Annotated in this window: 50 protein-coding genes, 1 tRNA gene and 1 other annotated feature (1 of these 52 only partly in view); of the genes, 27 read left to right on the forward strand and 24 right to left on the reverse strand. The window is 31.6% G+C overall.

Features of this window, described 5'->3' with window-relative positions; genetic code table 11:
• Positions 1-421: 421 nt before the first annotated feature.
• Together Q326_RS0114935 and Q326_RS0114940 are read right to left on the reverse strand one after the other, a co-directional pair.
• Positions 422-498 (reverse strand) — tRNA-Arg (locus tag Q326_RS0114935).
• A 254-nt stretch (positions 499-752) separates the two neighbouring features.
• Positions 753-2039, reverse strand: a complete 1287-nt coding sequence (locus Q326_RS0114940) for a lactate racemase domain-containing protein (protein WP_026896083.1) — start codon at positions 2037-2039, stop codon at positions 753-755.
• 235 nt (positions 2040-2274) lie between these two features.
• Positions 2275-2499, forward strand: a binding site (T-box leader).
• Between the two features lie 53 nt (positions 2500-2552).
• On the opposite strand from Q326_RS0114940, the gene Q326_RS0114945 reads away from it, so the two are divergent.
• The gene (locus Q326_RS0114945; RefSeq protein WP_034602536.1) at positions 2553-4025 is read left to right on the forward strand and encodes an L-lactate permease; all 1473 of its coding nucleotides are present in this window, start codon (positions 2553-2555) and stop codon (positions 4023-4025) included.
• A 47-nt stretch (positions 4026-4072) separates the two neighbouring features.
• Here the strand turns inward: Q326_RS0114945 and Q326_RS18725 are convergent, their stop codons facing one another.
• Complete coding sequence (locus Q326_RS18725) at positions 4073-4216, reverse strand: Spo0E family sporulation regulatory protein-aspartic acid phosphatase (RefSeq protein WP_169733595.1); 144 nt, start codon at positions 4214-4216, stop codon at positions 4073-4075.
• A 139-nt stretch (positions 4217-4355) separates the two neighbouring features.
• On the opposite strand from Q326_RS18725, the gene Q326_RS0114955 reads away from it, so the two are divergent.
• From Q326_RS0114955 to Q326_RS0114970, 4 genes are all read left to right on the forward strand, one after another.
• Positions 4356-4745, forward strand: a complete 390-nt coding sequence (locus Q326_RS0114955) for a helix-turn-helix domain-containing protein (RefSeq protein ID WP_026896085.1) — start codon at positions 4356-4358, stop codon at positions 4743-4745.
• 108 nt (positions 4746-4853) lie between these two features.
• On the forward strand, positions 4854-6449 hold the full coding sequence (locus Q326_RS0114960; protein ID WP_026896086.1) for a spore germination protein: 1596 nt from the start codon (positions 4854-4856) through the stop codon (positions 6447-6449).
• Positions 6433-7620 (forward strand): Ger(x)C family spore germination protein, encoded by a 1188-nt coding sequence (locus Q326_RS0114965; RefSeq protein ID WP_026896087.1) that lies wholly within the window; start codon positions 6433-6435, stop codon positions 7618-7620. Before Q326_RS0114960 ends, Q326_RS0114965 begins: the two co-directional genes overlap by 17 nt.
• A gap of 15 nt (positions 7621-7635) precedes the next feature.
• Positions 7636-8706 carry a GerAB/ArcD/ProY family transporter gene (locus Q326_RS0114970; protein WP_026896088.1) on the forward strand — a complete coding sequence of 357 codons (1071 nt, stop codon included), beginning with the start codon at positions 7636-7638 and terminating at the stop codon, positions 8704-8706.
• Between the two features lie 30 nt (positions 8707-8736).
• On the opposite strand, the gene Q326_RS0114975 is transcribed toward Q326_RS0114970, so the two are convergent.
• From Q326_RS0114975 to Q326_RS0114990, 4 genes are all read right to left on the reverse strand, one after another.
• On the reverse strand, positions 8737-10632 hold the full coding sequence (locus tag Q326_RS0114975; RefSeq protein WP_026896089.1) for an FtsX-like permease family protein: 1896 nt from the start codon (positions 10630-10632) through the stop codon (positions 8737-8739).
• Entirely contained in the window at positions 10619-11374 is a 756-nt protein-coding gene (locus Q326_RS0114980) for an ABC transporter ATP-binding protein (RefSeq protein WP_431188273.1), read from the reverse strand. The genes Q326_RS0114975 and Q326_RS0114980 overlap by 14 nt, the downstream gene beginning before the upstream one ends.
• A gap of 141 nt (positions 11375-11515) precedes the next feature.
• Positions 11516-12550, reverse strand: coding sequence for a sensor histidine kinase (locus tag Q326_RS0114985; RefSeq protein WP_026896091.1), 1035 nt, complete (start codon positions 12548-12550; stop codon positions 11516-11518).
• Positions 12547-13221 carry a response regulator transcription factor gene (locus Q326_RS0114990; protein ID WP_026896092.1) on the reverse strand — a complete coding sequence of 225 codons (675 nt, stop codon included), beginning with the start codon at positions 13219-13221 and terminating at the stop codon, positions 12547-12549. The genes Q326_RS0114985 and Q326_RS0114990 overlap by 4 nt, the downstream gene beginning before the upstream one ends.
• Positions 13222-13465: 244 nt before the next feature.
• On the opposite strand from Q326_RS0114990, the gene Q326_RS0114995 reads away from it, so the two are divergent.
• From Q326_RS0114995 to Q326_RS0115025, 7 genes are all read left to right on the forward strand, one after another.
• Complete coding sequence (locus Q326_RS0114995; protein WP_026896093.1) at positions 13466-14530, forward strand: mandelate racemase/muconate lactonizing enzyme family protein; 1065 nt, start codon at positions 13466-13468, stop codon at positions 14528-14530.
• A 106-nt stretch (positions 14531-14636) separates the two neighbouring features.
• On the forward strand, positions 14637-15797 hold the full coding sequence (locus Q326_RS0115000; protein ID WP_026896094.1) for a DUF819 family protein: 1161 nt from the start codon (positions 14637-14639) through the stop codon (positions 15795-15797).
• A 29-nt stretch (positions 15798-15826) separates the two neighbouring features.
• Positions 15827-17887 (forward strand): CocE/NonD family hydrolase, encoded by a 2061-nt coding sequence (locus Q326_RS0115005; RefSeq protein WP_026896095.1) that lies wholly within the window; start codon positions 15827-15829, stop codon positions 17885-17887.
• A 149-nt stretch (positions 17888-18036) separates the two neighbouring features.
• Positions 18037-18588: a helix-turn-helix domain-containing protein gene (locus tag Q326_RS0115010; RefSeq protein WP_026896096.1), complete on the forward strand. Its 552-nt coding sequence runs from the start codon at positions 18037-18039 to the stop codon at positions 18586-18588.
• Positions 18589-18735: 147 nt separating this feature from the next.
• A complete protein-coding gene (locus tag Q326_RS0115015) occupies positions 18736-19257 on the forward strand; it encodes a peptidylprolyl isomerase (protein WP_026896097.1) in 522 nt (173 codons plus the stop codon).
• Between the two features lie 145 nt (positions 19258-19402).
• Positions 19403-20245, forward strand: coding sequence for a glycosyltransferase family 2 protein (locus Q326_RS0115020; protein WP_169733596.1), 843 nt, complete (start codon positions 19403-19405; stop codon positions 20243-20245).
• 76 nt (positions 20246-20321) lie between these two features.
• The gene (locus Q326_RS0115025) at positions 20322-21185 is read left to right on the forward strand and encodes a DNRLRE domain-containing protein (RefSeq protein WP_026896099.1); all 864 of its coding nucleotides are present in this window, start codon (positions 20322-20324) and stop codon (positions 21183-21185) included.
• 75 nt (positions 21186-21260) lie between these two features.
• On the opposite strand, the gene Q326_RS17630 is transcribed toward Q326_RS0115025, so the two are convergent.
• The 9 genes from Q326_RS17630 to Q326_RS0115070 all read right to left on the reverse strand — a co-directional run bounded on the left by Q326_RS17630 (position 21261) and on the right by Q326_RS0115070 (position 30862).
• Positions 21261-21827 (reverse strand): metal-dependent hydrolase, encoded by a 567-nt coding sequence (locus tag Q326_RS17630; protein WP_051531541.1) that lies wholly within the window; start codon positions 21825-21827, stop codon positions 21261-21263.
• 139 nt (positions 21828-21966) lie between these two features.
• Positions 21967-23610: a hydroxylamine reductase gene (gene hcp, locus Q326_RS0115035; RefSeq protein ID WP_026896100.1), complete on the reverse strand. Its 1644-nt coding sequence runs from the start codon at positions 23608-23610 to the stop codon at positions 21967-21969.
• A gap of 133 nt (positions 23611-23743) precedes the next feature.
• Positions 23744-24079 (reverse strand): YlbF/YmcA family competence regulator, encoded by a 336-nt coding sequence (locus Q326_RS0115040; protein ID WP_026896101.1) that lies wholly within the window; start codon positions 24077-24079, stop codon positions 23744-23746.
• 73 nt (positions 24080-24152) lie between these two features.
• Complete coding sequence (locus Q326_RS0115045) at positions 24153-25436, reverse strand: L-cysteine desulfidase family protein (RefSeq protein ID WP_034602543.1); 1284 nt, start codon at positions 25434-25436, stop codon at positions 24153-24155.
• 196 nt (positions 25437-25632) lie between these two features.
• Entirely contained in the window at positions 25633-27405 is a 1773-nt protein-coding gene (locus Q326_RS19145; RefSeq protein WP_026896103.1) for a sigma-54-dependent Fis family transcriptional regulator, read from the reverse strand.
• Between the two features lie 78 nt (positions 27406-27483).
• Positions 27484-28272 carry an ABC transporter permease gene (locus Q326_RS0115055; protein ID WP_026896104.1) on the reverse strand — a complete coding sequence of 263 codons (789 nt, stop codon included), beginning with the start codon at positions 28270-28272 and terminating at the stop codon, positions 27484-27486.
• Positions 28262-28912, reverse strand: a complete 651-nt coding sequence (locus Q326_RS0115060) for an ABC transporter ATP-binding protein (protein WP_026896105.1) — start codon at positions 28910-28912, stop codon at positions 28262-28264. The genes Q326_RS0115055 and Q326_RS0115060 overlap by 11 nt, the downstream gene beginning before the upstream one ends.
• Before the next feature lie 19 nt (positions 28913-28931).
• Complete coding sequence (locus Q326_RS0115065; RefSeq protein WP_026896106.1) at positions 28932-29240, reverse strand: PadR family transcriptional regulator; 309 nt, start codon at positions 29238-29240, stop codon at positions 28932-28934.
• 197 nt (positions 29241-29437) lie between these two features.
• Positions 29438-30862 carry an amidohydrolase family protein gene (locus Q326_RS0115070; RefSeq protein WP_026896107.1) on the reverse strand — a complete coding sequence of 475 codons (1425 nt, stop codon included), beginning with the start codon at positions 30860-30862 and terminating at the stop codon, positions 29438-29440.
• Positions 30863-31151: 289 nt separating this feature from the next.
• Between Q326_RS0115070 and Q326_RS0115075 the strand changes: the two genes are divergently transcribed.
• The 3 genes from Q326_RS0115075 to Q326_RS18360 all read left to right on the forward strand — a co-directional run bounded on the left by Q326_RS0115075 (position 31152) and on the right by Q326_RS18360 (position 35066).
• Positions 31152-31862: a tRNA 2-thiocytidine biosynthesis TtcA family protein gene (locus Q326_RS0115075; protein WP_026896108.1), complete on the forward strand. Its 711-nt coding sequence runs from the start codon at positions 31152-31154 to the stop codon at positions 31860-31862.
• Between the two features lie 23 nt (positions 31863-31885).
• On the forward strand, positions 31886-34732 hold the full coding sequence (locus tag Q326_RS0115080) for a phosphodiester glycosidase family protein (protein ID WP_026896109.1): 2847 nt from the start codon (positions 31886-31888) through the stop codon (positions 34730-34732).
• A 160-nt stretch (positions 34733-34892) separates the two neighbouring features.
• Entirely contained in the window at positions 34893-35066 is a 174-nt protein-coding gene (locus Q326_RS18360; RefSeq protein ID WP_084489681.1) for an aspartyl-phosphate phosphatase Spo0E family protein, read from the forward strand.
• Between the two features lie 55 nt (positions 35067-35121).
• On the opposite strand, the gene Q326_RS0115090 is transcribed toward Q326_RS18360, so the two are convergent.
• Entirely contained in the window at positions 35122-36537 is a 1416-nt protein-coding gene (locus tag Q326_RS0115090; protein ID WP_026896110.1) for an S-layer homology domain-containing protein, read from the reverse strand.
• A gap of 285 nt (positions 36538-36822) precedes the next feature.
• Positions 36823-37659 carry a sugar phosphate isomerase/epimerase family protein gene (locus Q326_RS0115095; RefSeq protein ID WP_026896111.1) on the reverse strand — a complete coding sequence of 279 codons (837 nt, stop codon included), beginning with the start codon at positions 37657-37659 and terminating at the stop codon, positions 36823-36825.
• Positions 37660-37890: 231 nt separating this feature from the next.
• Here Q326_RS0115095 and Q326_RS0115100 point away from each other — a divergent pair, with 231 nt between their 5' ends.
• From Q326_RS0115100 to Q326_RS0115115, 4 genes are all read left to right on the forward strand, one after another.
• A complete protein-coding gene (locus Q326_RS0115100) occupies positions 37891-39243 on the forward strand; it encodes a sigma-54 interaction domain-containing protein (RefSeq protein ID WP_026896112.1) in 1353 nt (450 codons plus the stop codon).
• A 261-nt stretch (positions 39244-39504) separates the two neighbouring features.
• Positions 39505-40800, forward strand: a complete 1296-nt coding sequence (locus tag Q326_RS0115105) for a CitMHS family transporter (RefSeq protein WP_026896113.1) — start codon at positions 39505-39507, stop codon at positions 40798-40800.
• A 32-nt stretch (positions 40801-40832) separates the two neighbouring features.
• Complete coding sequence (locus Q326_RS0115110) at positions 40833-42182, forward strand: acyclic terpene utilization AtuA family protein (protein ID WP_026896114.1); 1350 nt, start codon at positions 40833-40835, stop codon at positions 42180-42182.
• A 2-nt stretch (positions 42183-42184) separates the two neighbouring features.
• Positions 42185-42484 carry an AtuA-related protein gene (locus tag Q326_RS0115115; protein ID WP_026896115.1) on the forward strand — a complete coding sequence of 100 codons (300 nt, stop codon included), beginning with the start codon at positions 42185-42187 and terminating at the stop codon, positions 42482-42484.
• Positions 42485-42524: 40 nt separating this feature from the next.
• Here Q326_RS0115115 and Q326_RS0115120 read toward each other — a convergent pair whose 3' ends face one another.
• The gene (locus Q326_RS0115120) at positions 42525-44387 is read right to left on the reverse strand and encodes a hypothetical protein (protein ID WP_026896116.1); all 1863 of its coding nucleotides are present in this window, start codon (positions 44385-44387) and stop codon (positions 42525-42527) included.
• A 92-nt stretch (positions 44388-44479) separates the two neighbouring features.
• Entirely contained in the window at positions 44480-45010 is a 531-nt protein-coding gene (locus Q326_RS0115125) for an ECF transporter S component (RefSeq protein WP_026896117.1), read from the reverse strand.
• Between the two features lie 302 nt (positions 45011-45312).
• On the opposite strand from Q326_RS0115125, the gene Q326_RS0115130 reads away from it, so the two are divergent.
• From Q326_RS0115130 to hydF, 8 genes are all read left to right on the forward strand, one after another.
• On the forward strand, positions 45313-46641 hold the full coding sequence (locus Q326_RS0115130) for an acetyl-CoA hydrolase/transferase family protein (RefSeq protein ID WP_026896118.1): 1329 nt from the start codon (positions 45313-45315) through the stop codon (positions 46639-46641).
• Positions 46642-46702: 61 nt separating this feature from the next.
• Positions 46703-47125, forward strand: coding sequence for a hypothetical protein (locus Q326_RS0115135; RefSeq protein ID WP_026896119.1), 423 nt, complete (start codon positions 46703-46705; stop codon positions 47123-47125).
• Between the two features lie 21 nt (positions 47126-47146).
• Positions 47147-48628: a sodium:solute symporter family transporter gene (locus Q326_RS0115140; RefSeq protein ID WP_026896120.1), complete on the forward strand. Its 1482-nt coding sequence runs from the start codon at positions 47147-47149 to the stop codon at positions 48626-48628.
• 29 nt (positions 48629-48657) lie between these two features.
• Positions 48658-49065 (forward strand): hypothetical protein, encoded by a 408-nt coding sequence (locus Q326_RS0115145; protein WP_156936334.1) that lies wholly within the window; start codon positions 48658-48660, stop codon positions 49063-49065.
• 115 nt (positions 49066-49180) lie between these two features.
• A complete protein-coding gene (locus Q326_RS0115150; protein WP_026896122.1) occupies positions 49181-50563 on the forward strand; it encodes a sigma-54 interaction domain-containing protein in 1383 nt (460 codons plus the stop codon).
• 228 nt (positions 50564-50791) lie between these two features.
• Positions 50792-51046, forward strand: coding sequence for a TM1266 family iron-only hydrogenase system putative regulator (locus Q326_RS0115155; protein WP_026896123.1), 255 nt, complete (start codon positions 50792-50794; stop codon positions 51044-51046).
• Between the two features lie 24 nt (positions 51047-51070).
• Complete coding sequence (hydE, locus tag Q326_RS0115160; protein WP_026896124.1) at positions 51071-52120, forward strand: [FeFe] hydrogenase H-cluster radical SAM maturase HydE; 1050 nt, start codon at positions 51071-51073, stop codon at positions 52118-52120.
• Between the two features lie 18 nt (positions 52121-52138).
• Complete coding sequence (gene hydF, locus Q326_RS0115165; protein WP_026896125.1) at positions 52139-53329, forward strand: [FeFe] hydrogenase H-cluster maturation GTPase HydF; 1191 nt, start codon at positions 52139-52141, stop codon at positions 53327-53329.
• A 43-nt stretch (positions 53330-53372) separates the two neighbouring features.
• Here the strand turns inward: hydF and Q326_RS0115170 are convergent, their stop codons facing one another.
• From Q326_RS0115170 to Q326_RS0115185, 4 genes are all read right to left on the reverse strand, one after another.
• Positions 53373-54248, reverse strand: coding sequence for a pyridoxamine kinase (locus tag Q326_RS0115170; RefSeq protein WP_026896126.1), 876 nt, complete (start codon positions 54246-54248; stop codon positions 53373-53375).
• 73 nt (positions 54249-54321) lie between these two features.
• Positions 54322-54804: a VanZ family protein gene (locus Q326_RS0115175; RefSeq protein ID WP_245592122.1), complete on the reverse strand. Its 483-nt coding sequence runs from the start codon at positions 54802-54804 to the stop codon at positions 54322-54324.
• Positions 54805-54839: 35 nt separating this feature from the next.
• Positions 54840-57011, reverse strand: a complete 2172-nt coding sequence (locus Q326_RS17635; protein WP_051531544.1) for an amino acid permease — start codon at positions 57009-57011, stop codon at positions 54840-54842.
• Between the two features lie 158 nt (positions 57012-57169).
• Positions 57170-57671 carry the end of a nucleoside-diphosphate sugar epimerase/dehydratase gene (locus Q326_RS0115185; protein ID WP_026896128.1) on the reverse strand. The gene runs 1394 nt beyond the window's last position, so only the last 502 of its 1896 coding nucleotides appear in the window; its start codon lies beyond the right edge, outside the window; it ends in the stop codon at positions 57170-57172.

The raw sequence follows: 57671 nt of genomic DNA on the forward strand, positions 1-57671 counted from the left end.
TCGTGTTTCAATTCCTCATAGGTAATGTATAAACCCATTGGGATGCAGCAACTATCCCAATGTACAAAAAATACCAATCACTTTTCTCTCTCTTATATCTATTCGACATAACAATAAAAATTCCTTCTAAATATAGTAACTTTCTTTAATGCAATAACTTTAATACAAAAAAACAAATTGTCGTCGACCTCCAGGGGTTTTTGCACTACTGTAGGTCGACGACAATTTGGTTTTTCTAATACAATATTTATATTCCATAAAAATCATAGACATTCAAAAGTAATTTTAAACATATATCCACATGATTTAAGATCTGCTGACAAAGTAAATGCCGATAAAATGTAAAATAGATTGCATTATGTAAACTTATTTGAGGGTAAAGTAAAACCCTTGTAATTATTGAATTTACAAGGGTTAAATATGGTGCACCCTGAGGGATTCGAACCCCCGACCAACTGATTCGAAGTCAGCGACTCTATCCAGCTGAGCTAAGGGTGCATAAATACCACATAATATTATATATTATTATAAATTAGATTGCAATATATACTTACAAATACTTTATCCTGTATCTTACCAAAATATACTAAATCCAATATTGTTTATAATTTTTTACCCATACAATTATACATAAGCAATCACTCATAAACAAATGATTTTATAGCAAATAATTTTTAGTGAAATAATGTATATGCTAATATAAAAAAGTTAACATCTCAAAAGCATTTAAACTATTTTGAGATGTTAACTCCTTATTTTAATTTAGGCAATGTATTTGCTCCATTGGGCATCAAATACGTTTTTAAATCTTTTCCCTTTTTATCATAGGTTATCTTTAATGCATCATCTAAATTGTCCACAACTGTAATATTGGCTGATTCTAAAAGTGCTTTGTCCATGTCTGATACTAGAATAAGATCAAATTTGTCTGCTGTTTCTGCAAAGAAATATCCGATATATTTAGCTATGGAATAATCTTCTCTCAAGGCCTTTTCTCTATCCAATACCGATGTATAGTTTCTAATCATGTCCTCAATAGGTTTATTGCCAAATCCCTCGGAACATTGACTAAGTATTATTATGGTACCTCCTTCTTTTACAGCTTCCTTGGCATTTATCAATGTCTTAGATGTCTGATATAAATTTATATCTTTAGGGTATCCTCCAGCAGTAGCTATGACCATATCTCCCTTTTCTTCAATCATTACTCCATCTTTCTTGTCTACTATTTCGCACCCTGCTTCATGGGCCTTAATATAATTACCTGCAACAGCATGAGCTATATTTCCGTTGCTATCCATGATGGCATTGAAAAGAAATGTTGGCCTAACAAAGCTAGTTGCTTCGAGCATATCTAAATGTATAGGATTCCCATCTATATTTCCACTCCTTACCAATGGATTGCTTCCACTGCCTAACTCTGGATTAAGAGATAGTGCATGGTTAGCCATAATAGTCTCGTATCCACAGATACCAGGAAGTACAGATTTCTTACCTCCCCCCCATCCAGCTAACAAGTGGAACACTATGGCACCAGTCAATACCACATGGTCACATTCCAGAGCCAATTTATTTACCATAACTGGAGTTCCATAACTAGTATCTCCTAGATGTACTAAACTATCTTTATCTGTCGATACATGGTCTATAACCTTAAATCTTTTGGCAAGTTCTTTTCCCAATAACACCTCATGTTCTTCTTTGGTTTGTTTTCTATGGGACCCTGTAGCCGATAAAAATATTATATCTTCATCATTTATGCCTCCATCATTTAACTCTTGAACCAAATATGGCAAATAAGCACTCATCTTCTGCCATGCCCTAGTGATATCAGAAATTACTATACATATCCGTTCTCCTGGTTTAACTAATTTCTTTAATCTTGCACTGGCAATTGGATTTTTCAGTGCATCTTTTATAATGTCTTCTTCACTGCTATTTCCATCTCCACCTTTACTCTTTATAACCCCTAAGAGGTTATCATCTGAAATAGATACATCTATTTTTTCTTTACCATACTTCATTTTTATAGTAGCCAAATTATCTCCCCCTTATTTAGTTTTAATGTTATCAATTATATGAATGTATATTAAATTTGTCAACTGCTTTTTTATACATTTTTCTGTATTTTTGAATAAATTAGAATTTTAAGAATTATAGAGTATTTAAGCGTATTTAGAATATAATACAACTTAATAAGGAAAGCAATCGCTTTCCCCTAGTTTGAATATTTTATTCATTGTCCTATATAATCGAATGAAATAATTTAATATACTAAAGACGATGACAGAAATTAGTAGTTATTAAGTATTATCCAGAGAGCTGATATTTGGTGAAAGTCAGTTAATGCTTATAGTGAATCTCATTCTCGAGTTGTAGGCTGAATTAATTATAGTAGGTCTTACCGCAAGATATGCGTTAATATCTCTAAGTGAAAGATTTTTGTTGCTAAAATTCTTTAATTTGGGTGGTACCGCGGATACTATATTCGTCCCTATATAATAGTCAGGGGCGTTTTTTTATTACAATTTTATTTTTAAGGGGGAATTAATTTGACAAATGTATTTCTTGCTTCTAGTCCAGTATTATTTGTATTGACAGGTATGCTTGTATTAAAAAAATCTGCTATGAAGGTAGCGCCAATTGCAATGATTTATACTGCACTATTGGGTTTAATGGCCTTCAATACTAATACCGATATTATTTATTCTTCATTTCAAAAGGGTATTCTAGATGGCATTAGAATCGTATGGCTTATATTTGCTGCATTTTCCATGCTCATAATGATGCAAAGCTCTGGAGCAATGGATAAAATCAAAGAAAGTATAGCAACGATAACCATGGATAAGAGAATCCATGTAATAATAATTGCACTAATGTTTGGTATTTTTTTAGAAGGAGTAGCTGGTGCTGGAACTCCTGCTGCTATAGCTGCCCCCTTCTTAATAGGACTTGGTTTTAATCCCATAACAGCAGCTACTGCTGCTTTAATGAGCAATAGTATTCCAGTTTCATGGGGTGGGGCTGGAGTTACTACAGTTATGGGTTCAGAGCCTGTTAGAGAATATATGTCTGTAATGGAAGCATCGGCAATGACTGGGCGTATACACATGATAGGTGCTTTTTTATTACCGTTTTTAATCGTGTTAGTTATATTTGGTAGAAAGGGATTCAAAGGACTATTCCCATTCCTATTATTCTCTGGTACCTTTATGGCAGGTACATTATTCATTTTTTCAAACTTTGTAAGTGCTGAAATAACAAGTATGTCCACTGGACTTATATCTATTTTAGCTTCTTTAATATTTCTAAAAATCAGTCCACCTCATACACCAGAAGAATTTTTGTACAACCCAGAATTCTCTTCAAAAAGTTCTTTACATCCATTGAAGGCATTTTCTCCATATTTAATTTTAATGGTACTTTTGCCCATTGTTAGATATTCTTTTAGTTTGTCTACATTGGCTAAATATGGATATACTGTATGGGTAGGACTAGTAATATTTATTTCAGCACTTTTAGGTGCCTCTATACTAAAGGTATCCTATAAAGAAATGAGCAGTTACTCTAAAACTGCCATCAAAAAAGTAATCCCTGCTTTAATAGCCATGTGTGGTCTGTTGGCTGTAAGTAATATTATGATTGGAACTGGTATGATGACCTTATTGGCATCAGCCTTGTCTTCTATCGCAGGTATGTTCTATCCCTTTATTGCAGTGGCAATAGGTTCATTGGGCTCATTCATGACTGGAACAGGACTAGGCTCAAATATTATGTTTGGTCCTATGCATATAGAGGCAGCCAAAACCTTGGGTCTAAATCCTGTAACCATATTTGCTAGCCAAAATGTAGGGGCAGCTTTAGGTAATATGATATGCCCCAACAATGTAGTAGCTGTTGCAACTACTGTTAGTATATTAGGAAAAGAAGGAACACTTATGAGAAAAGTATTGCCTTCATTCTTCACCATATTAATAGTTTACGGTTTAGTAGCATTGATCTACACCCATATAGTATTTGTCTAAATCTCATACCTCTTTATTGCTATTTATAAATAGTAATAAAGAGGTATTTATATTTCTACATTGTTATAGTACTCTAAAATATATTTATCTATTTTTTTACTGATTTTTAGAATAGTATCTTTATCCATATTGTTAGTTTCACTATCCTGTATCATTTTAACTAATTTTTTCATTTCATCTTTTTTATTCATTTTTTCATCCTCCCTCATACATGCTATATATAATTTTATATTATATATAGGCTTGTTGCAAATAATAAATGTATTCATATAGCAAATTACAATAATACCTAAAATTCGTTAAAGTATACCTATACAGGGAGTGAAAAATATGACTAAAGAAAATATTACAAACAACGATGCAATTGGTTCAAGGATACGAAATGAAAGAGAAAAACTGGGTCTTTCCCGGGAAGAATTTGCAGAAATAATAGGACTTTCAACCTACTATGTTGGCCAGCTTGAAAGAGGAGAAAGACAGATGAGTTTACCTGTTTTAATTAAAATATCTAATTGTTTACATATCTCTTTAGATTATATTGTATTCGGTGAGATTTTTAATGATAAAGAATCTATGAATGACAACTTCCACATATATGAATCTTGTTCGTGTAATAAAGACACGGAAATAAATGACCTGTTAAATAAATGTTCCAAAAAGGAATTGGAACTTTTTAAAAAACTTATAAAGACAATTATACCTTATATAAATAGAAAATAATTTTTTAGACTCTTTTCTTAAAAATAGAAAAGAGTCTTTTTATTTTTTATATTTTTGTTTAATATGCCTATAATATACTAATAATAATTAATGTCTGGAGGTATAAACTTGTTTAATAAGATATATAAACTTTTAAAATATTTTCAATTAAATTCATTAAATAATTATATACATAGTCCAAATATATCTGATACATCTAAAAAAAATATACCGAAGTCTATTGTCAATATCAAAAAACATCTAGAAAATGTCTTTTCAGATTGCCACGACTTTGTATTTAGAGAATTGACTCTGGGCCAAAATAATGAAATAAAAATCGCAATAGCATTCATAGATGGACTTGTAGATAAGCAGATATTAAATAGAGATATACTGAAACCATTAATGATTAATTCCCAAGACTTTAATATCCATTCCTTCAATAATTCTTTACCTGATATATTAAAAGATAATATACTCAACAACTACAATATAAAAAAAGTAGATAGCCTTGATGATACAATATCTTTTATACTTTCAGGAGAATCTATCATTTATATTGACGGTGAGAAATATGCCCTTATTGCTGAAACTTCAAACTATGAAATAAGAAATGTTGATGAACCAGATACAGAGGCCGTTGTTAGAGGACCAAGGGAAGGATTTGTAGAATCGTTAAAGGTAAATATTTCTCTAATTCGAAGAAAAATTAAAAACCCTAAACTAAAAGTAGAAAAAATAACTTTAGGTAAACAGACCAATACAGATGTATGCATATGTTATATTAATGGAATAGTTCATCAACATGTAGTTGAAACAGTAAAAAAAAGGTTATCTAAAATAAACATAGATGCCATACTAGAATCAGGATATATTGAAGAATTCATAGAAGATAGTCCCCTTTCTATCTTTCCCACTGTAGGAAATAGTGAAAAGCCTGATATAGTTGCTGCAAAAGTATTAGAGGGAAGGGTTGCTATATTATGTGATGGTACACCTTTTGTATTGACAGTGCCATATCTCTTTGTAGAAACAATGCAAGTCAGTGAAGACTACTATTCTAGATCTATTTTTACATCCGCAGTAAGATTGCTTCGTGTTCTTTCATTGTTTATATCAACCTCACTGCCAGCATATTATGTAGCACTAATTGCATTCCACCCCAGCGTTATTCCCTTTAAACTACTATTAACCATATCTGCATCTAGAGAGGGCATACCTTTTTCCCCTTTTACAGAGGCTTTAGTTATGGGCATTGCTTTTGAACTTCTTCGCGAAGCAGGAGTCAGGATGCCTAGACCCATCGGTCAAGCAGTAAGTATCGTTGGGGCATTAGTTTTAGGTGATGCCGCTGTCAAGGCTGGTCTTGCCAGTACTCCTATGGTCATAGTGACTTCCATAACTGCAATCACCAGTTTTATCCTTCCCCCATTAGGTGGAGCCTTACCACTTATACGACTAATGCTATTATTGGGTGCCAACATTTTGGGGCTATTGGGTATACTGCTAGTATCTATAGTTATTTTCATACATGCATGTTCATTGTACTCCTTTGGAGTCCCTTATATGTCACCATTGGCTCCAATATGTGGAGCTGATTTAAAAGACACCTTTGTCAGATTGCCCCTATGGTTAATGTTTACCAGACCAAAATCACTAATCAAAGATAATACCAATAATATAAACTTTGTAAGGAAAGATGATCAATATGACAATGAAAAATAAAAAATCAATACTATTATTTTATCTATTCTTATTAACAATCATGTCTACAGGCTGTTGGGATAATGTAGATATTACAGAGAGATCCTTTGTATTTGCCATAGGCCTAGACAAAACTATGGACAATAAAATAGAAGTCACATTTCAAGTAATAAGGCCCTCTGTTATAAGAAGTTCGGAAAATAGTGGTACTGTTGAGGGAAATACAAAGGCCGTATGGGTTATATCAGCAACAGGTGACACAGTATTTGAAACTGCAAGAAATGCCATAGTAAGCACAAATTATAAGATGTTTCTTACCCATGCTAAATTGATTGTCATTGGAGAAAATTTAGCCAAAGAAGGCATTATAGATATACTAAATATTCTGGAAAAAGAGCATGAATCCAATATCAATATGGATATATTAATAGCAAAAGATTTAACAGCAAAGGATATATTGAATGCTAATACAGAACTTACACAAATCCCAGGAATGCATATCACAGAAAGTATACAAAGTAGTATTAATGTATCGGAATTTAAAAAATCAACATTTATAGAACTATTTAAGGTACTAGAAAATGAAGGACATGAACCTACTATTGGTATCATATATCCCAAAGTTCTAAAAGATAATTTAAAGATAAAAGATTTAATGCTTCAAGGGTCAGCTGTATTTAAAAAAGATAAATTGGTAGGCTATCTTAATCCTGAAGAAACACAAGGATTACTATTTGCCACAGATCAATTCGAAAATGGTATAGTAAATATTAAAAATCCCTATGAAAAAAATAAAAAAGTATCCATAGAAGTTAATAAAAGTAAGAGTACTAGAGATTTTATCATTAACAATAACAGACCTATTCTAACAATTAAAGTTGATGCCCAAGGCAATATAGGAGAACAACAGGGCATAAAAGATTTAACTAAACCAACTGCAATATCACTTTTAGAAAGAGAATTAGAGAAATCAATAACAAATTCCATTTATAAAACTGTTGATTTGGCTCAAAACAAGTATGAAAGTGATATATTTGGTTTTGGAAAGATAATTCATAAAGAAGACCTAACATTTTGGAAAAACATGATTGATGATTGGAACAATTGTTTTAGTAAATCAGAAATTAGAGTCAATGTTAATTTTAAAATAACCCGTTCAGGATATATTAATCGTCCAACATTACCTGAGTAATAGGAGGTATACTACTTGCTAAAAGATGAAAAAATCTCTAATCTACAATTGATAATGCTAATAATGGGCTTTGTATTTGGCAGTACCGCTATTTTAAATCCTGCTGTCAATGCCTATCAAGATTCTTGGTTAGCATATATTATTGGATGGATGGGAGGTATTATATTAATTTATATATATGGATATATTTCTAAATTAAATCCTTCTAAGACATTGGTAGAGATTTTACAATGTACCTTTGGAAACTTTTTTGGAAATATATTGGCCATATTATATGTTTTTTACTTTATTCACCTTTCAGCACTGATATTGAGAAATTTTGGTGAATATATGGTAATTACTACTTACACTGAAACCCCTATGCTTTTTATAATGGTAAGTGTCATAACTGTTGTTGCCTATTGTATCAGAAAAGGATTAGAAGTAACTTCTAGGGTAGCTGAATTTTTAGTTCCACTATTAATATTTAATGTATTAATACTTTTTTTATTAATATTCAATAAATATGATATTAATAATTTTTTGCCATTTCTAGAACGAGGATTTTCACCTATATTAAAAACTGCTTTTTCCGTACTATCATTTCCCTTTGGTGAAACTATCGTATTTTTAATGATAATACCAAATTTAAACAACAAAAAAGATATAATAAAATCTTCTATTATATCTATATTAATAATTGGATTTGTGATATTTACGGTGTTAATCAGGGATCTTCTATCCCTTGGTGCAGATATGTTATCAAAGATATATTTCCCTCCCAGTATATCTACCAAACTACTTACTACCATGAATATAGATCCCCTTATAAATACAAACCTATTAATTGGTGGAGGTATTAAAATCACAGTGTGCACATATGCAGCAGCAATGGGTATTTGTCAGTTATTTAAACTTGATAACTATAAAATGCTCATTATTCCCATAAGCCTCATAGTCCTTATAATATCAAAATTGATTTACAATAATGTCTTTGAAATGATTAATTGGTCATCCAATATCTATCCATATTATGCGCTACCTTTTCAAGTCATAATACCTATTATAATATTGATTATATCTCTAATGAAAAAACGGGTTAAATGAGTAATAGCTAGTAGTTTATAGTTGATGGAATTATTTTTCTAGATTCATAATATTATTGTAAGATTTTACTGTAATTAAATAATACATACAATATATAATGATATATACTACTGTAGTTATAATTATTGGCATAGTAAGGTCCTTTTGTAACATTTTAGATAAAGCAGATAATGCAGTTGTACTATGCATTATACCTATAATCAATGGACACACAAATAAAAATAATATTTGTCTTGATATCGATGCCTTTATTTCCCTATTACTTACCCCTATATTTCTCAATATCTTATATCTTTGTTGATCATCTTTAGATTCCATCAACAATCTAAAGTATATAACACTTCCAGTAGAAAGTAATATAACTAATCCTATAAATCCTCCTAAAAACATCAACATACCCGTAGACTCCAAATATGCTACATATAGATAGTAATATGAAACTATCTTTCCATTGGTAAATATCTGATTTAATTCTTCTGTCAATTCTCTACTCTGGTTTTCATTTGCTACTTCTATAGCCCTAAAATATTTAGGTGTTTTTATACTAGAAAATTTTTCGTATACACTATCCTTTACAACAAATGTATTGAACATAAGATTTTGATTTACTATTATCCTAGGATCAGTATTTTTGATTTTAAAAGTCTTCTCCATATCATTAAATTTTAATAAGATGTCTTTTCCATTTATATCTTCTCCCATAAATCTAATAAATAGATATCCATCTTTATCATTTTCCAATTTATTCATATCTAAGTCATGAACTAATCCTCTAGCTTTAGTTATTTCGTTAAATTTACTTTCTGACATTATATTCATTGGCATGTCATATTTCATATCTGATTCAAGTATTTGTGCATCTACTAAAATATTAGGTACTACAATATCATGTAATATGGAATTTTCAGGATATTGTTCTATTATTTCATCTACCTTGTCATCGAGTTCTTTTCCCTGTTGTTCATACACATAGCTAAAAGGATACATATTCTTCGCATCTTTTACAGTATTATAATAAAAGCTATAACTGGTTCCAACAGCACTTAATGTAGTGGCACTTAATATAGCTATAGTAGCCAGTATAGTTGCATTACCTCTTATTTTATGCAATAGATTAGTTGCTCCAATCATATTTAATCCACTATAATATTTATTTTTATTTTTTCTCAATCCCTTTATTACAAATACCATAAAGGATTTAAAAAATACATATGTACCTCCTATTACTAACCCTAGTACCGACATCACATACCATGAAAACTTGGGAAATAACATAAATTGATGAGAACATACATATCCACCAATTATCATAGCAATAGATATTATTGCCAATATTACTGAACCTTTAGGCCTTCTCTCTCCCTTTTTCTGAGCAGCAAACAAATCTATCAATTTAAATCTATATACAATAGTATAGCTATGGATAGAGATTATAAAAGTGAGCAATAAAAATATAATTGTAGTATTAATAACAGCCCTATAAGGTATAAAAAAGTTTACATGGACATAATGACCCATCATTCTTAGAAACATCATGGCAAAAGCCTTCGAAAAAAGACTTCCTAAAAAAATCCCTATACCCAGTGAAAAAATTCCCATAATCATATTTTCATAAAACAGCATCTTTCCTATTTGCCTTTTAGATAATCCTACCAATGAGTAAATGCCTATTTCTTTTTTTCTTCTTCTAGTAAAAAATGTATTGGAATACCACATAAATATAGCTGTAAAAATAATTATAGCTATACCCCCTACCTTCATCACTATACTTGTTTTGCTAGAGACACTGGCTTCTATCTGTTCATTATACTGTATAGACGAAAATACAAAAAATACCATCATAGAAAATATCATAGAAATAAAATACAAAAAATAACTACTAAAATTTCTTCGGATATTCTTTTTTACCAGACTAAATAATGTCATTTCGTCCACCACCCATTGTCTTCAACATATCCAATATTTTATTGAAAAATTCCTTTCTAGTACCTCCCCTTATAATTTCTGCAAATAATCTTCCATCCTTTATAAATACTATCCTCTTACAAAAACTAGCTGCAAATGCATCATGGGTAACCAACATAATAGTCACATTGTCCTTGGTATTTAAATCACTAAGGCATTGAAGTAAATCCGATGAAGATTTTGAATCCAAAGCCCCTGTGGGTTCATCAGCCAATATCAATTTGGGATTATGTATAATGGCCCTAGCCGCAGAAGCCCTCTGTTTCTGTCCTCCTGAAACTTCATAGGGATATTTATCTAATATATCTATAATTCCCAACATCTCTGATACATTGTCTATCCTTTTTTCTATCTCTCTATATTTCGTCTTAAAAAGGGCCAGTGGCAATGCAATATTCTCTTTTACAGTCAATGTATCTAATAAATTAAAATCTTGAAATATAAAACCCAATTTATTTCTTCTAAATAAAGATAATTTGTGTTCACTCATATTTACTATATTGTCTCCATCTATGGTTATGGTCCCCGATGTGGGTCTATCTATGGTAGATACTACATTCAATAATGTAGTTTTACCAGCACCCGATGGTCCCATTATACCTACAAATTCTCCTTCATCTATATCCAAATCTATATTATCTAATGCTAGGTATAGATTCCCTCTAGATTTATATACCTTTTTCAAATTTTTAGCTTGCAACACATTTCCCAATTATTTCTACCTCCTATATATTAATCATTGACATTAAAAATAAGGCTAAAAGCTGTACAACTTTTAACCTTATTATAATATCTATTATCCATATCATGCCATTGATATTCATGACAAAATCATATGCCAAACTTACACTTTCGTCACATTGAAGTAGTCTGTAAGTTTAGGAAAATGAATAATTACCTTTGTATATTTACCATATTCTGATTCTATGGACAGATCATGTCCCAACTTCAATGCCAACCTCTTGGCTAGATATAACCCCAATCCTGTAGACTTATTGTTTTTTCTTCCAATATACCCTGTAAATCCTTTATTAAAAACTCTACACTTATCTTCCTCTTTTATTCCAATTCCATTATCCTCTATAATCAATAACTTTTCTTTTTTATTTTTCTTTCCATATATATGTATTTCTCCATTATGGTCTGTATATTTTAATGCATTGGATAATATCTGACCTATGATAAATTCTAGCCATTTTTCATCACTTATAATATCAAAGTCTACATCATCTATGTTTATTTTTATCTTTTTACTTATAAAGGTTTTTGCATGTTTCTTTACCATACCCTTTACAATTCTGTCTAGATTTATTTCATTAATTAGATAATCCTTTGAAAATGAGTCTAATCTAGCATAATAAAGCACTTTCTCCACATAATCTTCTATTATATCTAATTCCTCTTCTAAGCTATCTAACACCTGTTCGTCTGTCCTATTATTTGCATTTTCAATAACTAATCTACTGGCCGATATTGGAGTTTTAATTTCATGTACCCAAGAAGTTACGAACTCTAGATTTTCTATTTTATTTTTATACAATTTTTCAAGCCTTTTATCTTGTCCTCTATACATATTCTTCATCAACGACATGTACAGCCCTTGTTCATATGTATTGTGCTTTGGTAGTCTCTCTACAAGATTATCCTTTGAATATTTGAGTAAATCTATAATGGCTTTATAATACTTTCTACTGCAAAGATACTCTATCATTATATAAATAATAAACAAAATCAGCGACACTATATTTATATAAAAAATATTCTCACTATGTACACTATAGCTAGGATCCAAATATACAACAGTAGAAATGAAAGTCATCAATATTATATAGAATATTATTAAATATTTTTTGTCCATCAAATAATATAATAATCTCATTTTATTATATACCCCTGTCCTCTTTTAGTCTCTATAAAATCATTTAGTCCAATATCAGATAATTTTCTTCTAAGTCTATTGATATTAACAGTAAGAGTATTGTCATCTACAAAGCTTTCATTCTCCCACAGTTTTTGCATTATCTTTTCTCTTTTTACAACATCACCATTATTTTTCATAAGAATATAAAGTATTCTAAATTCATTTTTAGTAAGCTCTATCTTCTTATCATTGAAAATAACACTACTATCTTTTAAATTAAGTACGGCACCACCATACTCTACAACGTCTATGTCAATATTCGTATATGAATATGTCCTTCTCAAAAGTGCATTAATTTTAGCCATCAATACATCTAAGGAAAATGGCTTTTGAATAAAATCATCTCCTCCCATATTTACAGACATAATTACATCCATATTTGTATTTCTAGAAGATATAAAAATAACAGGAACCTTAGACACTTCCCTTATCTTATTACACCAATAAAACCCGTCAAATGCAGGAAGATTTATATCCAGTAATACTAAATGAGGTTTATATTCTATAAATATATCAAATATTCTCTCAAATTCTTCTACAACTATTCCTTTATGACCCCATTTTTGTAAGTTTTCAAATATAATATCTCTTATTTTTTTATCGTCCTCTATAATCATTACCTTAAACATATATTTACCTCCACTTTCACCAATAATTAAAACTACTTACTATTATATACCATTTTTATATACCACATAATGATTTACAAAAAAGTTTAAGACCTTGAAAAATATAACTAATATTTTTATAAATATTCATAATCTTTAAAATTCCATTGACTTATTATTTAACTAATAGTAAAATAGACGCAATATATTTAAATATTTGTTAAATAATCCATGGTTAAATATTATTATAAGGAGGTTGTTAAAATTGAAAATCACTAATGTAAAAATTGAAAAACTTCAATTGCAATTACATAAGCCCTTTAAGATTGCCCTTGGAGTTATCGAACATGTCCATACGGTTATTGTAAAGATTGAGACAGATGAGGGGGTGTACGGTATTGGAGAAGGAGCACCCATGGAGTTTGTTACTGGGGAGAGCTTAGATCATATAATATTATCTATAGGTATCCTTGAAAAACAAATCATAGGTCAAAACCCTTTAGATATTGAGAAAATTCACAATATAATGAATTCTACTCTATCCAAGAACACTGGTGCTAAGGCCGCTATAGATATAGCATTGCATGATATTAAAGGAAAAGTTATGAATGCACCTCTCTATAGAGTTTTAGGAGGTAATTCAAACAATTTTGAAACTGATATCACTATAGGTATTTCTTCTCCTTCTGAAATGGCAAAAGAAGCCAAGGAAAGAATAGACCAGGGATTCAAAGTGCTAAAAATTAAAGCTGGATTAAATCCAGAGCAAGATATTGAAGCTATTAAACTGATTAGACAATCCATAGGAAATGATATTAGATTAAGAATGGATGCAAACCAAGGATGGACTGTTTCACAATCTGTTAAGGTAATGAAGGCTGTAGAAACATATGGTGTGGAAGCTGTAGAACAACCTTTGCCCTATTGGGATATAGAAGGAATGAAATCAATAAGAGATAAGGTCGACATAATGGTAATGGCTGATGAAACTGTCTTTTCACCTAATGATGCAATAAAAATAGTTAAAAATAGCTGTGCAGATATAATAAATATTAAATTAATGAAAAGTGGGGGGATATATGCTGGAGAAAAAATCAACGCTATTAGTGAATCTGCTGGTATAAGATGTATGGTTGGATGCATGCTTGAAAGTAAAATTGCTATTACAGCAGGAGCTAGTCTAGTAGCATCAAAGAAAAATATAACTGAAGCAGATATGGACAGCTTTTTATATGTTAAGGACCCTGGTATAGATGGAGGGCTAATACTGGAAAAAGGTATAATCACCCTTCCTGATAAACCAGGATTAGGTATATCCATTGATTTTTAAATAATTAATATATAAAAAATATATTAAAGCAATTTGCTTCCTAAATCTCTAGAAGTAGGTTGCTTTAATAATAAAATTAAAATCTATCTAATAAAGGAGAGAAATTATGAATACAGTTTTTACTAGTACAGGAAGCTTATTAGCAATTATAGCATTTATTATAGCATTGGGTCTATATGTACAAAAGTTCAAGGCATTTAAAAGCCTAGGTCCAGCATTAACTGTAATAATATTTGGCATAATACTTTCAAACTTAAAAATTGTCCCCACAATGGCAGATGTATATGGTGTTATTTTTCAATACGCCATTCCTCTATCAATGACAATGATGTTATTAAATGTTGATTTGAGCAAAATGTTAAAATTATCTAAACAGCCATTACTAGCTATGTTATTTGCCGTATTGAGTATCGGCATTGTTGCCTTTTTAACTGGCCTTATATTTGCTCCTAAACTAGATGAAGGATGGAAAATGGCAGGTATGTTTGTAGGTACTTATACTGGTGGAAGCTCTAACTTAACTGCTATTGGAACAGGTTTAAAGGCAAGCCCTGAAACATTTGCAGCAGCCAATGCCGCTGATTATGTAATAGGTATGCCAACACTAATATTTTTATTTGCAGCACCAGCTATACTTAAGAAATCAAAAAAATTCAAAAAATTCTGGCCTTATTCTTTAAATGAAAACGAACTTATAGGGGATGATCATGAAGAATTAATGAGTGACAAAAAGTGGAGCATAAAAGATATTTCATGGTTGTTTGCTATAGGATTTATAGTTACTGAAGTATCTACATTATTATCCAAAATGGCACCGGATACTATGCAGAGTGCAGTAAGAATACTTTTCATAACCACTATAGCAATAGCAATAGCCCAAATTAAACCTATAAAACAAATAAAGGGCAGCATAGATTTGGGATTATTTATCGCATTGTTTTTCCTAGCTATTATTGGTTTTATGGTTAATTTGAAAGATTTTTTCGGTTCAACTATGCTTATTGCTGTATACTTAATATTAGTAGTGATATTATCATTGTCTCTTCATTTATTACTATGTAGATTGTTTAAAATCAAGTACCAATATGTAGTTGTATCCATAGTAGCTGCTATTTCAGATGGTGCCACATCAGCATTAGTTGCTGCTTCTGCTCAATGGAAGTCCCTAGTAAGTATAGGAGTTGTATTAGGTGCTCTAGGAAATGCACTGGGCAATTATTTAGGCATATCTGTAGCCTATCTATTGAGAAGTATCATTGGAGGATAATAAATTATTAACAAAAAGGATGTGTTCATATGTTTAAATATTCTCTTTACCAATCAGGTATCCATTATTCCAATATAATATTTGAAAATAATTGCATAAAAGAAGTAAAAAAAGATGTCTTTAATAATGAATGGATGAAAGAAAAAGTATTAACAGATGAGGATATATTAAAATACGAAAATCTTTATGCTATAAATCTAAAAAATTTAAGCAATAGACTTGATGAACTAAACAAAATATTTATCAATAAAAAATCTGAAGTCACAACCTCCTGGGGTGCTATATATCATAAATCTAATGACTGTCTCTGGGTTGAAAGAAATAAAAAATTTCCTTTAGATGTACTTATAATAGATAATAAAACTGTTGGTTTTATTATCACTACTAGAGAATGCTGTAATATCTTGATAAAAGAAGGATATGAAGACTATACACCTCTAAAGCTATGGAAAAAAGAAACTATCTCTAAGGATCAATATGGGGTTAAATTCATGGGTACTTTTATGGTACCCATGAGAGATGGAGTTAAATTGGCAACTGATGTATGGCTGCCAAAAAATATAGATAAAAAAGTTCCTACTATATTTGTTAGAACTCCATATGGTAAAAAACTATATTCAGAAGCACATTTCAAATATGTTCAACGGGGATATGCTGTAGTAATTCAAGATACCAGAGGAAGAGAAGATTCAGAAGGGGAATGGATTCCCATGTATTGTGAAATAGAAGATGGTGATGACAGTATTAACTGGATTGTCAACAATGAATGGTCTGATAAAAATGTTGGAATGATAGGTGCTTCCTATGGGGGCTATGTGCAATGGGCAGCGGCAGCCAGTGGCAATAAACATCTAAAGGCCCTTGTTAGTATAGTTACCGCAGGGGGACCATTTGTTGACCTTCCTAGAAAAGGTGGTACCTTTGCCTCTGGTATGTTGGCATGGGCATTCGCAATGGTGGAAAAAAGATTTAAACCAGATAATATGATTAGAGATGACTGGGATGAGGTACTAAATATACGACCTATAAAAGATATAACTAAAAAGACATTGGGTATAGATGTACCGTTTTGGAATTACTGGATGGAGCATGATAAGTATGATGAATTCTGGAGTAAATCCAATTGGTTCCAATATAAGGACAAGATTAATACTCCAACGATGATAGTATCTGGTTGGTTTGATGACAATGGTATGGGTACTACAGAGGCTTTAGATATTATAAAAAAATATAACAAAGGTAAGAAAAAAGTATTTTTAGGCCCTTGGATGCATAGTGCCAATACTACAAGGGATATCCATGGAGTACATTTTGGAAATAATGCCATAAGATATGACTTAGATTATTATTATCTTACTTGGTTTGATAAACACTTGAAAGGTATTGATAACGGTATAGATACAGAACATGAAGTAGAATATTATACTATTGGAGATAATCAATGGAGAAAATCCATGCATTGGACACCTGAAGGTGTTAAATTAACCAATCTATATTTAAGTAACAATGGAAAATTGGCTTTTGAAAATGATGAAACAGAAAACCATGATACCTATATATATGACCCCAAAAATCCAGCTCCCCATCTTATAGATTTGTCAGAAAATGAAGTAGGTGTCCCTGACAATTATATGGATATAGAAAAAAGAGATGATGTATTAACATATACATCTGATAAATTAGAAGAAGATATAACTATCGTAGGTGATATTTGTGTAGAATTTTTCGCTTCAAGTTCTGCAAAAGATACCGATTGGATTGTACGATTAACAGATGTAGATGAAAATGGAAATTCTATCAAACTTGTAGATGGAGTTTTGAGAGCCAAATTTAGAAATAGTTTTGATAATATCGAACTATTAACTCCAAATAAGGTAGAAAAGTACACAATAAGGACTTCTAAGATAGGAAATACTTTTAAAAAAGGTCACAAAATAAGATTGACCATAACCTCCAGTGCTGACAATTTCATATTCCCCAATTCAAATACAGGCGATGATCCCGCATATGATACAAAAACCATTGAAGCAACACAAAAAATATATCATGGAGGGATATATCCATCATTAGTAAAAATACCTGTATTATAAGAGTTAGTAGTTCGTAGTCGATGGAAGGAATCATGCCAATCTCTTCCATCGAACTAATAACTACTAACTTTTTTTATAAATTTTTACCAAAAATAACACCTATTATGATACAATATTCTATGGAAAATCTTAATCTGAGGAGGAAATCAATGATTGGAGATAAAATCCGTAAAATAAGACAGCAAAAAGGCCTTACATTAAATGAAATTGCCAACGGCACCAATTTGACTGCCAGTTATATATCTCAAATAGAAAGAAATATCACTGAACCCTCTATTTCTTCATTAAGGAAAATCGCATCTATTCTAAATGTACCCATATATATATTCTTCAGTGATGACGATAAGGAAAAATTCTTTATAAAGGCTGAAGAGAGAACAAAAATGAAACTCCCAAAAAGTAATATCTTATATGAATTTCTAACTCCCATGCCCGGTGAAGTAGATTGGGACATAAAATTTTTATCTGTATATTTTGAAATTAATCCCAATAGTTCTGCCAGTGAAGATTTCTTTATCCATAAAGCAGATGAAGCGATAATAATATTAGAAGGAAATATGGAACTGATACTAGGAGAAAAATCTTACTTATTAAAAAAAGGAGACTCCATGTATATTAAAGAAAATACTCCCCATAAAATGATCAATAATGGAAATACTATGGTAAAAGGAATATTCACCCTTTCTCCTTCCATATATTAAGTAGAATAATACCCTTTCTTTGATTTACAATTTTCCTAATTTAAAATTCTTTAATACAAAAGAAATTATGTGCTTATTGAAATCTATATTAAAACTATATATACTCTAAATGTAGATAATAAACAAATAATATGTAGAGGTGATTAAATGGCCAAAAATCCAGTAGTAACAATCAAGATGAACAATGGAGATACTATGAAAGCAGAACTGTATCCTAATATTGCTCCAAATACAGTTAATAACTTTATATCCCTAATCAATAAAGAATATTATAATGGATTAATATTCCATAGAGTCATAAAAGGATTCATGATTCAAGGCGGTTGTCCTGAAGGCACTGGCATGGGAGGTCCTGGGTATAGCATAAAAGGCGAATTTTCTTCCAATGGATTTACCAATAATTTGAAACATGAGCAAGGTGTACTTTCTATGGCTCGAGCTCAACATCCCAATTCTGCCGGTTCACAATTTTTCATTATGCATAAAAATTCTCCTCATCTAGATAGACAATATGCTGGGTTTGGTAAAATTATCGAAGGTATAGACGTTGTAGATAAAATAGCAAATACCACTACTAACCATTTTGACAAACCCCTAAAAGAACAAAAAATAGAATCCATGTCTGTAGAACTTTTTGATTATCAATATACTGAACCAGAAAAATTATAAATAATAAAGTTAGTAGTTATTATAGCTACTAACTATTTTTATACCCTTTTTCACTATCTATTGGTAAAATTTCTTTATCATTATTAATAGTCTATACATATTAATACAGTGAAAGAAGTATTAGATTATGAAAGGGTGCTTTCACGTGTATGATAGTAATGGTGTATTAAAGGTTCTTCCTAAAAAAGACTACAAACACTCAAGGCCTGTTAATAAAGATTGCTATAAATTTATTATAAAAAATAGAGCAAAACACTTTTTCAAAAGATCTTCCAATAAAGATTTGCGTATAAATCCAAAATTTGGTGTCTCTATCATTACTAGCACTATTCGTAAAAATTCAATGCATAATATTTTTACTAATTATAAAAATCAACTTTATAACCATAAAGAATTGATTGTTATTCTCAATAAAAATAATATGAATAAAGATAAATGGATTGAAGAATCAAGACCGTATAAAAATATTCGTATTTTTAAATTAGATGAAAAAAAATCTTTAGGAGAATGTCTAAATTATGCAGTATCCAAGGCTAAGTTTAACTATATAACAAAATTTGATGATGATAATTATTATGGTCCTTCTTTTATCCCCCACCTAATGAAAGATTTTAAAATAACTAATGCTGATATAGTAGGTAAATTATCATATTATGTCTTTTTTGCTGATTCGAATATATTGGCTATTAATTTTCCAAGACATGAAAACAAATATGTTGACATAGTATCTGGCTCTGCATTGATATTTCCCAAGAGGATATTCAACTTCATCCAATATCCCCATATCAATCTAGGAGAAGACACATATTTTCTCAAAAAATGTATTGAAAACAATTTAAAATTATATTCTTCAGATAGATTTAATTATGTATGTATTAGACAGTCTAATCTTAATTTTCATACATGGAAAATTTCTCAGAAATCTCTTTTGCAAAATTGTAATATTGTAAAATTTACCAATGGTTTTAAAAAATATGTTGACATATAAACCTAATTTTTGAAGACACCGTAACATATTTATTTTTTTTCAATATTATATAATGCAAAGAAAAGAGGTGAACATTTTGGCTAATATAACTTTTACCCCAAATAAAGACGCATATATTTCTTCATATTATCCCAATCAAAACTTTGGAACAGATGACTTTTTATTTATAAGTAGATTTGAAAGTGATGAAGATGTTTATAGGTCATTGCTTCAATTTAATCTTAATAACTTAAGTAACTTCATACCTCCAGCAAGCACTATTATGTCTGGAGAACTTGAATTAAATGTATTTCGTAATGAATCTCCTATAGAAGGTACTTCTGTAAAAGTTTTCAGATTGCTAGGTGACTTTCAAGAAAACAATATTACTTGGAATAATCAGCCATTATTTTCAGAAACAGAGGATGGGAGCAAAACTATATTCCCTGAAACCTTTGGCAGCTTTACTATTGATATAACTAACTTAGCAAAGGGATGGTATGATGGTTCTATTCCCAATAATGGACTAATACTATTAGGAGATGAAACCCAGAACAGTCTATTGGCTTTTAGAAGTAAAGAATATAGCGATAGCAGTAAGTGGCCAAAACTAAAATATATATATACAAATGGAATAATAAACGTCTTTCCTAATGAAACAATAAATGTCCCTGCTGATAGTACCACTGCCTCATCTGCAATACCTCTAGGCCCTAAAAAACAAGCAACTTTATTCGTAGAAAATTCATTATCAACTAATTTAAGCATACGCATTCAAATTAGAAATAAAGGGAACCAATGGGCAGATACCGAAAGCTTCATCCTTACCACCCTTGGTCCTAATGATGCAGCTGCACTTACTACAGATGCTCCTGCTGAAGAAGTAAGAATCTCTTTAACAAATAAAGATACTGAAAATGATACTACAGTCACTGTATCGGCAACAACTAAAGAAAATTAGATCTATAATAATATGTGGATAGAAAGGTATACTTTTCTATCCACATTTAAGCATTTACTCTATTCAATTTATATATTAATGATTCATATATGTAACCATAATACTTATAAAATACATAAATGAAGCAGTCAATATAAAATGTTCTACAATCCCATCTGTTTTTATTGGTACAGGAAATTTGATTTTAAAATCTAATGGCCAAAATACTTTTATTCCCTTTATAGTTATAAAATCTCCAATCAAATGAGTTATATACCCTATATTGAACCCTTTATATACTTCCCATAGCCCATTTTCTGCTGCAATCTTATATGCTATAGCAGAAAACATCAAATATCCTAAAATACTGTGGGTAATCCCTCTATGAGTAGACAACCCAACCAATACGCAGACTAAGCCCAGTAACTTAAAATCAAAGTAGTACATTATAACACCCAATAAACTATAAGTTATAAGTTTTGTCAATTTGTTATTACTAAATAGTATCCTTTGATTTAGTTTACTTTTTGGGTGATCTATATCTGGAAGTAATGCACCAAATATAGCCGCACCTATTACTCCAATAGTAGTTTCAATAGAAGTATTCATGCCAAATGTAATACCTGCAGCTGCACCTATCATCATATGTGTTTTTCCTGTCATTTTTTCCTCCTTGTTGTCATATATGATCATAAACTGTCAAGTATTAATTTTAACTCTAAAATGGAATCTTTTCAATAGTATAATTGAATTTTTCAGAACAAATGTTTTGTCTTTATAAAAAATTACATTAAAATTTATCTCATCCCAATATGGCTTCCAAATCCTGTTCTGGTGTAGAAATAGGTTTCAGTCCAAATTTTTCTACCAATACTTGAAGAATATTAGGGGTAATAAATGCTGGCAATGTGGGGCCAAGGCGGATATCCTTTATACCCAAGGATAATAATGCTAAAAGAATACCTACTGCCTTTTGTTCGTACCAAGAAAGTATCAATGAAAGGGGCAAATCATTCACACCACAATCAAAGGCCTCTGCCAATGCAATTGCAACCTTAATTGCTGAATATGAATCACTACACTGGCCACAGTCAAGCACTCTAGGGAAACCAGCAATTGTACCTAACTCTAGTTTATTAAAACGGAATTTTCCACATGCTAGCGTCAAGATTATGGTGTCTTTTGGAGTCTTTTCTGCAAACTCTGTATAATAATTTCTACCTGGTCTGGCACCATCGCAACCTCCTATCAAGAAAAAGTGTTTGATCTTTCCTTCTTTAACTGCACTTATAATCTCATTTGCATGGCTCAATATAGTATTATGAGCAAATCCTATTGGTATTCTCTTTTCTGGTTCATCCTGTTGCCACCCACCTAATTCCAGTGCCTTCTCTATAATTGGAGTAAAATCTTTTTTCCCATCAATTTCTTCTATATGGGGGCAATCAGGCATACCTACTATACTGGTGGTAAACAGTCTATCCTTATAGCTATTTCTAGGCTTTTGTACACAATTAGTAGTCATCAATATACATCCAGGGATACCATCAAACTCTTCCTGTTGTTTCTGCCATGCACCACCATAATTTCCAACTAAATGCTTATATTTTTTAAGTTCTGGATATGCATTGCCCGGCAGCATTTCACAATGGGTATATATATTTATTCCCTTGTCTTCTGTCTGCTCTAATAATTCCTTTAAATCTTTAAAATCATGGCCTGATACAATAATAAATGGACCCTTTTTCTTTGTAATTAATACCTCTGTAGGTTCTGGATTGCCAAATCTCTCAGTAACAGCGGCATCTAATAATTCCATACATCTTAAATCAGTCTTGCCCAACTCCATATTGAGATTAAATAAATCTTCTACGGTTAAACTATTATCTATAGTAGCTCCTAACCCTTTATAAAAGAAATTATTCACTCCTTCATCAAATTTCCCTAAAATATATGCATGATGGGCATAGGCAGCCATTCCTTTAAATCCATATATCAATAATTCCCTCAGTGAACGAATATCCATATCTAACTTTTCATTAGACATTATCCCCACTGTTTCCAATTCTTCTATCATTTCTTTCATTGTCTCTGGTGCTTTATAATTTGCCTCTGCTGGTACATTTTCAATTTCACCAACGGCATTTCTAAGCTCTTCTTTTATTTCCTCTGCCTTTTTAATATATTCTACAAATCTACTGGGATCAAAATTCACATTTGTTAATGTGGCAAACATACTATCTACCACAAATTTACTGATTTCACTTCTAATCTTTAGTCCCTTCTCCAAATTTTTTTGTCCATAAAATCCGATTCCCTTTAATTCATGGATTAAAACATCTTGTAGATTGGCTACAGTAGATGTTTTACCACATACCCCTGATTTAACGCATCCCTTTCCTCCCAAAGTCTGTTCACATTGGTAGCAAAACATAGCATTGTCCATTAATAAACCTCCCTATTATATTTTTATTTATTTACATTAGTTTTTCTAATTAGGGAAAATCTATTCTAAAATGGATATAAAAAGAGGGTAGCTTTATTCTTCGAAGCTACCCTCTTTTTATATGAAAAAATAACTATGACTTTAACTCCATATCTAACATAGAGCTTATATCTTTATATATACTACCCATAACTTTATTAAAACTGTCTGTTGCTTTGGTCATCCTACTTACTTCGGGATATCTAGATAAAATTTGAAATTCATTTTCTATTTGTTTTGCTTGTCTTTCCATATCTCTAGCTGGTCTTTTAGATTTAAATAATTCCATTTGTCTTATTTGAAGTGCTTCCAATTGTTCCTTTACTTTTTTATTTTTATTTAGATTAGATTGTGCCTGTTTTAGCTCTTTAAATTGTCTTGTTGCTTTGATTTCATTTACTAAGGATGCCTTCACCCTGCTTAATGACATTATAATGCTCCTTTCCCAGTATTTCTATCTATACTATTATATGCAACAGTATGTTATGGTGTCCTTAGTAAATCTATATCGTCTGCATGTTTTTCATAATTTTTAATATAACCCCATCAGTAATACCCATTCCTTCTTTTGATAATATACCTAAATTTCTTATAGTATCCTCGGCAGTCTCTGCCACAATACCATTCTTATCTGGTACAATATTATTGCTTAAAGCCAAAAATGCTGATTGTACAGCAATAGCAGCTGAAGTTGAAAGCTTCAATGCACATCCAACCTTGGCACCATCACAGATCATACCACTTACATTGGCAAGCATATTCTTTATGGTTCCATTAATTTGTTCTTCATTTGCCCCCATCAACCATGATATTGCTACACTTGCCCCTGTTGCAGCAGCAACACCACAACCACAAAGGGCCGATAGTCTTCCTATATAATATTTAATATAACTATTTATAATATGACTAATAGCCAATGCCTTTGCTAACTTTTCTTTTTCCACATTGAATTTATTTTTATAAGCCACGATGGGTAATATAGCCGTCAATCCATTATTTCCACTACCATTACTGCTCATTACACACATATTGATTCCAGACATTCTAGCATCTGATGCAGCAGCAGTAAGTACCATTGCAGAATTCATTAAGTCATCGGATAACATGCCATTTTTTACATTTTGACATAGACTATAACCTACCCCCATACCCTTTTTATCCTTAAGTCCTTCCATTGCCACTTGTTCATTCATATTGATACCGTCCATCATAAAAGCAATCTCTTCATAGGATATTTTTTCTATTTCCTTTATAATGTCATTTATTTTTAATGTATATAATAAATTTATATTATTACTCCTTATGTTGACATATCTCTCTTCTAATAGAACCTCATCATTTCTCTTCAAATACACGAATTTATTATGCTTTCCCTGTATGATGCTCTTACTATCTCCTTCATCAGTAAATAAATTTACTTCAATATATATCTTTTCTTCAGTATCCTTAATTCCCAATGAAATTTTTTCGTTTTTTAATAACTCCTTTGCTAAAATAACATCTTCTTTTTCAATTCCTTCTAAAACCTGCAACCCCTTTTCACTTTTTCCCCCTATTAATCCCAATGATGCCGCAATATATAGTCCCACTTCATTGGTATTGGGTATACCCACGCCCAATCCATTTTTATATATATTGGGGCTTACATAGATATCTGCCCTTTCTATACAACTAAAGTCTAACAATTCCTTTGCCTTGGCACAGGCTAAAGCTACTGCTACCGGCTCTGTACAGCCCATAGCAGGTACCACTTCCCTTTTCAATGTATTAACTATAAGATTTCTCATTTCCACAAAAATCCCCCCATTTATAGTTCTCAAATAATTATTGAATAATATCAAACTCCCTTTCTATATATAGTTTGCAATATATATGCCAAAAAACAAATATTGGAATTCCAACATTTGTTTTTAAAATTTTCTCATAATGAGATGAAATTAAAATAAAATAGTCTTAAAATGAGATTTCAGTCTCATTTTAAGACTATTTTATTTCATATTCCTTTAGCTTCCTATAAAGGGTTGCCCTACTTATTCCCAATGATTGAGCTGCCTTTGTTATGGCATATTTACTATCTCCAAAATAGTCTATTGCCTTTTTTATTTCTCTTATCTCCAATTCCTTAATAGGTATAATTTCATCTTGTTTTTCCTTCTTTATTTCTATATCTCCATTTCTCAATCTAGGGGGCAAATCTAAATAAGTTATTTTATCAACAGTACACATATTTACAGCATATTCAATTGTATTCTCCAGTTCCCTTACATTACCATGCCATTTATAATTCATAAGGAGATTCAATGCATAATCATCAATATTGTAAATATTTTTATTTAATTTCCTATTACATTTTTCAAGGAAATGTGTCACTAAAATCCCTATATCTTCTACCCTCTCTCTTAATGGAGGAATATTTAATGGGATTACGTTTAATCTATAAAATAAATCTTTTCTGAATGCACCTTCTAAAACTTGCTTTTCCAAATTTTTATTTGTTGCAGCTATAATTCTCACATCTATAGGAATAAATTCCTTGCCTCCAACCTTTTCTATTTCATACTCCTGTAATACCCTTAAAAGCTTTGTTTGGAGGTGTATCTGCATATCTCCAATCTCATCTAAAAAAATAGTGCCTCCATGGGCTAATTCAAATTTACCTGCCTTTCCACCCTTCCTTGATCCAGTAAATGCTCCTTCCTCATATCCAAAAAGTTCACTCTCTAGTAACTGTTCAGGAATAGCAGCACAATTTATGGGAATGAAGGGCTTATTGGCTCTATCACTATGAAAATGTATAGCCCTAGCAAATAATTCTTTTCCCGTTCCACTTTCTCCTTGTATCAGCACTGTAGATGTTGATTCTGCTGCTTTTCTCCCCTGATCTTTTACCTTTTTTAAGCAGTCACTATTTCCTATAATATGTTCAAAGCTTGTCATCATAGTTCTTGTGGCAATATCATTGACTACACTTAGCACCTCAGAGATATTGCTAAATACAAAAACAAATCCAAGATTTTTTTCTCCTATCAATATGGGATTTGCATCAAATACACCTCTAAAATAATGTCCATTTCTTTTGTAACTAAACTCTCTATTTTTTATAGGTATACTACTTATAATAAAATTGTCTAGGTCAAAATCCCCCAACAATGCTTTTATATCTTCATTATACAATTCATTTCCTTTTGTTTTAAATAATTGAGCAGCCTTCTTATTATAATGAATTATTAATCCTTTTTTATCAACAGCAATAATACCCCTATCTACTGAATGTAATACTGTTTCCAATGCCTTTGCTAAAAGTTTTACTCTATGGGTCTTCTCCCTTTCTAGTAACTTTGATGCAATTAAATCTGCCATTCTATTTAAATATTCCATAAGATTTGTCTTATTGTTTATAATAGCTTTTTTTTGACTCTCCTCAAATGCAATAAGTCCTATTACACCAATAGTCTTATCATTCACTTTTATAGGACAACAAACTTCCGCATATTCCTTACAGTCTTTTATATTTTCACATCTATGACATGCCACATGATTTCTAGGATTTTCAATAATAAAACCTTCTCCTTGCTCCAGTGCATAGCCAAATACAGAATATCTATTTACTTTTTCTCCAATATGGTTTTTGTACCTACCCGTGGCAGCTATTCTATTCAAAGTATTGTCCACAATGGTCACATCAACCTTTATAACACTTTCTATAGCTTTAGCAATATTCTGGACACTTGAAGCAATATGAGCAAGCTTCATCATTAATCACCTCTCGTCTTTACTCATTAGACTTTTCAGATTGAGTATAAAAACTCCATATCTTCATTATAGCATAGATAGTTATTCTTCAAATATAAGTTGACTTTCTTTATTAAAAAAAGTTCTAAACCCTAAATGCACAAATACAATTGTAGTCAATGTAACACTGCCTAGAATCCCTAACATGATTGCAATTTGATACTGTATAGCAGTAACAGGTGATATACCTGATAGTATCTGACCTGTCATCATCCCAGGCAAAAATACTATACCCATTCCCACCATAGAATTGATAGTGGGTAAAATTGCAGAATCGAATGCACTATTTACAATTTTTTTAGATGCCATTTTAGGCGTTGCTCCAAGCATCAATGCAGATTCAATAATATGTCTTTGGCTATACATCCCATCTACTAACCTATTTACCCCTAATGAAATGCCCGTCATAGAGTTCCCTATAAGCATACCTGCTATGGGAATAAAATACCTAGGATTATACCAAGGAGATATATGTATAACTACAAATAAGAAAAAAATAAGTGTGGATAATGTGCCTATAACCATAGACAATGCAATTATTTTCTTAACTTTATTAGAAAGCTTAATTTTACATCTTTTATATATATTATTAATAGCAAATGCTTCCATCACCACAATTATTAAAATTGTAATTATAGGATTCATTATATCAAATACATAAATGAGTACATACCCTGTTAAAATCAATTGTAAAGTCATTCTTATGGCAGAAATCAATATTTGCCTTTCTCTAGATATACCTCTAATCTTTACTACTACCAATACAATTACTACAAAAATATAGGCAGCTAACATCTGGAATATATTCAGATCTATAATATTATTGTTCATTGCCCAATTCTCCCTTATTGATTATTTGACCTGATTTTACTTCAATAATATTGTCTGCAAAATTTTCAGCAATTTTCTTTGAATGGGTGACCATTATAAGTGTCTTGTCCATTTTTTTAGTATATTCTACCAATTTCCTTATTATCATATCTTCTGTCTGTTCATCTAATGATGAAGATGGTTCATCTAGTAAATACACCTCAGGATCCAATAACATTATTCTAGCAAGTGCAAGCCTTTGTTTCTCACCACCAGATAGGTTTTCAGCATCTTCATCTAATTGTTTATTTAATTTAACTTCCTCTAATACTCTATACATTTTTTCATCTGACACAATAGGTACTTGAGAAAAATATAGTCCCATCAATAAATTATGTCTTATATTTCCATCAAATATTGCTGGCGTTTGAGATAACATTATAACTTTTCTTCTCAATTCAACAGAATCAATATCTCTTAAAGACTGCTTTTTATAAAAGATCTTTCCGCTGTCATAACTAACTAGTTTATTTAACAACTTCAATAGGGTTGTCTTTCCACTGCCGCTTTCGCCAACAATACATGTGATTTTCCCACTGGGAATTGTAAGATTTTTTATATCTAATATATTTTTATATTTTACTTTCTGAAGACTGAACACAAAATTTCCCTCCTCTTTATCAATCTTTAATTTCATGGAATAGTTCATATGCCCTTTCCTTAGCTTTTTCCAAAACCCCTATACCATCATTTGTTATCTTATAATATTTTCTTACCCTTCCACTGACAACTCTCTCTTCTTTTTCAAGAAGCCCTTCAGACTCCATCATATGTAGCAAAGGATATAAAGTCCCAGGACTCATATCGTATCCATGTTCATCCAATTCTTTTATCATCCATGAACCATAAAAAGGCTCTTCTTTAGCATGATGTAATATATGGATTTGAATGAATCCTAAAAATAATCTCCTCATGATTTTATTCTTCATCTACACCACCTCAAATTCCATTTTTATATCGTATTCCGATATCAGTTTTCGATATATATTATATCATATTATTATAATTCATTGAAATATGATAAAAGAAATAAAAGAGTTAGTAGTTAATGGTTGAAATCCTATGGATTTCAACCATTAACTACTAACCACTAACTAATACCTAATAACTGCCTTCTCCCTTAATTTTACAATTTATTATTCTTCATAAACTGAGCATTAGTGCCATTTATTTCAAAAAACTCCTTTGATGCCCTCTGACCAATACTATGAGTATATTTACCAACAGCTTCAAGATACTCTTCCTCATCTATACCAGTGATCTTCCCATCTTTGAGTATAATTTTCCCATCAACTACGGAGAGGACTACTTCTTCCCCCCTAGCACTATAGACTAGATTCGGCACTATATTCCTCATTGGAATAGTGAAAACCGGTGACATCGATGGTCTTCTAATATCTATAGCTATAAAATCTGCTCTTTTACCAATTTCTAATGACCCAACTAATTCTCCTAATCCCACTGCCCTCGCCCCCTCAATGGTAGCCATTCTAAGTGCCTTCCACGCAGGCATGACTTCTGGATCTCTATATTTTATCTTATTAAAAAGTGTAACTAGTTTCATTTCATTTATTATATTGTGACAATTATTCCCTGGAGCTTGATCTGAACCAAGGGCTACATTACCACCAACTTGTTGAAATACAGTTGAAGGTGGTACAATTCCATCTATAATACCTATAGATCCTGGACATACAATCATTGAAGCTCCACTTTTAGCCAATATTTTGGCTTCATCATCGTCGGCATCAGTTAGATGTACAGCTACTAATGTTTCATCTAAATATCCTATTTCTTTTAACCATTGGATAGGCCTTTTATTATATCTTTTTACAATTTGGTAGGTTTCTCTGTCTCCTTGCTGGGTATGCATATGAATCTTTGTGTTTTTTCTCTTTGCCTCTTTTTGAATCTTTAATAGTAGTTCTTTACTTACAAAATCAGGTCCTTGTGGACCAAAAAGTATCTTAATCCTTCCATTGCCTTTATTATGCCATCTATTATATAATTCTATATTCCGTTGAAAAGACTTTTCACCCAAGGATTCATCAAACTCATATAATTCTTTTGGTTTATATACTCTTTTTTCTGCATTTCGTATAGTCTGAGTAATATTTCCCCTTGCCCCAATTTTATAAATGAAATTACAGACAGGATTCATATATGATTCATAGTCTCCCAAGGTAGTAGTCCCTGACTTTATTGCTTCTATAATAGCCAATTTACTTCCAGCAAATTTTTCTTCCTTTGTAACTACATTGTCAAAGGGTTGCAGCCCATACATCATCCAATTATTAGTATCTTGAGCAAGCCCTCTCATAATAGCTAATCCCGTATGCATATGGGCATCTATAAATCCAGGAAAGATAGCATGATGTTTCAATAACAGGACTTCTTCACCAATATATGTTTTATCAATGATGTCTTCATTATCTATTGCCACAATCTTTCCTGAATCAACCACCATAGCAACTTTTGATTTATATCCAACACCTTGCCCCTCCATAGTATAAAAATGAGGTGCCTTTACTATCATGTCCACCCTTTTCATATCTTCTCCCCTTCTCATGTAAAAATATATTTTCATATAACATCTTTCATCTTCCAAAATACCACAATAATTCCAATCATTAATTCCTCAAACTAATTGTATCTATTGGATATACTAACTATTTCTACAATAATATGTATTTTCCTCTTTTAAAGGTATATTCTTTGTAAAATTTGCCATATATAGCTATTAACTACTAACTTAATATGTATGTAATTTATTTGTAATGAGTTTATAATATAGTTATTATATAATATATCTGTATATGTAATATTGGAGGTTTTTTATATTGAAAAGAGTATTAGGTGCTATAAGAAAAGCTGTAGAAGAATATAATCTAATAGAAGAAGGTGATAGGGTTGCTGTAGGTGTTTCAGGAGGAAAAGATAGTATGATTTTACTCCACGCTTTAAAACTTTTTCAGCGATTTAGCCCTGTTAAGTATGATTTAGAAGCTATTACTGTTAGTTTAGGATTTAAAGATTTTGACTTAAATCCTATTAAAGAATTTTGTAAAACTATAGATGTTCCTTATACCATAGAAGAAACACAGATTGCCGAAATAATATTTGATATTAGAAAAGAAAAAAATCCATGTTCCCTATGTGCTAAAATGCGTAGAGGCGTCCTTCATAACTCTATGAAGAAAAGGGGACTCAATGTTTTGGCATTGGGACATCATAGTGATGATGCTATAGAGACATTATTTATTAGTATGTTTTATTCAGGTAGATTGGCTACTTTTTCTCCTAAAACCTATTTATCTAGAAAAGATATCTATGCCATACGACCGATGATATATGTCACAGAGGCTCAAATAATAGGTGCAATGAGAAAACACAATATACCAATAGTAGAAAGCCCCTGCCCGATGGACAAGAATACAAAACGAGAAGAGGTAAAGCAACTTATGAAAAAAATATACAAAGACATCCCCGATGCACGAGATAGGATAATCACATCTATAAAAAATAAAGACCAGTTAAATTTATGGTTTTAGAAAATAAGAAAGGAGTTTGCGGTATGAATAGATTCATTAAAAAAATTATAGTTGGTACTGTTGCCACATCTGTTTTTTTCTCAAGTTTTAGTGTTGGATGGGCTGTAGACTTTGGAAAAGCCTTTTTAATCCATGAGGATACTTCCATAGAAAAAATAACTAGTTCAGTAACCTATGAACATATACGAAGATTTACATCTGAAGGTTGGATAAATATAAATGTGGTACGAGCTGATTTAACTGATAAATATACAGATGTAATCCCACTATTTAGTAAAAATGGACTTTCCTCTAGAGGAAGAATATCTCAAATGGTTAAAGATTCCCAAGCAGTAGCTGGAATAAATGGAGACTTTTTCGCTACATATCATAAGTCTTCTCCACTGGGCACTATGATTTCTAACGGAGATATGCTGGCGTCACCAATGAGCAATGTCCAAGATTTGCCTGTGTTATCTATATCTGAAAATAAATTTGCCAATATAGATATATGGCAATGGAATATGGAGGTTATCACTCAAAATGGAACTCCTATAACTGTATACTCTTTAAATAAAGATGCAAAGGTCTATGGAGAAGTAAGGATGTTTAATAAATATTGGGGAGAAAAGACATTGGGAAATACTTTCTTCAATGATATGGCTGAAGTCATAATAGAAGATGGCATAGTTACTGATATAAGAGTAGGACAAGAACCTACAGATATGCCTGAGGATGGTTTTGTATTAGTAGGAAGGGATAATGCAAAGGACCTTTTATTAAATAGTTTTAACATAGGAGATGAAGCAATGCTCAATATAACAACGTCTCCCAATTTTGAAGAAATTTCAGCAGCCATAGGTGGAGGCTCCCTATTAGTTAAAAATGGACAGATGACAGAATTTGCTATAAATATAAAGGGTAACCACCCCAGAACAGCTGCAGGAATTACACAAAATAAAGACACACTTATTATGGTTACTGTGGATGGACGACATAAATCATTTAAAGGTGTAAGTCAAGAAACTATGGCACAAATAATGATAGACTTAGGTGCATATGATGCTATAAATCTAGATGGAGGAGGCTCTACTACTATGGCTATAGCTCCAAAAGATAAAGATGAGCCCATTGTAGTTAATCATCCCTCCGATGGTAATCAGAGATCTGTCATAAATGGTCTAGGGGTATATTCAAGTGCACCACAAAGAGATTTAGATTATATAGAAATAATAACTAAAGATACAAATGTTTTTCCAGACACTTCAAGGGAATTTTTCATAAAGGGATATGATAAATATAATAATCCTGTAGCAGTAGATATAGAAGATGTAGATTTTGATATTGATGGTATTGAAGGAGAGTTTAATGAAAATATATTGATACCAAAGGAATCAGGAGAAGCTACAGTAACTGCCCGATATAAAGGAGAAAAGAATGAACTAGATATAACAGTATTAAATCCGGTAAACGAAATCGTCATAGAAGAAGATCAAATCCACCTAGACACTGATTCAGAAGTAGATTTATCTAAGATATTTGATGATATCTATGGTATAAATAATGATGGATTCATGTCTAAAATATCTCCTAAAGATATAAAATGGGAGATATCAGGTGATATAGGTGATATAGAAGACGGTATCCTCTACACCAATAAAGAACCCTCTTCTGGTGCATTGACCGCATATATTGGACAAGGAGTAAAAAATGTACTGGCTTCAATAGGTTACAAAGAGTTCTCATTGGAAGGTTTTGAAGATATATCTAAACTTGATTTTAGTTCTTATCCAGATACTGTGACAGGTAAAATAACCTTAGATAGAGAAGATAAAGAAGGTTCATCGTCAGCTAAACTGATGTATGACTTTACTACTACTGATGACACTAGAGCCGCATATTTAAATTTTGGCGAACAAGGTTTACCCATAAACTCTGTGCCAGATAAACTTGGCATGTGGGTATATGGTAATAATAGTAACCATTGGGTCAGAGGAAAAATAAAGGACAGCAAAAACAAAAGTTATAATATAGATTTTGCCCAAAGAGTAGACTGGGAAGGATGGAAGTGGATAACAGCAAATATCCCATCAAATATATCTGGTCCCATAACTTTAGACAAGATATATGTAGTAGAAACTAGTCCTATAAATAAAGATATTGGTCACATATTATTTGATGATTTAAAAGCACTTTATCATACAGAATTTGATATGATGGTTCTTCCAGAAGAAACATCTATAAAAGATCAAAAAAATAGACATGTAGAGCTAGAAGAAGGTGGTCTTAAATTCACTATATTTAACCATATCAACAATACAGATAATCTACTAAAACACCAAATAAATAATAAGATTTCAAAAATATTAAATGATGATAAAGTAGCATTTACCTTTAGTCCATTAAATGATATATTACTAGAGGATAAAAATACAAATATTGTCCCTATAACCAATGGATCTAAAGCATTTAGCCATGGTGATTCCGTATTTATGCAATTAGATGATAGTAATGGAGGCATAAGAAATACAGATGCTCAACAATGGTTGTGGCTTAAAAACTATCTCTATAATTCTAATGAGAAAAATGTAGTGATACTTATGCCTGAACCTATATTTGGAAGTAATGGTTTTTCAGACGATTTAGAAGCCGATTTATTCCACAGAGTTTTAAAAGATTTCTTGAACTTTGACAAAGAAATATGGGTAATATATGGAGGAAACAAGACTAAAGTTAATCTAAAAGATGGTATAAGGTATATGGAAATAGACAAAGGAAGTCTAGGAAATGATTTAAACATTGACAATATTTCTTATATGGAATTCACAATTAATGGAGAAGAAATTACTTATGAAATATTACCTCTTTTCCCTGAAAAAGAGTCAAAATAATATCATAAATAAATTTCCATATAGTTCAAATTCTAGTTCTATATAAGATTTTCAAATAACAGTTTATTGCAGTTTAATGTTTCTGTTGGTATATAGTGGGTACAAATTTCATAAGATATTATCCTAACATTTTACTACTCAATTAAAAGCAGGTGATTCTATGTATAATAAAAATAACTTTACAAATTTAAATGATGAAATTGAAGAGATTAGGGACAAGCTCAATGAATCTATTTCATTAGGAGAAGATCCTAACAAGATACTAAAGATAAGTCAACAATTAGACAAACTTCTTTCATTATATTATCGTAAAAAAAATAATCAAGTTAAATAATAAAAGCCCGATGTTTTATAAAACATCGGGCTTTTATTATTTTTAATTAAAATCACTAACTTTTTTTGTTCAGTAACTCATATACTATCTTACAAGTTTCAGCCTTTGTCAATTTTTCCTTAGGATTAAAGAGTCCATCGCTATCCCCTTTCATCAATCCCCTATCATAGACATTTTTTACTGAATCCATCGCACTCTCTTCTATCAATACAGCATCTTTTAATGGTAACTCATACTGGACATCCCTTTTACCCATAATTCTAGTCAATATAACGGCCATTTCTTCCCTAGTTACATAGTGTTCAGGTCTGAATTTATTGTCAACAAATCCATATATATATCCTGACTTGTCCAATGCCTTTACAGACTCCAATGCCCAAGGACTTATTTCGTCTACATCATCATATATTAGGGCATAATTTTCTGCTTCTAATTTTAAGGCCCTAGCCAATATATCACAAAGTTCTTCTCTACTTATATACATATCTGGATTAAAATTCTGTTCTCTAGGCTTAACTATGTCATGATTATTAAGATATACTATATATTCCTTTGACCACGAATCTGCTATATCTTCAAATGGTAGATTTTCATTGGATACTTCAGGTGGTTTACTTACTACATCTTCTGCCTTTTCTATCCAATTACCAGCTACCCATCCTGTCATATTTCCAGAACTCTTCTTTACCTTATAATAATAATATCCTTTATTTAATTTAGGTCCTTCCAGCACATCTAGTATAGCTCCATTACTAAATTTTCCTATAGAAGCGCCACCAGGATTATTTCTAACCATCAATGTAGTATTGACATCAACTTTTACTGTATCTCCTGGTTTATAAAACTCTATATCTCCTTTATGGATAGGGTTTGGAGTATTATATTTGGTGCTTTTATCAGGTAGTCCACTTTTTGGCAACCATTTTGGTGGAATCAACGTAATATCCTGATTATACTCTTCCTTTAATATCTTTTGAATAAGCTCTGGATATGTGTACTTTTTTAATCTCATATTTGGATTATTACTCTTTGCCCATCCATTATATGCCCATAACGCAAAGTACCAATTTTCTAATACATTTGGGTCCATATTTCCTACATCTGGTAGCTTGTCCACTGCCACATTCCATTTTCTTAAAAGCATCTCTGCACCAGCATCTATGTTGTAGTCTATGTCATATTTTAATTTATTAGTATCAAATCCAGCTCCCCTATTATGTATTTGCATAAGACCTATGCTACCCCTACTTCCAGTGAATACGGTACCATCAGTATTGAAATGTTTATATACACTTTCCACTCTGGCAATAGCCTTAAGCAATACTGAAGGTATCCCCCTCTTTCTAGCTATCTCTTCAATCCTTTTCTCTAATTCCTTCCTAGATGGATTTACCCTCTGTTTTTGAGATGCTACTGTTATATTAGTTATGGGCATTATTAGTATCATTGCAATTATAAAAACAGATAACATTCTTTTTTCATTTTTTCACCTCTTTTTCTTGGTTCTTAGTTCTTGGTTCTTAGTTCTTGGTTCTTAGTTCTTGGTTCTTAGTTCTTGGTTCTTAGTTCTTGGTTCTTAGTTCTTAGTGGGCACTAGTGCCCACTTCTTCCCTAACGACTAAGAGCTAAACACTAAGAACTGCATTTACTATTAAAAAACTATCGCTAATATTTTATAACAAATTTTACTATTTGTAAAAGTTTTCTGAACAAAAAAATTACCCAGGAATGATTTCCTAGGTAGTATTATTATAAGCTATTCATTTACAATTTTTTCTATAATTCCATTCACCCAGTCAATTCCCTCTTGACCATATTCAAATCCATTGTATTTAAAATCAGACCTAAACACTATGGGTGTATTTTTATCATGTTCAAGTACAATCCTTATTGTACTCTCTATATCAATCCATCCTTCTTCTTTACTCTGTTCTGGATGAACAGGTATTTTACCGTATTTCATTATATCTTCCAATCCCCTAGTATTCCATAGGTGTACAACTTTTACTTCAGAAATTATTTTAGACAGAGACTCACAATACTTCATCCCATTCAATTTACATGATAAATGCAAATTCCCCGTATCTAGACACAATCCTAACATATCATGCTTTTCAACTAGATCCTTCCAGTCCTCTGGCTTATACAACCTATCATCATATCCTGAATACTCTAAAAAGATAGGTATATTATACTTTTCCCCTAGCAACTGAAGCCTGTCACTGCCTTCCATTGCCATTTTTTTTATTTGATCTCCCTTTAATTTTTTGTCCATATCTTTAGATATGAGTTTTACTATCATATGATCTGTGGGCATACCTTTAACCATTCTCAAATTTTCTTCCAATATATCAAAAGCTGCATCTCTTAACCTTTTATTACTATGTAAATAATAGGTAGTAGTAGGATCAAACTGATGAAATATTGGGGCATAACAACCCACTTTTATAGAACTTTTTCTAGAAAGCTTCAATAAAGAAGTTATATCTTTAGTACTGGAAAAGTTATGACATAATTGCACCCTTTTAAAATTCTTCTTAGCAATATAATCCAACCCCACATTATGAACAGATATACCCAGTTGCTGATTCAAAATAATCACCCTCAAAACAGTTTTATAATATATATATATTATATGATTTAAAACATTTAAGTTATACTATTCTTTTTTCAGGACATATTATACCATATTTATATATTAACATACAATTGTGAAAACCTTATTTTAAAATATATCAATATTGAAAAAACAATTTATTTATTATACTGATTAATCAACACTTATGCTATAATAAGGTCAACATATATAAAGGAGTGGAGGTATGTGTTAATTAATAATTGGGTTAAGATAATTTTAGACTCACTATATGATGGAATCTTGATTATTAATAAAAAATCTATTGTTAAATATATTAATCCTTCATATACAAGAATTACTGGTGTCACCAAAGAAAATATCATAGATAAACCACTTGTTAAAATCCGCCCTGGTGCCAGACTTCCTGATGTAGTTAACAGTGGTCAAAAACTTTTAAGAGTTCCAAGATTAGAAGGGAATTCTGAATATATTGTCAATATGTCCCCTATAAAAGACGATGCTGGTCATATTATAGGCGGCATATCTGTTGTTACTGAAATTAATGATGTATACAAACTTACTAAAGAACTCAATAAATCCCATAAAATTATAAAAAATTTACAAAATAGAGTTAAAAGTATTCAAAAATCCAAATATACCTTTGAAGATATAATTTCTCAAGATCCTAAATCTGAATCCACAAAAAAGCTTGCAAAAAAGATTGCAAGAAAAGACACCAATGTACTTCTTTTAGGTGAAAGTGGTACTGGTAAAGAATTATTTGCCCATTCAATACATAACCAAAGCAGTAGAAAAGATGAGCCCTTCATAGCTGTGAATTGTGCATCTTTAGACTCTAATCTTCTTAAAAGTGAATTATTTGGTTATGAAGAAGGATCTTTCACAGGGGCCAAAAAAGGGGGAAAAATTGGACTATTCGAAGTAGCCAATGGAGGTACTATCTTTTTAGACGAAATATCTGAAATGGATTATGGTCTTCAAGCTAAGCTGTTAAGGACACTTCAAGAAAATACTATTAGACGTGTAGGAGGCTTATATGAAATACCAATAAATGTAAGAGTTGTAGCTGCGACTAATAGGGACCTACTCTCATTGGTAAACAATAACAAATTTAGAAAAGACCTATACTATAGAATAGCTATTTTCCCCATTACTATACCTCCACTAAGAGAAAGACTTGAAGATATAATACCTATATCTAATCAATTTTTAGATAATATGCAGCGAGAATTAAAAAGGCGATTAGAGATTTCGGATAATGCAAAAAAGTTATTAATAAGCTATGAATGGCCAGGCAATATAAGAGAACTTAAAAATGTAATAGAATTTTCAGCTAATATGACAGATGACTCCATAATTCATGTTAGAGATTTGCCAAAAATTATACAACAAGTGGGAATACAAAAAAATTTAATATCTATTCGCCCATTAGAACAAGTAGTAAGAGAGTCAGAAATAGAGGAAATAAACAAAGCCCTACATAAATATGGCAATTCCGTTAAAGGTAAAAAAATGGCCGCTAAGTCTCTAGGCATCTCCTTAGCATCGCTTTATAACAAGCTTTCAAATACAAAGTAATCTCAAAGCATCTTTGAAAACCATCAAGGATGCTTTCTAATTTTTTAGAAATATACTTTTGTTTTCTAGAAAATTAGAAAACCTTTTCATAGCTAATCTGTAAGTTTTATGATATCTTTTTAACAAAACTTTCTACTTTTTTATAAACGTATATTCTTTTATTATATTCTTATTTGTTAAATAAGCCCTTTGTATTTTGGCACAGTATGTGCAATATTAAATTAATAACCGCGCGGTAATATTAAAATGGAGGTTGATTTCATGCTTGCATTATTAGGTTTTATCACTATTGCATTATTGTTAATTGTGATAATGACTAAAAAACTTTCTCCAACAGTAGCTTTAATAGTTATACCTACTATTACTGCGACTATAGGAGGTTTTGGAAAAGATTTAGGTAAATTTATGACTGATGGCATAAAAAATATTTCAACTGTAGGCACCATGTTCATATTTGCCATACTATTTTTCGGTATACTTACCGATGCTGGAACCTTTGATCCTATTATTAATAAAATTTTAAAGGTAGTAGGTAAAGACCCTATTAAAATAGTAATGGGATCGGCCATACTGGCTATGTTGGTTCATTTAGACGGCTCTGGTGCTGTTACTTTTTTAGTAACGATACCAGCAATGATACCTTTATATGATAAATTAGGTATGAGAAGAACCACATTGGCATGCATTGCAGCCCTTTCTGCAGGTACCATGAATATGCTTCCTTGGGGAGGTCCTACATTGCGAGCGGCTACAGCTCTTGAAATGCCGGTTACACAATTGTTTAATCCTCTAGTTCCTGCATTTATCGGGGGAGTTATCTTTATATTATTAGTTGCCTACTGGTTGGGAAAAAAAGAGAAGAAAAGGTTAGGAAATATAGTACTTGAAGATATAAATGTAGAAAGAAATATTGCTGAAGATAAACTTGCTTTAGCAAGACCGAAAATGTTTCCTATAAACTTAATGCTAATTATAGTCTCTATTGGTGTCTTGATATCAGGTAAACTTCCACCTCACATCATATTTATGATAGCATTTTCAATTTCTATAGTAGTAAATTATCCAAATGTAAAGGCCCAAAGAGATAGAGTAGATGCCCATGCCAAGGCTGCTCTAATGATGGCTAGCATACTATTTGCAGCTGGTGGATTTATAGGTATAGTAAAGGGTTCAGGTATGATTACAGAAATGTCTAATGTGGTTGTAAAGGCAATCCCTAATTCTTTAGGCAAACAAATTCCTTTGATCACAGGAATATTTTCTATGCCTGCCAGCTTACTATTTGATCCAGATTCTTTTTATTTTGGGGTAATGCCCGTCTTATCTTCAGCTGCTAAAGGATTTGGTATTGATGCTGTAAATGTTGCTAGGGCATCAATATTAGGACAAATGACTACCGGATTCCCAGTAAGCCCATTAACAGGCTCTACATTTTTACTTATGGGACTTACAGGAGTAGATTTAGGAGAACATCAAAAAAAGACTATACCATTAGCATTTTTGACTACTATAGTAATGCTAATAATTGCAATAATAACTGGTGCAATAGTTATGTAAAAAAATTGTTTATAGAAATGGAGGATTTCAGAATGAAAAGTATTAAGATAGGTTGTGGTGCAGGTTATGCTGGAGATAGAATAGAACCTGCTATAGAGATGATGGAAAAAAGTGATATAGATTATATAGCTTTTGAGTGTTTAGCGGAAAGAACTATAGCCATAGCACAACAGGAAAAGATGAAAAATCCACAAAAAGGATATAATCATCTTTTAGAATATAGAATGAGAAAAATTCTCCCTATATGTAAATCAAAAAATATTAAAGTAATAACAAATATGGGAGCAGCAAATCCCGAAGGAGCAATAAGAAAAATAAAAGAAATAGCTCAGGAATTAAATATAAAAGGGCTCAAAATAGCCGCTGTAATTGGAGACAATATATATGATAATATATCAAAATATATGGATATGAAAGTTCTTGAAACAGAAAAACCTTTAAAAGAATTAGAAGGTGAAATAGTTTCTGCCAATGCATATTTAGGCGTTGATGGTATACTTCAAGCACTTGAAAATGATTCTGACATAATAATCACAGGCAGAGTAGCAGACCCTGCTCTATTCTTAGCCCCTATGATTTATGAATTCAATTGGTCTTTAGAAGACTATGAAAAGATTGGAAAAGGTACATTAATTGGTCATTTACTAGAGTGTGGAGGCCAAATCACAGGTGGATACTTTGCCGATCCCGGATATAAAGATGTAGATGATTTATACAAATTAGGGTTTCCTATTGCAAATGTATATAAAAACGGAGATGCAATAATCACTAAAGTACAAGGTTCAGGAGGTAAAGTTACAGAGTCTACTTGTAAAGAACAACTCTTATATGAAATCCATGACCCAAAACGATATATAACTCCTGATGTTATAGCCGATTTCTCCAATGTATCAATACAACAAATTGACAATGACCAAGTACAAATCAGTGGAGGAAATGGCATAGAAAAAACCGATACCCTAAAAGCAAGTATAGGTTATTTTGATTGCTTTATAGGTGAGGGAGAAATAAGTTATGGTGGCCCAGGTGCCTATGAAAGGGCTAAATTAGCAGGAAAAATAGTTGAAAAAAGATTGAAAATGCTAAATATCTCTACCAAAGAACTTCGTATAGATTTAATAGGTATAAATTCACTATATAAAGATCAGATAAGTAATACTTTAAGTTCGTCAATTGCTCCTGAAGTAAGACTTAGAGTAGCAGCACGAACAAAATCAAAAGAAAATGCTACTACTATTGGAAATGAAGTAGAAGCTTTATATACAAATGGGCCCGCAGCTGGTGGTGGAGCCACAAAATCTGTAAAAAAAATAATATCTATGGCATCAATATTCATACCAAGGAAAGATATTGATACTAATATCTTATACGAGGAGGTATAAAAATGAAACTTAGAGAAATTGCTCATTCAAGAACAGGAGATAAGGGAAATCTATCTAATATATCCCTTATAGTATATAATATTGAGGATTATGAAAAAATAAAAAAATATGTTACACCTGCAGTAGTGAAAGAATGGTTTAAAGATATAGTTAAAGGAGAAGTAGTTAGATACGAACTGCCTAATATAGGAGCCTTAAACTTTGTAATGCATAATGCATTAGGTGGAGGAGTAACTAGATCCCTTGCAATAGATAAACATGGTAAATCCTTAAGTTCAGCTTTGTTAAATATGGAAATATAAATCAATAAGCCTCCTTAAGTTAAACTTAAGGAGGCTTAAATCAAAATTTATCACTAAGATATATCACATTTCCTTCCCTATTATATCCCTTAGTTAGGTATTTACATATATCTATACCTAGTTTGTTCATTTTTATAGTATATATATGTTCTCCATCAATTACATCCTGATGATTCAATTTTTTAGTATATTCTATATCAAATATCCCTAATGCATTAAAATAATAGGTGATTTTAGAATTGAATATATCGGTCATTCTAATATCTATTAGGTTGCCATTCTCATATATGAACTCAAATATATCATCCACATCTTCAATATCTTCTACAATTTTTTCAATATCTACATTTACGAAGGCATTTATAACTTCTTTATAATTATAGATCATTCCTGGTTTCAAATCTGCTAGATGCTCCAATATTGCGTTTCTATTATTGTATTCTTTAGTATCATTGAAAAAATCATCATTTACAAGCCTTTTCCAATCACATTCTTTCCAAATATAAATCAGAAATAGTGATGCCTTTTTTGAACAACTAAATTTTATATATTCATTATACTTTTCCCCTAATTCCAATAACTCTCCATTTATATGAAATATGTCCTTATCTATAGAGAATAGATAAAATAAATGTATCAGTAAAACATCTATTTGATTGGGTGCACTCTTTAATACTTCTGGATTAGTCATAATATTATTTAACGAAATAATATTCTCTCTATTTATAAATTTATTTATCTTAGTTAGCTTTACCTCATGCTCTTTTATATAAGTTAAAAAATTAATATAATCATTTACTATATTAATCTTTTTATTATCAATATGTTTTTCAAATATCCTCTCTAAACCTTGATCAAAAGAAAAATCTTTTACAATAACATTTTCACAATCTTTCTCATCTTCATAGGAATAAAATATATCCAAATAATAATCCTTATCTTTGGTCACTCTTAATATGTCATTATAGGTATGTTTATCTATTATATCTTTTATATTTAAATATTTTGCATATTTTCTCACCGATGTTATAGTTTGCAACAAATCATTTTTAGATATAAAATATCCATCATCTATTCCCCATTCAATAAAATTCACTATAGTATCCTCATTGAAATCAGATATAGCATCCTCTTGATGTAAAAAATAATCATAATATCCCCTTATTACCTTCATATGTTTTATAGAAGTCTTTTCACTTATTCCCTGAACATTAATCATGAAGTCTCCAAAATCTTCAATAATGTCTTCTACATCTTCATTGTAAGCATCCATATCCTCTTCATCCATATAGTCAGTATAAAAGTAATCATATGCCTTATAAAGTATATAACTATATCTCTTCAAAAATTCTTCAATAGTTAGTCCCTGCTCATCAGATATATCTTTATACATATCCATTATTAAAGATATAAATTCATCTTTCACACTGGGATATAGATAAGAATCTATACCAAAAAATACCGTATTCCCTTTAACATGGGCTATTCTAGATAGTTTTATATATCCTGGTTTTATATCCTCTTTAGAAATACTAGATTCTCGAACTAGGCGCTCTTCGTTTAAAATTAAATCTTTTACATAAACATATTCCCCTTTTATCTCTAATATCTCATATAAAGATAAAAAGCTTTCTCTAATACTCTCATATGCATATAACTCTTCATCGTTTAAACTATCTTTATATTTTTCAATAAAAAGTTCAATAAATCTTTTTCCATTAGGTGTTACATAATCTAGTATAAACCAATAATTCATTACTGCTTCCCTATGTGTCTCATCTATACCATTAAAGGAAAAAATCTTTATATCCTTCCATCCTTCTTTATTAATCGTATCTGTGGTAAATTCAAAAACTTTCTCTATTAGGTCTTTCTCGTATTCTATTATATCATTGTAATCCAATGGTTAACCCTCCTACAGCATTTGGAGTTATTATACCATATATGAAATCTTCATGTCACTAATTACGCAAATGTGTGTCATACAAAATCATATCATGCATTTTGGACTTCTAGTTTTTTGAATCCTTTTTTTACTTGTATTCCTATAGGTAACGCAATGATTATACCTACACTAGTTGTTAGTATGGATCCTGGAATTTTACTCAATGGCGCTACAAAATTTCCACTGAAATATACATTTGTAAAATAGTATCCCACAAGGGATATTATTCCTCCTACAAAATAAGCAAATGCATTCATATAAATATTTTCTCCATTGAATTTTCTTGATTGCGATATGTTAGCCACAATATATGCCATAGCTCCTTTAATTATCAATGTAAAAGGAGCATAGCTAAAAAATCCTCCAAATATATCAAATAAAAACATACCTCCACCTGATGCTATGGCTGAATCCATTGGATTTAATATCAGTGCAGTAATAAATAATGTTGCAGTACCAAGATGCATCATACTGGGTCCTATAGGTATATGTATATATGTAGCTGCCATATTTACTGCTATAAATAATCCCAATAACACTATTCTCCTTGTTGTCCATTCTTTTCTGCTAATTGTAATCACAATCAACCCCTTTATTTTATAATTGTATCTGTTATTTATAGATACAATTATATTATTTCATAAAAATTGTATCTGTTCAATACCTTTTTTTTAAAAAGTGTAACTGTTTTTTCAAAATTACTGAAATTTCAGTAACAAAATGTTGCAAGTGTAACATTTTGTTATATATTTTTATATTTTTTCATCTGTAAATATCTATCAAATATAGGTAATTGCCCTTTTTTATAGTCATTCTATACTTGGCATAGATATTGCTTGTTCATATATATAGATTACAAAAGATACTGAGGAGGCAATTAGATATGGAAAATTTCAAAGAAATCTACAAGAATAAACTATTATCTGTAGATGAAGCATTAAAATTAATTAATACAAACGACGTAATAATTGCTGCTCAAGCAGCAGCTGAACCTATGGTATTATTGGAAAATCTTCATAAGATAAAGGAAAATGGAGTATCGGGAGTACAACTTCAAACTTGTCTGCCCATGGGAAATTATGAGGTGATGAAAAATCCTCAATATAAAGATATAGTGTTTAATCATGGATGGTATTTTACTAAGGCATTGAGAGATGCCCATAAAAAAGGCAATGCTACCTTTACTCCTCAACATGCCCATATAGCAATTTGGAAAAAATTAGCTGGTGTAAAAGATAAAAGATTGATACTTTTCTGCACATGCTCTCCGATGGATAAGCATGGATATCTCTCACTATCCATAAGTAATATATACGAAAAGGATTTGATAGATGCTGGCGCCCATATTATATGTGAAGTAAACCCCAACTATCCAAGGACCTTTGGTGACAACATAGTGCATGTCAGTCAAATAGATGCTATAGTAGAAACCAACAGAGATGTACCAGAAGTAAATATAAATCCCTATACAGCTATAGATAGACAAATAGGACAAAACATAGCTGAACTTGTGGAAAACGGTGCCACAATACAGCTAGGAGTAGGAAATATACCCAATGCTGTAGCCAATGAATTGAAGGTAAAAAAACATTTGGGCATCCATACAGAAATGTTTACTGAAACCATGGTAGATTTAATAGAATGTGGTGCAGTGGATAATTCTAAAAAAGGCTTTTATAATGGCTATTCAGTATGTGCCTTTGCCTTTGGATCTAGAAAGCTTTATGATTATTTAGACGATAATCCCACAGTATTGTTTAAATCAGGTTCATGGGTTAATGACCCATTTCAAATAAAAAATAATAAGAAATTCACATCAATAAATGCCAGTCTCGAAATAGATTTAACAGGTCAATGTGCCTCTGAATCTATTGGCAATATCCAATATACTGGAACTGGTGGGCAAGCAGATACTGTATTGGGTTCTCAACGTTCAGAAGGTGGAAAATCCATTATAGCAATGCACTCTACCTATAAGACAAAAGATGAATCAGGAAATGAAAAATTATGCTCTAAAATAGTACCGTTCCTAAAACAGGGTTCTATTGTCAGCCTTTCAAGAAATGATGTGGACTATGTGGTTACAGAATATGGTGTTGCTTGGCTAAGGGGATTGTCTGTAAAAGACAGAGTAAATGCCCTTATAGATATATCCCATCCTGATTTTAGAGATTGGCTTAGATTTCAATCTAAGAAACACTATATATGGTAAGTATGATTAGTAAATATATTTTTAAAATTTTTAACTAAATAATAAAAGGAGGTTTTATAGTATGAATAAAAATGATGCTTGGGTAAAAATTTTACTAGTAGGAGCAATCCTTATGCTAATAGCTCAAGTTGCTAAATTACCTATACTTCTTGTACTTTCATTCCCTATAGTTATGGTATCGTGGATGACATTGGGGGCACTGAGAAAAAACAAGATTGGAAAAGGGTTGAAATTCTCTTTAATTTCGCTTTATATCATCTGGACAATAGGCTTCTTAGCTATGACCCTTATAGACAGTTCCACATTTAGTGGTACTGTATTAGGGTTTATGCCTGGTACAGCTATTATGGTATATGGTGTATGGATTCTACCCTATATATTTGGCACTCTAGTATATGGTATTAGGTTTGACAAAGACTATTTAGACGATAGTGACATAACAAAATTTGAAAAGAAAATAGGTCATGAGACAGAACTTCACTAAATCCAAAGGAGGTATTAAATAATGAGTACAGTCATAACAGTAATAATAATCTATATGTTAATCGTATTGGCTATTGGATTTTGGGCAATGAAAAAGACTAAAGATTCATCAGACTTTTTTGTTGCAGGAAAACAATTGGGTATTGTAGCAGTTGCCATGGCATCATTTTCTGCTGCCATATCAGGATATGTATTTGTTGGAGGCCCTGGTTTAGAATACAAATTGGGAATAGGTACCCTTTGGATGACCTTCCCCACCTCTATATCATTTACCATGGCTTGGTTAATACTAGGTAAAAAAATGAGATTTTTAGCAGAAACACGGGACTGTATGACAGTTGCCGATGCAATATATGCCCGATACAAAAGTAAAGGTGCCAGTTTCTTATCTGCAATCGCTTCATTAGTAGGACTTATACTTTACTTAGCAACTCAAATAAGTGCCTTTGCATTTATACTTTCACCTATATTCGGATGGTCTTTTAAAACATCAGTAGTTATAGGTATGGCAGTAGTGCTTATATACTCTGTCGCAGGTGGTATGCTTGCAGGTGTATATACCGATGTTTTCCAAGGTTCCATAATGGCAGTAGCTTCATTATTTGTCTTTGGCTATACACTGGTACATGGTGGTGGTATGGCAAATATGACTGCCACCCTTGCAAATAAAGTAAGTCCTGAGTTTGTTGGCCCCTATGGCCTAGTAGGTCCTGGTCTTGCTATAGGTTGGTTCTTCTGTCTATCTATAGGTATAGTTGGCCAGCCTCAAATTGCTCATAAATTCTATATGATAAAGGATGTAAAAAAATTGAAATGGGGTCCCGCATTGGCAGGTTTAGCAGGCATGTTGGGAGGACTACTATGGTTAGGTGTTGGATTGGCAGTAAGATATAAAGTAGAGATAGGAGAATTAGCTGCTTTAGAAAATTCAGACTATGCTATATCCATATTCTTAAACACATATTCTCCCAAAATATTGGCAGGAATCATATATGCTGGTATCATATCTGCCGTTATGTCCACAGCTGACTCATTTATAAACCTTGCATCAGCATCTATAGTTAGAGATATCCCTAAAATATTTGATAAGCATATTTCTTCTAAAAAAGAATTGCAATATGGTAGAATTGCAGTAGTATTCTTATCAATACTTACGGTTATAGTGTCATTCATATTTGGAACTAAAGGAATAGCCATATTGGGCGCATTTGGATGGGGAACCTTCGCAGCAGCATTAGCTCCAGCATTAGGTATAGGTCTAAACTGGAAACGTGGAACTAAGGAAGGTGCATTCTGGTCAATATTAATTGGACTACTATTAAATGTCGGTCTAGAAGTATCCAAAAGCTTGGGAGCATCATTCTATCAAAATATATTTGCTCCACTCAAAATCTATAATGGTACATTGACATTAGTCATCTCTGTTATAATATATATAGTCGTTTCATATATGACATCAGAGCCTAAACTAGATAGTGATATGAACGCAGTAATGGATTCTTAAATCATACCATGAAAGTAGATGATTCCCATATGAGTGAATATATAATAGATATTTTATCAAAATTTTTTGAAGTAGGGTTCTATCAAAAACAATATTATGACATAGTTATCACTAACAAAAAATTGATATTAGTATGGCTAGGTGAAAGCTTCAAGCCCTGGATGCTCAGGGCTGACCCTGGTCAAAATAAAAGAGACAATCTATCATCTTTAGATATCGATAACATAATAAGATATAGTAAAAATAATATAATTATAGATTATAGTCATATAAAGGATATCAATTTAAACAAGAGAAACCTTTTTAAAAATGCTTATATTGCAGTAACTACTAGAGATGAAGAATACAAATTATATACAGAAGATAAAAAGATAGATATGAATAAGGTTTTTCATACCTTAAATAAGATACTTAAAGCCAAAGTTAGCCTGAAATAAGATAATACTAAATATACCTAACATATTTAAAGGCATAGAGCAGCCCCTCTATGTCTTTTCTATTTCTTTATGGTATTATATATATATACGAAAATGTCACAAAGGATGATGCCTCATGAAAAACTTTATTAATTCAAAAGAGTTTATAGCATTTTGTCATAGTGCCTTTGATAATATACCCATAGCCATAGATTTTTTAGATAAAGATGGCCGTATGATCTATATAAATAAAGCCTTCTCAGACTTTCTTCAAATTCCCATAAAAAATATGATAGGAAAACTAGTTACCGAAATAAATCCAACATCAAAATTTTTGCTAGCATTAAATGAAAAAAAAGCAGATATCGCTGTGAGACATGTATTCCCCAATGATAGAGAGGCCATATGCCACAGGATACCCATATTTGACAATAATGGCGAATTAATGGGCGGACTAGGTATGATTTTATTTGAAAAAGTCAATGAAATGAAAGAAATATTAAAAAAATGTGAAATACTAGATAAAAACCTTACACTATACAAAAATGAAATTGCTCGATTAAATAGTGCAAAATACACCTTATCAGATATCATAGGAAATGCTAAACCCATGACATTATGTAAAAAAAAGGTTAGAAAAATAGCCAATTTAAATCTCAATGTATTAATATCTGGAGAAAGTGGTGTGGGCAAAGAGCTTTTTGCTCAAGCCATTCACAACGAAAGTAATCGTGCCCATATGCCCTTTGTAAGTATAAACACCTCTGCAATACCAGAAAACCTATTGGAGTCTGAATTATTTGGCTATGAAGAAGGGGCATTTACTGGGGCAAAATCTGGAGGCAATATAGGAAAATTTGAACTGGCCAATGGAGGGACTATATTTCTAGATGAAATAGCAGATATGCCCTATTATATGCAGGCAAAAATATTGAGGGTGATCCAAGAAAAAGAAATAGTTCGTATAGGAGATAATAAACCTATCCCCATTGATATAAAAATCATATCTGCAACACATAAAAACTTAGAGAAAATGGTTGCCAATAATAAATTTAGAGAAGATTTATATTATAGATTAAATGTATTAAATCTAGAAGTACCTCCATTAAGAGAACGAACTGAAGATATACCTGAACTATCAGAAAATTTTCTTATGGAATTCAATAAAGAATATGGTTTTTATAGAAAATTATCAAAAAATGCCATGGATATCCTAAAAAGTTATTCTTGGCCCGGTAATGTAAGAGAATTGAGAAATGTCTTAGGTAAGGCATGTGTAAATGCAGACAATACTATAATAACTGCCAATGATTTGCCTGCAAACCTATTCATAGATTCCATAGTTAAAGACAATAAAAACGATTCAGGATTTTATAATATAATAAAAAAAGTAGAAAAACAATTAATTAAAAACGCCCTTACTCAAAGCAATAACAATAAAGCAGAGGCAGCGAGAATTTTACAAATACCCCGCATGACACTGTATAGAAAAATAGAAGATTTAAAAATTGATATTTAAAATAATTATTATCTTGACAATAATTTCATTAATTGATAAAATATTAACAAGTTCAATGTTATTGAGAGTATTCTTAATTTCATTGTCCATAATAATATATAAGTACGACCTAACAGAATGGAGTTTTTCTCATCTGAAAGGAAGGATTATACAAGACGTTTCATTATGAATTCTATGCCTTCTTTTTAGAGAAGGTTTTTTTATTTGTATAATAAAGGATGTGTAAATATGAAAAGAATTGCTGTTATTGGCGCTGTACTAGATGAACCTAAAAAAATTCAAAAGACTTTTAATGATACTATAGCAGAATATTCCCATATAGTAAGGGGACGAATGGGACTCCCCTTTGAAACAGAAGGTATATCTGTTATTTCCATAACAGTTTTAGGAGAAATGGATGAAATCAATAGTCTAACAGGAAAATTAGGTAATATCCCCCATGTATCAGTAAAGACTTCTATCTCTAAAAAGACAGTAAAATAAAAGAATATAGCAAAGGAGATATCTATGAAAAGATTAATTGATAAACTCCATATTGAAAGTAATCTATCTAAAAATGAACTTCTTAACCTCTTAAACAATATGACATCAAAAGATATAATATATCTAAAAGAAAAAGCCAATATGGTACGAAATAAACATTATCAAAACAAGGTATTTCTAAGGGGTTTGATAGAATTTACTAATCATTGTAAATCCCATTGTATCTATTGTGGTATAAATGCCAAAAACTCCTTGGCCCACAGATATAGACTTTCTAAGGAAGATATTTTGAACTGCTGTAATACAGGATATAAACTGGGATACCGTACCTTTGTATTACAAGGTGGAGAAGATCCTTATTTTACCGATGACAAAATGGTAGACATTATTGAAACCATAAAGACACAATACCCCCATTGTGCCATTACTTTATCTATAGGAGAAAAGAGCTATCAATCCTATAAAAGATTTTATGACTCCGGTGCAGATAGATATCTCCTCCGACACGAAACTGCATCTAAATCCCTATATGAGTCTTTACACCCAAATATGAGCTTTGAAAATAGAATAAGGTGTCTCTATGACCTAAAGTCCATAGGTTATCAAGTAGGTGCTGGATTTATGGTGGGTCTTCCAAATCAAACTAATGAAGATCTAGTACAGGATCTACTATTCTTAAAAAAACTAGGTCCCCATATGGTTGGAATAGGTCCATTTATCCCCCATGAAGATACTATATTAAGAAACTGTTCTTCAGGCACAGTAGATAAAACTGCCATACTTCTAGCCATGATCCGACTTATATTGCCAGATGTACTACTCCCTGCCACAACGGCATTGGGGACTCTACATCCCACAGGTAGAGAAAAAGGGCTAAAGTCAGGGGCAAATGTAGTTATGCCCAATCTATCTCCTACAAATGTAAGGGAAAAATATTCTCTATATAATGGCAAAATTTGTACTGGTGAAGAAGCAGCAGAATGCATGAATTGTATCAAAGGACGTATTGAAAGTTCAGGATTTATTTTGGACTTTTCTAGAGGAGATAATATTAATTGGAAACGAAAATATTAAAATAAGGAGAGGTTTCTTATGAATAGTACTCCCTCAGCTAACAGGCCCCATATAGTATTATATGGGAATAGAAATAGTGGTAAATCTTCGTTGCTCAATGCTATCATTGGACAGGAAATTTCTCTAGTATCAGATATAAAAGGCACCACTACCGATCCTGTAACTAAATCTATGGAATTAATACCTCTAGGCCCTGTGGTATTTATAGATACTGCAGGGTTGGATGATATGGGTACATTGGGAGAACTTAGAGTTAAAAGAACATTAAAAATACTCCAACGCACAGATTTTGCCATATATGTAATGGATGGAAATAAAATAGATAAAGAAGATTATAAAAAAGCTATCCACAATTTTAAAAAATTTCATATTCCATATATGACTGTTATCAACAAAATAGACAGATTGTCTAAGGATAATCTTAATAATTTGAAAAAGATATATCCCAATGCCATATTTGTATCGGCAAAAGAAGAATTTCATATCCTTGAACTCAAGGATAAACTAATAGAAGGTATTCATAAGCAAGAAGAAGATCCACCTATAGTAGGAGATTTAGTACCGTATAATGGAACTATAATATTGGTAGTCCCCATAGATTCAGAGGCACCGAAGGGTCGTATTATCCTGCCACAGGTTCAAGTGATAAGAGATGCATTGGATCACGGCATAAAGTCCTATGTAGTAAGGGACACAGAGCTATCCAATGCACTAAAAGATTTAAATCATGTAGATTTAGTAATAACTGATTCCCAAGCATTTAATAGAGTAGATCAAATAGTCCCTAATAATATATCCCTTACCAGCTTTTCCATATTATTCGCCCGCTATAAGGGAGATTTAAATGCCTTTATTGAAGGTATTCACACGCTGGAAGAATTGAAAGAAGGAAGTAAGATATTGATATCGGAAAGTTGTACCCACAATCATTCCCATGAAGATATAGGAAGAGTTAAAATTCCCAATGGATTGGAAAGACACCTCCGTAAAAATTTTGATTTTACCTTTAGAATGGGACACGACTTCCCCAATGATGTATCAAAATATGACTTGATCATACACTGTGGGTCATGTATGGTAAACAGCAAAACTATGAGTACCAGAATTCAAATGTGTAGAGAACAAGGAGTACCAATCACTAACTATGGTATGGTACTGGCCTATTTATCAGGTATATTAAAAAGAAGCATGGGAATATTTAAGTCCTAATTTATATCCAGTAGTCGGTAGTATACCAACTACTGGATATATTTCATTCCATCAACTCATAGCTATTGAGTATAACTGGCATTTTCAAAGTATCTAATACCCTTTCCAATAGCACCCCTTCTCTTTTATTATAATTAAATCCATAACTGGCCCTAATAGCTGTCGTTATAAATTGTACCGATTTATCTAAGGCTATAGGTAAACTATCACCTGTGAGCAAACTGCCTATCAATACACTGGTAAAGGTATCTCCTGTACCTGGAAAATTGGCAGGAATATATTTGCAACCTACCTTCCAAAACTTATTGTTAATCCTATCATATGCCATCACATCTGTGTTGCCCAATTCATATTCATCGGGAACACTGGTAATAACCACTATGGAGGGTCCCATATCTGATAACTCCATAAGCCACTCCTTTACCTTACATTGGTCAATATTGTCCACTACAGGCCTGTCTAATAAGTAAGCAGCCTCTGTAAAATTAGGAGTAATTATATCTGCTTTTGTTATTAATCCCCTCATCTTTTGTACCATATCTTTATCCATAGTAGTATACAGTTCTCCCTTATCTCCCATTACTGGATCTACCACTGTGATATTGGACTCATTACCAAAATCATCAATAAACTGTGAAATTATATCTATTTGTCTAGTTGAAGCTAAAAACCCGCTATATATACAGTCAAAATCTATATTTTCCTTTTTCCAATGATTCATATAGTCTTCCATAGAATCAGTCAAATCTACAAATGTAAAATCCTCAAAATCTCCAGTATGAGTAGACAAAACTGCTGTGGGAAACGGACATACCTGAATACCCATAAATGAAAGAACTGGAATTATTGATGTAAGAGCTGCCCTACCAAAGCCTGATAAATCGTGGATAGCAGCTACCCTTTTAACTGGATTATGCATTATTATCATCCCCTTATTTTGAACATAAAAATATTATAACATAAAAATAAGGTGACAAAGAAAATCTTCATTGTCACCTCATCAAAAGGGAATATAATCCTATTCCCACAAAGGCACCTATACTATCTATCAATACATCAACTGCTTGAGCACCTCTACCTGGCACAAATAGCTGATGGATTTCATCTGAAATGGCATAAATGACACAAAATAAAAAAGAAAAAACAAATGCCCTATACCCTTTTACCCCAGTTGTTATAAATGCATTCATGGTCAATATACCCAAAATAAAATATACTGCACCATGGGCACACTTTCGTACTATATGGTCAAATTTTGAAACTACATCCTTGGTATTATCTGTTTCAATATCTAAAGATACAAGTCTCCCTACTGCCTTTATTATTACTTCTGTTACCCTTTTACTGAGATTACCAGATTCTGTTGCTGGTTGAGCCGATAAAGCAAAAATAAATAGCATCCAAAATACAACCATTGCCCATGAAAAAATCACCATCATTTTCTTATTTTTAAATACATCCATTACATCATACACCCTTTAACACCCGAAAATATTTACTAAGGTTTTACTTATTCAAAAAATCTAAGATATTTTGTTGAAGATTGATACCTCTTTATAATTAAAATAGGTTTCTTAGAATGGGATGCCACCCTTTGAGGTAATGTGGATAGAAAATTACGCTTAAACCTCTTACTGGAATCTCCCACAATAGTCAAGTCGCTGTCATTTGTTGCTTCAAGGATAGCATCTGTTGGAGAATACTTTTCTAAAAGCTCATATTGTACATCTATATTTTCCTCCATTTCAGCAATTTCTTTTAATTCTTCCAATGCATATTTCTTTTCTTCTTCACTTGTATCTGGATTTATAACCCTCAAGACCTTTAATGTTGCACCAGTATTTAAAGCCAATCTTTTACCTAGAAACAAACCATATCTAGAGTTGTGTTTACCATCATATGCAACCAATATTTTTTTAGGATCTTTAGTAAAATGTCCCTTAAGTACTGCTATATGAGTCTTAGCATTGGTCAATATTTTATGGGTTATTCCCCCTATTGCATATTGTAATCTATTTCCTCTTTGCCATCCCATGATGATTAGATTGGCCTTCTCTTTTTCACTCTGTTCCATTATAGCATTAGAGACATCATGGTCAAAGGTAATGACATATTTTTGCCTATGACTGGTCACTTCTGTCCATTCACTAAATACCTTTTCTAATATCTTACAATCCTTACTTTTTGAATCATGATAACACTCTCTAGCAGCATTTAATGCCGTCTGCTCTGGTACTTTAACAACATTTAATCCAATAATCATATCTCCTAGCCTATCAGCAAGATACAATAAATCTTCTTCATTGTCAGGGTTTGATATGGGTACCAATATCCTTTTCTCTTCTGAGTGAATATCTATAGGTACCTCTCCTTCTCCTAAATAAGATTGAATACTATAATTAAATTCAATCTTATCCCTGCCAGTAAAAACATATAGAAATATCCCTATAATAATAACCACTAGAGCAAACACCATAGAAAATACACCTAATGAAGGTAATAATAAAAGACTACCAACTATACCTATTATCTGAGTAAATGGATAGAAAGGATCTTTAAAACTAGGAGCATAATCTGGATTTTTGCTCTTCCTATATATCAATACTGAAAAATTAACTAAGACAAAAACCATTACATTAAAAGTAGACCCTAACTTAGCTAATTGCTCTACATCAAATAATATCAATAACCCCAACATAGTAACTCCTGTCACAAGTATGGCACGATAAGGTGTTTGGAATTTCTTATGTATCTCTACTAGAGAACGGGGTAATAAATTGTCCCTAGCCATTGCAAAGGGAAACCTAGATGATGATAAAATAGCAGCATTGGCAGTAGATACTGTAGCAAAAAAACCTGCTATTGTAATTATAATACGACCTGGTGTACCTGCCATTATAGTTGCTGCATAGACAAGAGGTGTATTAGTATTCAATAGACTTTCCAACGACACCATACCATTTACAGTAATAATTATTCCTCCATATATAAGTATAACCAATATTACTGAACCTAAAAAAGCTCTAGGGATATTTTTAGACGGGTCTTTTACTTCCTCAGAGATAGCTGCAAGTTTTACTATACCTAAATATGAGATAAAAATAATCCCAGTTGTTTCAAAAACTGAAGATACACCATAGGGCATAAAGGGTTTTAATAATTTTTTATCTATCATAGCACTTCCTCTAATGGTAAATACCAATAAAATTAAAATCAATCCCACTACTATTATATTTTGGAGACTACCACTACTTTTTGCTCCCCTATAGTTAATCAATAAAAGGATTATTCCTACACCGAAAGCCGCTATAACAATGGGCATTGAAAAAAATACATTTAAATATTCTGCGAGCCCAACTAAAGCAAATGAGCCTTTAAATACCAAAGATAACCATGCGCCCAATCCAATAATGGTACCAAACATAGGCCCCAATGCCCTACTAATAAAATAATAACTTCCTCCCGCTTGGGGCATTCCTGTGGCAAGCTCCACAACACTAAATGTTGTAGCTAGAGTAATGAGTCCTCCTATTATAAAGGAAAGTACAGCTGCTGGCCCAGCAGTAGATATAGCTATACTGGGTAAAACAAATATTCCTGCTCCAATCATGGTTCCAGTTCCTATGGCAAAAACGGGAAAGAAACCTAAACTTCTTCCTAATCTCTGTTGCGTTTTATTCATTAATATAATCACTTCCTTTCCATTCAAATCTGTTTTAATAAAACTTTTATTAATTTTATAATTATAATATACCTACTGATATAATATTGAAACAAAAAATTTTAAAGGGTACGATATTAATACCGTACCCTTTACACTTTAAATCTATCCTATAAATGCTAAATTTCCTTACTTGCTGACACTTCATCATTTAAAATATTTTTGCAAAATACATCATTTACCTCAAAATTATTTTTATATGTGGGAACCATCTGAGCTATATAAGATTTTAATTCATTTTCATCGGAATTGTCCACTATTTCCTTTAAGTTTTCCATCGCATTAATCATAAGCCTATAATCTGTAAATGTGGGTTTTCCTATAAATATTTTTTTATGCTCTGTAGATTCTATCCCTTCCTCGTCCAATAATAATTCCTCAAACAATTTTTCACCAGGTCTCAAACCCACAATCTCTATGGGAATATCCACTTCAGGTTCAAACCCTGACAGTCTTATTAAATCTCTAGCTAAATCTATAATCTTTACAGGCTCACCCATATCAAGTACAAATACCTCTCCACCCTTGGCCATGGCACCAGCCTGTATAACCAGCTGAGATGCCTCTGGTATAGTCATAAAATACCTTATAACTTCTTCATGGGTTACAGTAACAGGCCCT

The organism is Clostridiisalibacter paucivorans DSM 22131 (genome assembly GCF_000620125.1).
Taxonomy (GTDB): domain Bacteria; phylum Bacillota; class Clostridia; order Tissierellales; family Clostridiisalibacteraceae; genus Clostridiisalibacter; species Clostridiisalibacter paucivorans.

What these genes read in the sequence shown, in the direction of transcription:
- Q326_RS18725 (WP_169733595.1), bottom strand. Translation starts at nt 4,216, where the DNA reads ATGAATAAAAAAGATGAAATGAAAAAATTAGTTAAAATGATACAGGAT.
- Q326_RS0114955 (WP_026896085.1), top strand. Translation starts at nt 4,356, where the DNA reads ATGACTAAAGAAAATATTACAAACAACGATGCAATTGGTTCAAGGATA.
- Q326_RS0114965 (WP_026896087.1), top strand. Translation starts at nt 6,433, where the DNA reads ATGACAATGAAAAATAAAAAATCAATACTATTATTTTATCTATTCTTA.
- Q326_RS0114975 (WP_026896089.1), bottom strand. Translation starts at nt 10,632, where the DNA reads ATGACATTATTTAGTCTGGTAAAAAAGAATATCCGAAGAAATTTTAGT.
- Q326_RS0114985 (WP_026896091.1), bottom strand. Translation starts at nt 12,550, where the DNA reads ATGAGATTATTATATTATTTGATGGACAAAAAATATTTAATAATATTC.
- Q326_RS0114990 (WP_026896092.1), bottom strand. Translation starts at nt 13,221, where the DNA reads ATGTTTAAGGTAATGATTATAGAGGACGATAAAAAAATAAGAGATATT.
- Q326_RS0115000 (WP_026896094.1), top strand. Translation starts at nt 14,637, where the DNA reads ATGAATACAGTTTTTACTAGTACAGGAAGCTTATTAGCAATTATAGCA.
- Q326_RS0115005 (WP_026896095.1), top strand. Translation starts at nt 15,827, where the DNA reads ATGTTTAAATATTCTCTTTACCAATCAGGTATCCATTATTCCAATATA.
- Q326_RS0115010 (WP_026896096.1), top strand. Translation starts at nt 18,037, where the DNA reads ATGATTGGAGATAAAATCCGTAAAATAAGACAGCAAAAAGGCCTTACA.
- Q326_RS0115015 (WP_026896097.1), top strand. Translation starts at nt 18,736, where the DNA reads ATGGCCAAAAATCCAGTAGTAACAATCAAGATGAACAATGGAGATACT.
- Q326_RS17630 (WP_051531541.1), bottom strand. Translation starts at nt 21,827, where the DNA reads ATGACAGGAAAAACACATATGATGATAGGTGCAGCTGCAGGTATTACA.
- hcp (WP_026896100.1), bottom strand. Translation starts at nt 23,610, where the DNA reads ATGGACAATGCTATGTTTTGCTACCAATGTGAACAGACTTTGGGAGGA.
- Q326_RS0115040 (WP_026896101.1), bottom strand. Translation starts at nt 24,079, where the DNA reads ATGTCATTAAGCAGGGTGAAGGCATCCTTAGTAAATGAAATCAAAGCA.
- Q326_RS0115045 (WP_034602543.1), bottom strand. Translation starts at nt 25,436, where the DNA reads ATGAGAAATCTTATAGTTAATACATTGAAAAGGGAAGTGGTACCTGCT.
- Q326_RS19145 (WP_026896103.1), bottom strand. Translation starts at nt 27,405, where the DNA reads ATGATGAAGCTTGCTCATATTGCTTCAAGTGTCCAGAATATTGCTAAA.
- Q326_RS0115055 (WP_026896104.1), bottom strand. Translation starts at nt 28,272, where the DNA reads ATGAACAATAATATTATAGATCTGAATATATTCCAGATGTTAGCTGCC.
- Q326_RS0115065 (WP_026896106.1), bottom strand. Translation starts at nt 29,240, where the DNA reads ATGAAGAATAAAATCATGAGGAGATTATTTTTAGGATTCATTCAAATC.
- Q326_RS0115070 (WP_026896107.1), bottom strand. Translation starts at nt 30,862, where the DNA reads ATGAAAAGGGTGGACATGATAGTAAAGGCACCTCATTTTTATACTATG.
- Q326_RS0115080 (WP_026896109.1), top strand. Translation starts at nt 31,886, where the DNA reads ATGAATAGATTCATTAAAAAAATTATAGTTGGTACTGTTGCCACATCT.
- Q326_RS18360 (WP_084489681.1), top strand. Translation starts at nt 34,893, where the DNA reads ATGTATAATAAAAATAACTTTACAAATTTAAATGATGAAATTGAAGAG.
- Q326_RS0115090 (WP_026896110.1), bottom strand. Translation starts at nt 36,537, where the DNA reads ATGTTATCTGTTTTTATAATTGCAATGATACTAATAATGCCCATAACT.
- Q326_RS0115105 (WP_026896113.1), top strand. Translation starts at nt 39,505, where the DNA reads ATGCTTGCATTATTAGGTTTTATCACTATTGCATTATTGTTAATTGTG.
- Q326_RS0115110 (WP_026896114.1), top strand. Translation starts at nt 40,833, where the DNA reads ATGAAAAGTATTAAGATAGGTTGTGGTGCAGGTTATGCTGGAGATAGA.
- Q326_RS0115115 (WP_026896115.1), top strand. Translation starts at nt 42,185, where the DNA reads ATGAAACTTAGAGAAATTGCTCATTCAAGAACAGGAGATAAGGGAAAT.
- Q326_RS0115130 (WP_026896118.1), top strand. Translation starts at nt 45,313, where the DNA reads ATGGAAAATTTCAAAGAAATCTACAAGAATAAACTATTATCTGTAGAT.
- Q326_RS0115135 (WP_026896119.1), top strand. Translation starts at nt 46,703, where the DNA reads ATGAATAAAAATGATGCTTGGGTAAAAATTTTACTAGTAGGAGCAATC.
- Q326_RS0115140 (WP_026896120.1), top strand. Translation starts at nt 47,147, where the DNA reads ATGAGTACAGTCATAACAGTAATAATAATCTATATGTTAATCGTATTG.
- Q326_RS0115145 (WP_156936334.1), top strand. Translation starts at nt 48,658, where the DNA reads ATGAGTGAATATATAATAGATATTTTATCAAAATTTTTTGAAGTAGGG.
- Q326_RS0115150 (WP_026896122.1), top strand. Translation starts at nt 49,181, where the DNA reads ATGAAAAACTTTATTAATTCAAAAGAGTTTATAGCATTTTGTCATAGT.
- Q326_RS0115155 (WP_026896123.1), top strand. Translation starts at nt 50,792, where the DNA reads ATGAAAAGAATTGCTGTTATTGGCGCTGTACTAGATGAACCTAAAAAA.
- hydE (WP_026896124.1), top strand. Translation starts at nt 51,071, where the DNA reads ATGAAAAGATTAATTGATAAACTCCATATTGAAAGTAATCTATCTAAA.
- hydF (WP_026896125.1), top strand. Translation starts at nt 52,139, where the DNA reads ATGAATAGTACTCCCTCAGCTAACAGGCCCCATATAGTATTATATGGG.
- Q326_RS0115170 (WP_026896126.1), bottom strand. Translation starts at nt 54,248, where the DNA reads ATGCATAATCCAGTTAAAAGGGTAGCTGCTATCCACGATTTATCAGGC.
- Q326_RS17635 (WP_051531544.1), bottom strand. Translation starts at nt 57,011, where the DNA reads ATGAATAAAACGCAACAGAGATTAGGAAGAAGTTTAGGTTTCTTTCCC.